Source organism: Aeromonas sp. 600479, assembly GCF_049175515.1.
GTDB classification, from domain to species: domain Bacteria; phylum Pseudomonadota; class Gammaproteobacteria; order Enterobacterales; family Aeromonadaceae; genus Aeromonas; species Aeromonas veronii_A.
On the sequence record NZ_JAAKVF010000012.1, the window covers coordinates 56829 to 114499 of the forward strand.

Sequence of the window (57671 nt, forward strand, 5' to 3'; positions counted from 1 at the left end):
GTACCGCCCAGATCAGACTTCTCGGTACGGGTCTCGACGTTGCCCTCTTCATCCACCCACTCGGTGATGAGGCCGACGACCGGATACGCGCAATCTTTCTTGAATTCGGAGGAGTGAGCCCCTTCCATACCCGCTACGTTGCGAGCGAATTCGATCATGGCAACCTGCATGCCGAGGCAGATACCCAGGTAGGGGATCTTGTTCTCGCGGGCATACTGGGCAGCCAGAATTTTGCCTTCCACACCACGCTCACCGAAGCCACCCGGCACCAGGATCGCGTCCAGACCTTCCAGCAGCTCGGCGCCACGGGTCTCGATATCCTGAGAGTCGATGTACTTGATGTTGACGGAGTGACGGGTCTTGAGACCACCGTGCTTGAGCGCCTCGTTGACGGACTTGTAAGCGTCCGGCAGGGAGACGTACTTGCCGACCATACCGATGGTTACTTCACCAGTCGGGTTGGCCTCTTCATAGATAACCTGTTCCCACTCGGACAAGTCAGCTTCTTTGCACTCCAGACCGAAACGCTCGGTGAAGTAGGAGTCCAGATTCTGGGATTTCAGCAGTGCCGGGATCTTGTAGATGGAGTCGACGTCTTTCATGGAGATGACGGCGCGCTCGGGCACGTTGCAGAACAGGGCGATCTTGGCGCGCTCGTTGGCCGGAATGGCACGGTCGGAGCGGCAGATCAGCACATCCGGCTGGATACCGATGGAGAGCAGCTCTTTAACGGAGTGCTGGGTCGGCTTGGTCTTCACTTCACCGGCAGCAGCCAGGTAAGGAACCAGCGTCAGGTGCATGAACATGGCGTTGTTGCGGCCCACTTCGGCAGCCAGCTGACGAATGGCTTCGAGGAACGGCAGGGACTCGATGTCACCTACGGTACCGCCCACTTCGACGATGGCAACCTGATGGCCTTCGGCACCGGCAATCACCCGCTCTTTGATGGCGTTGGTGATGTGCGGGATAACCTGAATGGTGGCGCCCAGATAGTCACCACGACGCTCTTTACGCAGTACGTCGGCGTAGATACGGCCAGTGGTAAAGTTGTTGCGACGGGTCATCTTGGTGCGGATGAAACGCTCGTAGTGGCCCAAATCCAGATCGGTTTCGGCCCCGTCCTCGGTTACGAACACTTCACCATGCTGGGTCGGGCTCATGGTGCCCGGATCCACGTTGATGTACGGGTCCAGTTTCATGATGGTCACATCCAGACCACGGGCTTCCAGAATGGCTGCCAGAGAAGCTGCGGCAATGCCTTTGCCGAGGGATGAAACAACGCCACCAGTAACAAAAATATATTTGGTCGTCATGCTGAACCTGAAAGAAGTTTAGGGAATTTTAAGGGGTGCTTCGGGGATGAAGCAGGACGGGGAAACAGTATACCAAAACCCCCTCTCCCAAACAATGAGCAAAAATCTATCAGGCTCACCGCCCCCCCATCTTGCGCCAAATCAACTTTGCTCGGTTTCCTTCGCCTTATCCCAGGCGGCATCGAGCTTTTCGAGGGTGCAATCGGTCATTTTCAAGCCTTCTGCGGCGATTATCTGCTCAACCTGACGAAAACGACGTTCGAACTTGGCATTGGCGCCGCGCAGCACCTGCTCCGGATCCTTGCCCAGATGACGCACCAGATTGACGGTGGCAAACAGCAGGTCACCAAGCTCATCGCTCACCCGCGCCTCGTCCACATCGACCATCAGCACCTCTTCCATCACCTCGTCGATCTCTTCGTGGATCTTGTCCACCACAGGCCCCAGCGTCTTCCAGTCAAAGCCGACGGTGGCGCAGCGTTTCTGGATTTTGGCGGCGCGAGTCAAGGCAGGCAGCGCCTGCGGGATATCGTCCAGCACACTCTCTTTGTCGAGGGCCGCCCGCTCTTTGGCCTTTTCCGCTTCCCAGTTCGCTTTTACCGCCTGCTCGTTGGAGAGATCTGCATCCGAGAAAACATGGGGGTGACGGCGAATGAGCTTTTCACTCACCGTGTCGACGATATCGGCGAAGTCGAACAAGCCCCGCTCTTTACCCAGCTGGGCGTAAAACACCACCTGAAACAGCAGGTCGCCCAACTCCCCTTTCAGCCCCTGCCAATCCTCGGTCTCGATGGCATCGGCCACCTCGTAGGCCTCTTCCAGGGTATGCGGCACTATGGTCTGGAAGTCCTGTTTCAGATCCCAGGGGCAGCCGTTTTGCGGATCGCGCAGGCGAGCCATGATGTCGAGCAGTTGGGGCAGATCGTAACGTTGGGACATGGGATATTCGCTTTCGATTTGTTCAAAAAGGGTCATAAATACAGACCGGCCACTGGGGCCGGTCGGTTCGATATCAAAGCCGCTTGGCGCTGATCACATCGTTAAGCTGACTGAGCTTGGCCAACGCCCGGTTGAAGGCGTTGATGTTGTAAATCTCCAGCTCCATGTCGATCTCGGCGGTCTGCTCGCGCACGTTGGAGCGTGAGCGCACCCCCATCACATTGATCTTCTCGTTGGCCAGCACTGTGGTGATATCGCGCAGCAGGCCGGAGCGATCGTTGGAGATGATCCGGATGGTGAGGCCATAGCCGCCGGAGTAGTTCTCCCCCCATACCGCATCGATCAGCCGCTCCGGGTTGCGCCGTGACAGCTCCTTGAGCTGCTCGCAATCTTCCCGGTGGATGGACACCCCGCGCCCCATGGTGATGAAGCCCTGAATGGAGTCCCCCGGAATGGGTTGGCAGCAGCGGGCAATATGGGTCATCAGGTTGCCGACCCCTTCCACCACTATGTGATCCTTGGGCTTGTGGCGCATCGGCGCATTGGCCTTCTGCTCCAGCTTCTCCAGCAGGCGGCGATCTTCCTCTTCCGCCGTCGGCTTGTTGTAGCAGGTGTCGAGATAGTTGAGCACCTGATTGATGCGGATATCGCCGCTGCCGATACCGGCCAGCAGATCGTCGGTGCTCTCCAGATTGAAGCGGCGCAGCATGTTGCCCTTGTCGATCTTGGACATGCTGAGATTGTGGCGATCCAGCTCCTTCTCGAACAGCTCGCGACCGGCCACGATATTCTTGTCCCGATCCAGTTTTCTGAACCAGGTCGCCACCTTGGCCCGCGCCCGGCTGGAGCGCAGGAAGCCGGCGTTGGGGTTCATCCAGTCACGGCTCGGGTTCGGTTCCTTCTGGGTGATCACCTCCACCTGATCGCCGGTCTGCAGCGCGTAGGTAAACGGCACGATGCGGCCGTCAATCTTGGCGCCGATGCAACGGTGACCAATCATGCTGTGGACGTGATAGGCAAAATCGAGCGGGGTGGCGCCCGCCGGCAGGTCGATCACATCCCCTTTCGGGGTGAAGACGTAGACTCTGTCCTCGAACACCTGACTGCGCAGATCTTCCAGCAGAGAGCCGCTCTCGGAGAGATCTTCCTGCCAGGCGAGCAGCTTGCGCAGCCACTCGATCTTGTCTTCGAAGGTGTTGGCCTTGCCGCCAGCCTGCGCGCCTTCCTTGTAACGCCAGTGCGCCGCGACGCCGAGCTCGGCATCCTGATGCATCTGGTCGGTACGGATCTGGATCTCGACGGTCTTGCCCTCCGGCCCCACCACTACGGTGTGGATCGACTGATAGCCGTTGGGTTTGGGGTTGGCGACATAGTCGTCAAACTCGCGAGGAATGTGGTGGAACTGGGTATGGACGATACCGAGCGCCGCATAGCAATCCTGCAGCCGCTTGGTCACTACCCGCACCGCGCGCACATCGAACAACTCGTTGAATTCGAGGTGCTTCTTCTGCATCTTGCGCCAGATGCTGTAGATATGTTTCGGCCGACCGTACACCTCGGCGTCAACTCCCGCCTCTTTCAACCCATTACGCAGGGATTGCACAAACTCGCGGATGTAGCGCTCGCGGTCGAGCCGCTTCTCGTCGAGCTGCTTGGCGATCTGTTTGTAGGTATCCGGGTGCAGGTAACGGAAGGCGAGATCTTCCAGCTCCCACTTGAGCTGGCCGATGCCCAGACGATTGGCGAGCGGCGCATAGATATTGGTGATCTCCTGGGCCATCAGCACCCGGGTCTCTTCATCTGCCGTCTTCGCTTCCCGCAGGCAAGCGATCCGCTCCGCCAGTTTGATCACCACGGCGCGCACATCCTCGACCATGGCAAGCAACATGCGACGCACGTTGTCGACCTGCTCCGGCGAGGTTTCGCTGCGATGGAGGGTCTGCAGGGAGCGGATGGCCTCCATCTCCAGCACCCCTTCCACCAGCTTGGCGATCTTGGAGCCGAAGTCCTCGTCCATCCGCTCCTGGCTGATGAGACCGGCTTCGACGAAGGGGTAAATGATGGCCGCTTTTAGGGTACCGATATCCATGCTGAGCATCTGCAGGATGCCCACCATTTCGATGCCGCGCACCAGCAGCTTGCTGGTCAGCGCCTCGTCACCGAGCGTCAGACAATACTGGTAGACGGTTCGCAGCTGATCCTTTTCACTGTCACTCAAGGAGAGCGAGCTGACCCACTCTTCCAGGGTGAAGTTGTCTTTCAAATGAATATCGCGAACCGCAACCATGGTATCAATCCTTTAAATTATCGGGCCGAAAGCTGTCACTTTCCCCCCTCATGAGATTGCCTCAAATGGGGATATCCAGCGCACTTTTCAAGGCATATTGTCCAGAAAGACAATAGAGCGCACCAACAGGCCCTGCCGAACGACGAGGGTCTAGATTACCCCAATCACATCAGCTCAAACAGACGCAGACATGCCAGATTACATATCCGCATCGCCGTACTGATGAGCAGGATTACTTCATATACCACACCAGCTCAAACAGCCGCAGACACGCCAGATTACACATCCGCATCGCCGAACTGATGAGCAGGATTACTTCAAATACACACCAGCTCAAACAGACGCAGACATGCCAGATTACATATCCGCATCGCCGTACCGATGAGCAGGATTACTTCATATACACACCAGCTCAAACAGCCGCAAACATGCCAGATTACATATCCGCATCGCCGTACTGATGAGCAGGATTACTTCATATACACACCTGCTCAAAGAGTAACGAACATGCCGGATGACCTATCCGGCATCGCCGAACTGATGAGTCATTTACTCCCGTTCAAACAGCGCCATGGACTCCAGATGACCGGTGTGAGGGAACATGTCGAGCATGCCGAGGCGCACCAGACGGTAACCCCCTTTCACCAGCACCTGACTGTCCCGTGCCAGGGTGACCGGGTTACAGGAGACGTAGACCACCCGCTTGGGTGAAAGTTTCACGACGTGTCCCATCACTTCCAACGCGCCGGGGCGAGCCGGATCCAGCAGCACCAGATCAAACCCTTCCCGCGCCCAGGACATGCCGACGATGTCATCGCTCAGGTCGGCTTTGTAGAAACGGGCATTGCTGATGCCGTTGCGACGGGCGTTCTCTTCGGCCCGCTGCACCATGGCCAGTTCACCTTCCACACCCACCACTTCGCGAGCCTGACGGGCCAGCGGCAGGGTGAAGTTGCCGATACCGCAGAAGAGATCGAGCACCTTGTCATCCTTGCTCGCCCCGAGCCATGTCAGCGCCTGCTCAACCATGCTCTGGTTGATGGGGCCGTTGACCTGAATGAAGTCACCCGGAGCAAATGCAAGAGACAGGCCATCCAGCGAATAGGATGGGGAAAATTGTTGCTGCAGCGCTTCGATGCGATCATCGGCCGCTTGCAGATAGAGGTCGATCCCCTGCGCTTTTGCAAACGCCACCAGCAGGGCGCGATCCGCCTCATTGGGGCGGCCGATGTGGCGCAGCAGCATCATGATCCCCTGCTCGGCCTGGATAAGCTCCGCATGGCCCAGCTCGCGCTGGCTCTTGAGGCGATTGAGGCATTCACGCAGCGGGGCAATCAGCGCAGAGAGCGGTTCGGCCAGCACCGGGCAACTGTCGATCTCCACCAGATCGTTGCTGTTGCGGCGGCGGAAACCGACCCGGGTGCAGCGACCATTCTTGTCAAATTTGATGGCCAGACGACAGACCCGGCGGTAGGCGCGATCTTCACCGGTCAGTACCGGCTCCAGCGCCGGCGCCTTGATGTTGCCCAACCGCTCGAACAGGCTGACCAGTCCCGCCGCCTTGGCGGCTTGCTGATCGGCAACCGACATGTGCTGGGCACTGCAACCGCCGCACTCGCGATAGTGGCTGCAGAAGGGGGCGATACGGTTGGCCGCCGGGGTCACCACCTGCTGCAAGGCGGCGTGACCATACTGCTTTTTCTCTTCGGTGATGCGTGCCTTGACGGTCTCGCCGGGCAGAGCCCCTTCGACGAAGATCGCCTTGCCCTGATGGCGACCGATACCGACGCAGTGGTGATCGAGGGTGTCTATCGTAAATTCAATGCGTTGGAGCTGGGTGGACTTCTTTTGGGGCTTGAAAAACTGGGCCATAAAACTTGGTGCCTATAGGTGGCTATGTCATGATTGTGGAATCTGCTGCCGGGTATTGTCCCACAAGAATAATAGTATGACCAAATACGGCCACAGAGCCCGTGTATTGCCATCAACCCTATCGCCAACCCTGTTCACTGGTGGCCTGTTCGTATGACCAAATATGGCCTGAGAGCACGCGTTCTCGCCTTCACCATCCTGCCAACCCTGATCATCGGTGGCCTGATGGCCGGTTACTTCACCTTCCACCGCTACCAGCAGCTGGAAAACAATCTCATTGATCAGGGGATCAACATTATCGAACCGCTGGCGATCGCCAGTGAATACGGGATGACCCAGCACAGCCGAGAATCCCTCAAGCGGCTGATTGGCCTGACCCATCGCAAGAACTCCCCCTTCATCAAGTCCATCGCTGTCTTCACCCAGGACAACCAGCTGTTCGTTACCTCGAACTATCACCGGGATTTCACCCGACTCAGGCTGCCCGATGGCGAGCCCATTCCGGATCTGACCAGCGTGACGTTTCAGGGGGACGACATCATTTTGCGCACCCCGATCCAGGCTGAAACCAGTCTGGATGGCTTCCCGCTGCCCAGCGATGTAGAGCCGCCGATGATCGGCTACATCTCGATGCAGATGGCGACCGATCGGGCCATGCTGCTGCAGTACCGCGATACCTTCTTTGCGGTGATCATGGTGCTCATCGGGGTCGCATTCAGTACCCTGTTTGGTTTCCGGCTGGTCAAGAGCGTGACCCAGCCCATCACCAACATGGTGCAGGCGGTGCACAAGATCCGGGAGGGGCGGCTCGATACCCGGGTCAGCGGCCAGCTCACCGGCGAGCTGGATATGCTGAAAAACGGCATCAACGCCATGGCCAAGGCGCTCTCCGAATATCACGAAGAGATGCAGCAGAATATCGATCAGGCAACCTCTGACCTGCGCGAAACCCTGGAGCAGATCGAGATCCAGAACGTCGAACTCGACATGGCCAAGAAGCGGGCGCAAGAGGCCGCGCGGGTCAAGTCGGAGTTTCTGGCCAACATGTCCCACGAATTGCGTACCCCGCTCAACGGGGTCATCGGTTTTACCCGCCAGTTGCTGAAAACCAGCCTGACCCCGAGCCAGACCGACTACATGCAGACCATCGAGAAGTCGGCGCGCAACCTGCTTGGCATCATCAACGACATCCTCGACTTCTCGAAGCTGGAAGCGGGCAAGCTGCAGCTGGAGCATATCCCGTTCAGCCTGCGCGACACCCTCAACGAGACCATGCACCTGCTCGGCCCCAGCGCCCACGACAAGCAGCTGGAGCTCTCCTTGCGGGTGGATGCCGATGTGCCGGACTACCTCACCGGCGACCCCATGCGTCTGCAACAGGTGCTGACCAACCTCACCGGCAACGCCATCAAGTTCACCGAGCAGGGCAACGTGGATGTCCATATCGAGCAGACCGGCAGTGGCAACCACAAGGTGAGGCTCAACGTCCAGATCCGCGATACCGGCATCGGTATCTCCCAGGAGCAGCAACATCAGCTGTTCCAGGCCTTCAATCAGGCCGACTCCTCCATCTCCCGCCGTTATGGCGGCACGGGTTTAGGCCTTGTCATTACCCAGAAGCTGGTGCAGCAGATGGGCGGCCAGATCCGCTTTGAATCGGAGCTTGGCAAGGGCTCCATCTTCTCCTTCAGTCTGGATGTAGAGGTCTCCCCCCTGCCCCAGACCGATCAATTGCCGCTGGATCGGATCCGTGGCAAACGGCTCTGGCTGCTGGAACCGGATCCCTTCGCGCAAGCCTCTCTGCTCGCCCTGCTGGCGGAGTGGCGCCTCGATGTGCACCCACTGACCAGCGATGATCCCTGGCCCGAGATGAGCGAGCAGGAGATGGTGATCATCGGCAGCAGCACCCTGCATACGCCGCAGCAAGTGCTCGGCCGTCTCGACAAACTGAACGGCCAGCAGCAGAACACCATAGTGCTGCTCAGCAGCCACGAGCCGGCGCTCTATGAAGCTATGCTGGCCCATGGTGCCCAGCACTGTCTCTCCAAACCGGTCAACCACCGCAAGCTGCTGCACGCCCTGCTCTCGCCGGAATCGAGCCGCCAGAAGCTGCCTGCGCAACCTGCGCCGCGCCAGTTGCAGCCAATCAAGGTGCTGGCGGTGGATGACAACGCCGCCAACCTCAAGTTGATCGCCGCCATGCTCAAGGAGATGGTGAGTCAGGTGGTGGTGTGCAAAAACGGCAAGGAGGCGGTCAAACAGGCACAGAGCCAGCCGTTCGACATCATCTTCATGGATATCCAGATGCCGATCATGGATGGCATCAGCGCCACCCAGGCGATCCGCAACCAGTCCCTCAACACCACCACCCCGATCGTGGCGGTGACCGCCCACGCCATCCCCGGAGAACGGGAACGGCTGATCCGGCAGGGGATGGACGACTATCTGGCCAAGCCCATCGACGAGAGCATGCTGGCCCAGCTCATCACCGACTTTGCCCATCGCCGTCACCAGAATAATGGTGCCCAACAGATCGACTGGGCACTTGCGGTGCGGCAGGCGGCGGGGAAAGAGCATCTCGCCAGAGAGATGCTGACCATGCTGCTGGCCAGTTTCGAGGAGGTGGAACCTGTGCTGGATAGCGCGTTGGCGGGCGAAATTGAAGATAGCGAGGTGCTGGCCCAGCTCCATCGCCTCAACGGCGGCTGTGCCTATTCCGGGGTGCCGGGGCTGCAACGGCTGCTCTCCCAGCTGGAGCAACAGCTGCGTGACGGCGTGCCGGTCAGCGAGCTGGAACCCGAGCTGCTGGAGCTGCAAGATGCGCTGGAACTGGTGCGCCAGGAGGCGCCCCGCTATCTCGGCAAGGCTTGATGAGCTTGACCTGAACTGTATCGGCCCCCGCTTTTTCTGACGCGAGGGCCGCCAGATGGTAAAGTTGCGCCGTTTACACAGGAGTCAGCATGACCAACAACGATATTCTGCGCCGTCTGCGCTACGCCCTCACCATCAGCAACGACCAGATGGTCGAGATGTTTGCCAAGGGCAACCTGACGGTCACTCACGCCCAACTGCACAGCTGGTTGATGAAAGAGGCGGCGGAAGGTGAAGAGCAAGAGGCAGGCTATGTTGCCTGTCCCGACTCGGCCCTGAGCCAGTTCCTCGACGGTTTCATCATCGCGCGCCGCGGCGGGCGGGAAGATGCACCGGCCCAGGTGATCCCGAACCGGATCAACAACAATATGATCCTGCGCAAGCTGCGCATCGGTCTCAACTTCAAGGAAGAGGATATGCTCGGCACCCTCAAGCTCGCCGACTTCAACCTCTCCAAGTCCGAGCTCAGTGCCCTGTTCCGCTCCAAGGATCACAAGCACTATCAGGATTGCGGGGATCAGATCCTGCGCAACTTCCTGATCGGTCTCACGGCCAAATACCGCGGCTAACCAGCCGCGCGACTGACCAGACAGGGCCTTCGACATGTGCCAGCGACTCACTCCTCCCACGTTCAGCAGACTGGCTGTCGCAGGGGGATGGCGCTGGCGCTGTCTTCTTCCCCTCTTTTTTCTGCCACTGGTTCTGCTGCTGGGTGGTTGTACCCCATCCGAGTACCGGCTCTCGACCCGCTATCAGAGCGCCAACCTGAACGAGCGGATCGCCTTTTTGATCCTCCACTACACCGACGAAGACGATGCCAACTCCTTGCGCCTGCTGACCGAGCCGGAGCACAAGGTGAGCGCCCACTACCTGATCCCCCGCGACAGCCACGAGACCCCGCTACCGGTCTATCAGCTGGTGCCGGACAGCGCGCGCGCCTGGCATGCGGGACGCAGCCGCTGGCACCAATATGCCGGGCTCAATGCCAGCTCCCTTGGCATCGAGATCGTCAACCTCGGCTATCCAGCAGAAGATGAGCCGCTGGCACCCCATGCTCGCCGCTGGCAACCCTATACCCCGCAGCAGATTGCTGCCGTCGGCGCCCTCAGCCGGGAGCTGGTCGCCCGCTACCAGATTCCACCGACCCAGGTGCTGGGCCACAGCGATGTCGCCCCCGAGCGCAAGCAGGATCCCGGCCCCCACTTCCCCTGGCGCCAGCTCTATCTGACGTACGGAGTCGGCGCCTGGCCAGATGAAGGTCGGGTGGCCGAGTTACTGGCCAGCCCCTTGCCCGATTGGGATGCAGCCATGTGGCAACAGCAACTGGCCCGCTATGGCTATGGCCTGCCCCAGACTGGCCAGTGGGATGAGCAGAGCCGCGCCGTCATGGGCGCCTTTCAGCTCCACTTTCGCGCCAGCAGGGTCGATAGCAAACCGGACCGCGAGTGTCAGGCCATCCTGATGGCGCTGCTCGAAAAATACTTCCCCTAATACTCATCCATTGCCCCTGTTGCTGCGCACTGTTTGATAGCCTTTAGCTATCAAACAGTTAGGCACAAGCAATTGTCCCTGCATTTTGCAAGGCGTTACTCTGACTGCGTTCCGAAAGAGAATTTCAAACCGATTTCCAAATCTGGAGGTGAATGATGAAAAGCCCGATTGGTCTTGATACTGCTCAATCACAAGCCCTGGCAGCCGAGTTGAACAAATTGCTGGCCAGCTACCAGATCCTCTACATGAACGTGCGCGGCTTCCACTGGAATATCCGTGGCAACCAGTTCTTCGAACTGCACCTGAAATTTGAAGAGATTTACAACGACCTGCTGTTGAAAGTCGATGCACTGGCCGAGCGGATCCTGACTCTGGATGGCGTGCCAATGCACAGCTTCAGCGACTATCTGAAAGTCTCTGCCATCCCGGAGCAAAAAGGGCTGCACGATGGCCGCGCCTGTGTCGAATCCCTGCTGGAGAGCTTCCGCGAACTGCTGGTCGCCCAGCGCCGTATTCTGGGTCAGGCCGCCGAAGCCGGTGATGAAGGCACTGCCTCCATCCTCTCCGACTATGTGCAGCAGCAGGAAAAACTGGTCTGGATGCTGCGCGCTTATCTGGCCTGATAGTGAACCAAGCCGACTACAGCGTACGTATGCTGGGTTGAGTAAGTACCGGGCCGAAAGCTCCTGACCAGACTACGGCCCAATCCGTCTGATTGTTATGTTCTGTTGCAAACCTGAGTTGTCTCTCCTTTTATCCACCCGCTTGCCGCCCTGTTTGGGCGGCTTTTTTGTTTTTGATCTGCATCAATGAAAACTGAATTGGTAAATTGAATGCCTATTAAGTTCTGAGCAGTAGGAATAGAATCGCCACAAAACAAATAACTGAAATGTCCAATTAGGAGAGGCATGATGTTTTGTGTGCAATGTGAACAGACAATTCGTACCCCGGCTGGCAACGGCTGTGCCTACGCACAAGGTATGTGCGGCAAGACGGCTGAAACCTCGGATCTGCAAGATGTGCTCATCTATACCCTGCAGGGACTCAGCGCCTGGGCGCTGGCCGCCCGCGAGCAGGGCATCATCGACCGCGAGATCGATGCCTTCGTGCCCAAGGCCTTCTTCGCCACCCTCACCAACGTCAACTTCGACTCGAATCGCATCGTGGCCTACGTCAATCAGGCCATCGCTTATCGCCAGCAGTTGGCCGATCGTCTGACCGCTATGGCGGTGCAGGTGAACGATTTGCCACAGTCCGCTTATTTCGAGCCCGGTGCCGAGCTGCTGGAACAACTTGCCCATGCTGCCCCAGCCGCCCCCAATCGGGGCAAGAGCGAGGTGAACGAGGACATCATGGGGCTGCGTCTGCTCTGTCTTTACGGCCTCAAGGGCGCCGCCGCCTATATGGAGCACGCCCGGGTGCTGGCTCAGCAGAGTGACGAGGTGGCCGCCGAATTCCACCGCATCATGAGCTGGCTCAGCACAGACCCGAGCGAAATGGGCCGGCTGTTCAGTTGCGCCATGGAGATCGGTCAGCTCAACTTCAAAATCATGGAGATGCTGGATCTCGGTGAAACCAGCGCCTTCGGCCATCCGGAACCCACCCAGGTCAGAGTCACCCCCATCCCCGGCAAGTGCATTCTGGTCTCTGGCCACGACATGATGGATCTCAAGCTCATTCTGGAGCAGACCAAGGGGACCGGCATCCATGTCTACACCCACGGCGAGATGCTGCCCGCACTGGCCTACCCCTTCTTCAAGCAGTACCCCCATCTGGTGGGCAACTACGGTTCCGCCTGGCAGAACCAGCAGAAGGAGTTTGCCAACTTCCCGGGCGCCGTGGTGATGACCTCCAACTGCATCATCGACCCGAATGTGGGCAACTACAGTGACCGCATCTTCACCCGCTCCATTGTTGGCTGGCCGGGCGTCACTCATCTGGAGGGGGATGATTTCTCCGCCGTGATTGCCAAGGCCCAAGCGCTGGAAGGCTTCAAGCACGTTGAGCTCGAGCACTTCATCACCATCGGCTTTGCCCGCAACGCCCTGATGCAGGCTGCGCCCGCGGTGATTGAGAAGGTAAAAGCCGGGGAGATCAGCCACTTCTTCCTGGTAGGTGGCTGTGACGGCGACAAGGCCGAGCGCGCCTATTTCACCGAGTTTGCCAAGGCCGCGCCGCGCGACAGCCTGCTGCTCACCCTGGGCTGCGGCAAGTACAAGTTCAACAAGCTCGACTTTGGCGACATCGGCGGCATTCCGCGCCTGCTGGACGTGGGTCAGTGCAACGATGCCTACTCCGCCATTCAGCTGGCACTGGCGCTCTCCGAGGCGTTCGAGTGCGGGGTCAACGATCTGCCGCTGACGCTGGTGCTCTCCTGGTTCGAGCAAAAAGCCATCGTCATTCTGCTCACCCTGCTCTCCCTCGGGGTGAAAGACATTCGTACCGGCCCGACCGCCCCCGCCTTCCTCACCCCGGCTCTGCTCAAGGTGCTGGAGGAGCAGTTTGGCCTGAAAGGGACCACCACGGCCGAGGCTGACTTGGCCGAGATCCTGGCGGCTTAATCGGCACCTCATGTTGTAAGCGTTTGGCGAGCCGTCCGGCTCGCCTTTTTTCTGGATCCGGCTTTTTCACCAGACGTTTTCGAACCGTTTCAAACCTAAGGAGCCTTGTGATGACCTCTCTCACGCTCACCTGCATTGGCCGCCAACAGAACACCCACGACGTCGTGAGCTGGCAGCTGGCGCCGCTTTCCGGCAGCCTCCCTCCCGTGCTGGCTGGCCAGTGCATCACCCTGCATACCGAGATTGACGGCCAGCCGGAGTGCCGCGCCTATACCCTCTCCTCCAGCCCGCAGGATGAATGCTGGCAAGTGACTATCAAGGATGTGGGACGGGTCTCTCGCCATATGCACCAGACCCTGCAAGTGGGGGGCGAGATCCGGGTGGATGGCCCGTTCGGCGACTTCAACCTGACTGCCTTGCCTTGCGAACGGCCACTGCTGCTCAGTGCCGGTTCCGGCATTACCCCCATGTGGGCCATGTTGCGGGACGAGCTCGCCAAACGGCCGGATGCCGATATCCGCTTTATTCATAGCGCCCGCTCGCCAGCAGATGTGATCTTCGCAGATGACTTGGCTGCACTGGCTGAGACCCATGCCGGTGTACGCCATGCCCTGATTCTGGAAGAGGCACCTGCAGATCACCCCTGGATTGGCCGACTTACCCCCGCCATGCTGGCCGAATTGGCCCCAGATCTGCGCAAACGCCATGTCTATCTCTGCGGCCCGGCCCCCTATATGGCGGCGGTCAGCGCCATGCTGGCTGAGCTGGGATTGCCGCCGGATCAGCTGCATCAGGAGTCCTTTGGCCTTCCCCCCACAGACCCCGCCACCACCACCAGCGACCACTTCTGGCTGACCCTGAAAAAGAGCGGCAAAAAGGTGAAGATCCTGCCGGGTCAGACCCTGCTGGCTGCGCTGGAAGCTGCTGGTGAAACCATGATGGCTGCTTGTCGCGCCGGAGTATGTGGCAGCTGTCGTTGCACCACCACTGGTGACATCGAGCGCCAGAGCGTGATGACATTGAGTGCTCAGGATCTGGAGAGTGGCATTGCTCTGGCATGCTCCTGCACTGCGAAAGGGGATATCAGTCTCGATTATTGAGGTGTGGTGAAGGCTTCTGTGAGGTGCGGTGAACGCGTTATCGGTATCCCAACCTTTTCCCAACTAGACAGGGGCGCTAGACTCTGCCCCAGTTTCACCAGAACACGGGATAAAAAATGACAATACTGGTCACAGGGGGTGCCGGCTATATCGGCTCCCACACCCTGGTTGAGCTGCTCGGTGCGGGGCAGCAGGTCGTGGTGCTGGACAACCTCTCCAACTCTTCACCGGAGTCACTCAAGCGGGTCGAACAGATCACCGGCAAGCCGGTCATCTTCGTCGAAGGGGATGTGCTGGACAGAGCCTGTCTGCAGCAGCTGTTTGCCAACCATCAGATCAAATCGGTGATCCACTTCGCCGGTCTCAAGGCGGTCGGGGAGTCGAGCCAGATCCCGCTCACCTACTACCAAAACAACATCACCGGCACTCTGGTGCTGTGCGAAGAGATGGCCAAGGCTGGGGTTTTCCGGCTGGTATTCAGCTCCTCGGCCACCGTCTATGGCGATCCCGCCTCGGTACCGCTGCGGGAAGATTTCCCCACCAGCGCCACCAACCCCTATGGTCGCTCCAAGCTGATGGTGGAGGAGATCCTCCGTGATCTCGCCAAATCCGATCCCCGCTGGGCCATCGTACTGCTGCGTTACTTCAACCCGGTAGGCGCCCACGAGAGCGGCCTGATTGGTGAAGATCCCAACGGCATCCCCAACAACCTGTTGCCCTATATCAGCCAGGTGGGTGTCGGCAAGCTCAAGGAGCTGGGGGTATTTGGCAACGACTACCCGACCCCGGATGGCACCGGTGTGCGCGATTACATCCACGTGGTGGATCTCGCCATCGGTCACCTCAAAGCGCTGGCACGCATCGAGTCTGATACCGGCGTCTTTACCTATAACCTGGGCACAGGTCAGGGGTACTCGGTGCTGGAGATGATCAAGGCATTTGAAGTGGCCAGCGGTCGCACCATTCCCTACCAGATCAAACCCCGTCGCCCGGGCGACATCGCCGAGTGCTGGGCCGAGCCGCACAAGGCCCGTGCCGAGCTGGGTTGGCAGGCAGAGCGCGGTCTGGAGCGGATGATGATCGATACCTGGCGCTGGCAAAGCCAGAATCCGAACGGCTATCAAAGCTGATCTCTAGCGGACTGATAATAAAACGCCCCGATATCTTGATATCGGGGCGTTTTATTTTGTGGCACTCAATCAGTGAGTCTGACTACGTAATAGTGGTAATGGCGCGAGATAGGGAACGATGCGTCCAATCAGCCGATCCGCCAGGGGGGTCAGCAGCAACCAGGGCAGGCAGAGGGTGGCCAGCCCCAGTGCGCCGACGTAGACATCGGTAAACCAGTGAGCGCCCGCCAGAATGCGTGGTGCGGAAAAGAGCGGCACCATCAACAATGCGGTGAGACCCGCCCAACGTGGCAGATAACGCAAGGCGTAACCCGCGAAGATCATCAGGAACAGGGCATGATCCCCCGGGAAACTATCGCCCGAAGAGTCCTTGGTCGGAATACCGCTTAGCTGGGTCACCCGCAGCGCATCGGGCACCATCAGGGTCGGGCTGGGCCGCTCCACCGGCAATCGGTGACCAAGCTGGTTGATCACCAGTGCACTCAGCAGCATGACAATGCCCATCGCCACCAGTTGGCGACGCCCCGCCAAATCCCGGGCAAAGAAACAGCGGGCCAGGATCAACCCCATACAGGTCAGTACTGCCAGATCGAACAGCCGGTTATTAGTGATGGCCACCAGATCGGCCCACAGCGCAGACTGCCCGAGCCAGCCATTGACGGTATGAAAAATCGCGAGGTCCCACTGATCCCAGGGACCATGAGCGGGCAGCGCAGCCCAACTGATGGCCACCAGACCACCGACCAGATAGCAAAGCAGGAACTTGCCCATGGGGACTCTCCGTTTGAAAAGGGCGATATCGTAAAACTGCAGGGTGCGTCACAAAACCGAAGAATTGTAAGAAAGTGCGACACAAAATCAAGCCTCAAATAAAGCCCAACAACCCACTCCAGCCTCGCACACCGCGACAGCGACAATATTTCTGCCTCCAGTGCGTCATCTGTGGGCCTCTCACCATGAGTGCGGCTTGTGCCACCACCGCAACACCCCCTAGAATGCCCACTTCCCTTTACTGCGAAAGGAAGCGGTATGCATATTCACATTCTCGGGATCTGCGGCACCTTTATGGGTGGTCTGGCGGTGTTGGCAAAACAGCTTGGTTATCGGGTGACCGGTTCGGATGCCAACGTCTATCCCCCCATGAGTACCCAGCTCGAGCAACAGGGCATCGAACTGACCGAAGGCTATGACCCCTCCCAACTCGATCCGGCGCCGGATCTGGTGGTGATCGGCAACGCCATGAGCCGAGGCAACCCCTGTGTTGAATATGTGCTGGACCGCAATCTGCCCTACATCTCCGGCCCCCAGTGGCTGCTGGAGCATGTGCTGCAGGATCGCTGGGTACTGGCCGTTGCCGGCACCCACGGCAAGACCACCACCGCCAGCATGCTGGCCTGGGGGCTGGAGTACGCCAAACTGGAGCCCGGTTTCCTTATTGGCGGCGTGCCGGGCAACTTCCCGGTCTCCGCCCGTCTCGGCTCTGCCCCCTTCTTCGTCATCGAAGCGGACGAGTACGACTGCGCCTTCTTCGACAAGCGCTCCAAGTTCGTTCACTACCACCCGCGTACCCTGGTGATGAACAACCTGGAGTTCGACCACGCCGATATCTTCCCGGATCTCGCCGCCATCCAGCGCCAGTTCCACCACCTTATGCGCACAGTGCCGAGCAACGGCCGGGTGCTGTTCCCGCAAACGGATGACAACCTCACCGCCGTACGCAAGATGGGCTGCTGGAGCGAAGTGGAGCTGGTCGGTCAGGACGACGCCAAGTGGAAAGCGGTCAAGCTGGCCGATGACGGCTCCGCTTTCGAGGTGTGGCTGGATGGCGAAAAGCAGGGCGAGGTGCACTGGGAGTGCATCGGCGAACACAACGTCAACAATGGCCTGATGGCTATCGCGGCTGCCCGCCACGCCGGTGTCATGGTGGAGCACGGTATTGCAGCCCTCTGCCAGTTCAAATCCCCCAAACGGCGGATGGAGCTCAAGGGCGAGGTAGCTGGCATCAGCGTTTATGACGACTTCGCCCACCACCCCACCGCCATCGAAACCACCCTTGGCGGTCTGCGTGCCAAGGTAGGCAAAGCCCGTATCCTGGCAGTGCTGGAGCCGCGCTCCAACACCATGAAACTGGGGGTACACAAGGAGGAGCTGGCCGGCTGCTTCGATGGTGCTGACGAGGTATTCTTCTTCCAGCCTCCCAACATCGGCTGGGATCTCGGCGAAGTGACTGCCCATATGACCCGACCGGCCAAGGTGTTCAACGATCTGGAGACCCTGATCAACCGGCTGGTGGCCGAGAGCCGTGATGGCGACCATATTCTGATCATGAGCAACGGCGGCTTCGGTGGCATTCATGACAAGCTGATCGCCCGCCTCAAGGATTACCACGGCGAACTATGAACAAAGCGATCACCCTGGCGCTGACCGGCGCCTCCGGCGCCCCCTACGCCCTGCGCCTGCTCCAGTGTCTGGTGCAGGCGGACTATCGGGTCTATCTGCTCGCCTCCTCGGCGGCTCGTGTGGTACTCAAAACCGAGCAGCAGCAGGATTGGCCCGGCTCGCCGAAAGAGCTCTCTGCTTATCTCTGTCGCCAATATGGCGCCATCGATGGGCAGATCGTGGCCTGCGGCAAGGAGGAGTGGTTCTCGCCGGTCGCCTCCGGTTCGGCCGCGCCCAAGCAGATGGTGGTCTGCCCCTGCTCCATGGGCACCGTCTCGGCCATTGCCAACGGCACCTCGGACAACCTGCTGGAACGGGCGGCGGATGTGGTGATCAAGGAGCGCGGCCAGCTGATCCTGGTGCCCCGCGAAACCCCCTTCTCGGCGATCCATCTGGAGAACATGCTGAAACTGGCGCGGCTCGGGGTGACCATCATGCCCGCCGCGCCCGGCTTCTACCATGAGCCAAAGAGCATTGCGGATCTGGTGGACTTTATGGTCGCCCGCATCCTCGATCATCTGGGTGTCGAGCATGAGCTGACCCACCGCTGGGGCTATGGACACGGCTGAGCAGGCCAGACAAAGCGGATAAAAAAAGGCGCCCCTTGATGAGGGGCGCCTTTTTTCGTTAAGCCGTATCAGCAAGCCTGAATAGGTGCCGTCACGTACTTGAACAGGAAATCAGTCACCTCTTCGCGCGCCGGGCGCTGGGGTTGATTGATCATCTGCATCATCACATAGCCAAAACCGGTCAAAGAGCGGGCCAGATCCTGTGCCGACAGCACGCTGGTGATCTCCCCTGCATCCATGGCGGTTTGCAGCTCGCTGGCGATCAGCTCAAGGCACTGATCGAGCAGCCGGGTATAGCGGGGCCATACCTCTTCCCGAACCGAGGAACTCCACTCCAGCCAGATACCTGCGTAATCGGGCTGGTCGTAGGCCGCATCGACAGACAAGCTCACATGGCGCTTGATCTTGTCGAACATTGAACCATTGCCACTGTATGCCTGCGACAACATCTGGTTCACGAAACGTTCGATCTCGGCCAATACCTCATCTACCAACTCCTCTCGAGTGTTGAAATAGTTGAAGACGGTGGCAACAGAGACCTTGGCCTGCTCGGCAATTTCGGCGTGGCCAGCACGACCGATACCGCGGCGGGAGAACACCTCGATGGCACATTCCATCAATTGGGAGCGACGAGCTTCCGGCGACAGCCGGGTACGACGTCTTATTTCTGCGCGTGGTTCCATAGTTTTTATCATCTAATAGTTATTGATTATGGTGTTTATAGTATTTTAACTAATCATGCCTGAGTGCCTGCTAACTCTATCAATTAAAATAAGCTGATAAAAGCACCACGTATCTCTAGCACCCTTCGACATGAGTGGTAGAATCATCGGTTTTGATATTCATGAACGGCCAAATCCCCTTTGGCCTTATGGGAGTAAGTGATGAAACACACCGTCGAGGTGATGATCTCCGAGGCTGAAGTCGCCGCCCGGATCGCCAAATTGGGTGAAGAGATCACCGCCCGCTATCAGGGTTCTGACGAAGTCGTGATGATTGCGCTGCTGCGCGGTTCCTGCATCTTCCTGGCCGACCTCTGCCGCCAGTGCCAGCTGCCCATCACCCTGGACTTCATGACCGCCTCCAGCTACGGCTCCGGCATGCACAGCACCCGTGACGTCCGCATCCTCAAAGACCTGGACGACGACATCAAGGGCAAGGATGTGGTGATCGTGGAAGACATCATCGACACCGGTTACACCCTCAACAAGGTGCGCGAGATCCTCTCCCTGCGCGAGCCAAAATCCCTGGCCATCTGCACCCTGCTGGACAAACCCTCCCGCCGCGAAGTGCAGGTGCCGGTCGACTGGATTGGCTTCGCCATTCCGGACGAATTCGTGGTCGGCTGTGGCATCGACTACGCCCAGAAGTACCGCAACCTGCCGTTTATCGGCAAAGTGGTACCTCAGGAATAAGCCAGGTTCAGGAATATCACGGGTGAAGCGGCCTTGTGCCCTTTACTCTGTGCAGGCGGCCTTGGCCGCCTTTTCTGTATCGAGCCGGATTCAACCATCACAGAGGTTGCAATGAACGCACTGGAAATCAGCGGCCTGAAAAAGACCTATCAGGGGGGCGTCGAAGCCCTTAAAGGCATCGATCTTACCGTCAGGCAGGGGGATTTCTTCGCCCTGCTCGGCCCGAACGGCGCGGGCAAGTCCACCACCATCGGCGTCATCAGCTCGCTGGTGAACAAGAGCGCCGGCAAGGTGAAGGTGTTTGGCTACGACATCGACAGCGATCTGGAACAGGCCAAGGCCCAGCTCGGACTGGTGCCGCAGGAGTTCAACTTCAGCCAGTTCGAGAAGGTGATCCAGATCGTCACCCATCAGGCGGGTTTCTACGGCGTGCCCAAGGCGGAAGCCAAGATCCGCGCCGAAAAGTACCTGCGCCAGCTCGATCTGTGGGAGAAGCGCGACATGCCGGCCCGCACCCTCTCCGGCGGCATGAAGCGCCGTCTGATGATCGCCCGCGCCCTGATGCACGAGCCCAAACTGCTGATCCTCGATGAACCGACCGCCGGGGTCGATATCGAGATCCGCCGCTCCATGTGGAGCTTCCTCAAGGATCTCAACGAGCAGGGTGTCACCATCATCCTCACCACCCACTATCTGGAAGAGGCCGAGATGCTGTGCCGCAACATCGGCATCATCGACAAGGGTCGTCTGATCGAGAACACCAGCATGAAAAACCTGCTGGGCAAGCTGGGTCGCGAGACCTTCCTGCTCGATCTGGCGCCTGGTTCTGCCGTGCCGAACCTGCCGGAGTTCAACGGCCGCATGCCGGATGAGCGCACCCTGGAAGTGGATCTCGACAAGAGCCAGTCCCTCAACAGCCTGTTCGAGCAGCTGTCGAACCAGCAGGTGCAGGTGCTGAGCATGCGCAACAAGGCCAACCGGCTGGAAGAGCTGTTTGTCACCCTGGTCGAAGAGGGGAGAAAAGCATGAACCTGACCACTTACTACATCGCCTTCAAGAGCATTCTGGCCAAAGAGGTGAGTCGCTTTACCCGGATCTGGATCCAGACCCTGGTGCCGCCCGCCATCACCATGAGCCTCTACTTCGTCATCTTCGGCAACCTGATCGGTTCGCGCATCGGTGACATGGGCGGCTTCACCTACATGGAGTTCATCGTGCCCGGCCTCATCATGATGTCGGTGATCACCAACTCCTACTCTAACGTCGCCTCCTCCTTCTTCAGCGCCAAGTTCCAGCGCAACGTGGAGGAGCTGCTGGTGGCACCAGTGCCCAACTACGTCATCATCGCCGGCTACGTGGGCGGTGGCGTGGCGCGCGGCCTCTGCGTCGGCCTCATTGTCACCCTGGTGTCGCTCTTCTTCGTGCCGCTGCAGATCCACCACCTGTTCAGCGTCTGCGTCACCGTGCTGCTGACCGCCATCCTCTTCTCACTGGGTGGCCTCATCAACGCTGTGTTTGCCAAGACCTTCGACGACATCAGCATCATCCCCACCTTCGTGCTGACGCCGCTCACCTATCTGGGCGGGGTGTTCTACTCCATCAGCCTGCTGCCCCCCTTCTGGCAGGGGGTCTCCCAGGTGAACCCCATCATCTACATGGTGAACGCGTTCCGTTACGGCTTCCTCGGTATCTCCGACGTGCCGCTCGGCACCGCCTACCTCATCATCACCGGCTTCATCGTGGCTCTCTACGGTCTGGCATGGTGGCTTATCTCGCGCGGCACCGGCCTGCGTCACTGATAGCCAAAACGGGCACCTCGCGGTGCCCGTTTTTTATATCCCTCCAAATGTTGCCACTTCAACCAACTAGCGACCGCCTCAATAACCCGCCTGTTATTAAGGATTTACCTGACACCTTGTGATCTACCGCAACTTTCGAATTACCCCCAAAGGTATAATTCTCGCGGTTGGATGTGCCGTCACGGATGGCTCGTCCGTCTCTTCATTTCTCTCATCAGGGCAGGATCGCCTATGTCACTTATCACCGAGTTGCCAGCCATTTTCGATAGTTTTTCAGATGCCCGTCGTCAGGGCTTTCTGGCTGTGATGGCACTCAAGGAGCGACAGATCCCCCTGGTCGGCACCTACTGCACCTTTATGCCGCAGGAGGTGGCGATGGCCGCCGGCGCGGTGGTGGTATCGCTCTGCTCCACCAGCGACGAGACCATCGAGGAGGCCGAGAAAGACCTGCCCCGCAACCTCTGCCCGCTGATCAAAAGCAGCTACGGGTTCGGCAAGACCGACAAGTGCCCCTACTTCTACTTCTCCGATCTGGTGGTGGGTGAAACCACCTGCGACGGCAAGAAGAAGATGTACGAGTACATGGCCGAGTTCAAACCGGTGCACGTGATGCAGTTGCCCAACCGTGCCGATGACGAGGCCTCCCGCACCCTGTGGCGCAGCGAAATCGTCCGCTTTAAGGAGCTGTTGGAGCAGCAGTTTGGCCAACCCATCAGCGAGCAGGCGCTGCGAGAGGCCATCGTGCTGAAGAACCGCGAGCGCCGCGCACTGGCCGACTTCTACCGGCTGGGTCAGCTCAACCCGCCGGCGCTGAGCGGCACCGACATCCTCAAGGTGGTCTATGGCGCCACCTTCCGCTTCGACAAGGAGCAGCTCATCAGCGAGCTGCAGGAGATGACCCGCCGCATCAAGGCCGAGTATGCCGAGGGCAAGCGACTCGATGCCCGCCCGCGTATCCTCATCACCGGCTGTCCCATCGGCGGCGCCGCCGACAAGGTGGTACGCCTTATTGAAGAGCACGGTGGCTGGGTGGTGGGTTACGAGAACTGCACCGGCGCCAAGGCGACCGAGCAGTGCGTGAGCGAACAGGGTGATCCGTTCGATGCCCTGACCGACAAGTATCTGGCCATCGGCTGCTCCTGCATCTCCCCCAACCACCAGCGCATGAATCTGCTGAGCCAGATGGTGGAGGAGTATCAGGCAGACGGGGTGATCGATGTGATCCTGCAAGCCTGCCACACCTATGCGGTGGAGTCGCTCGCCATCAAACGCCATGTGCGCGAACGCCACGGCATCCCCTACATGGCGGTCGAGACCGACTACTCCAGCGCCGACAAGGGGCAACTGGCCACCCGGCTGGCGGCCTTTATCGAAATGCTGTAAGGAGGCGCCGTGTCACTCTCCATCGGGATTGACTCGGGCTCCACCGCGACCAAGGGGATCCTGTTCGACCACGAGGATGGCGGGCGCATCGTCCGCCGTTTTCTGGTGCCGACCCCCTTTCGTCCGCTGGCCGCCATCGAGCAAGGCTGGGAGGAGCTCTCGGCCGATTTGCCAGTGCGCCCCCACCTGACCCTGACCGGCTATGGCCGGGATCTGGCGTCGTTCGCCGATCGCCGGGTTACCGAGATCTCCTGCCACGGGCTGGGGGCTCGCCTGCTCTGCCCGTCGGTACACACCGTCATCGACATCGGCGGTCAGGATAGCAAGGTGATCCAGCTCGATAGCGAGGGCAACCTCACCGACTTTCTGATGAACGACAAGTGCGCCGCCGGCACCGGCCGCTTTCTCGAGGTGATCACCCGCACTCTGGGAGCCCGGGTCGAGCAGCTCGACGAGCTGTTGGAGGGCGCAGAGCCCCACGACATCAGCAGCATGTGTACCGTGTTTGCCGAATCGGAGGCGATCAGCCTGCGCTCGGCGGGCATTCCGGCCGAGTCGATCCTGGCCGGCATCGTCCGCTCTATGGCGCGGCGCAGTGCCAACTTTATCGGCCGCCTCGGTGCCAGACCGACAGTGCTCTTTACCGGCGGCGTCAGCCACTGCGCCACCTTCCGCCACTATCTGGCCGAAGGGTTGGGCTGCGACGTGGCCACCCACCCGGACGCCCAATTTGCCGGTGCGCTGGGGGCCGCGCTGTTTGGCGCGCGCGCCATGGCGGGAGGCAAGTCATGAACGAAGAGTTCCTCTACCTGTTCCACTCCACCCTCGGTACGGTCAGGCTGCGCAAGCGGCTGGAGCTGCACGGCCAGTCGTTTCGGGTCTGCGACGTGCCGCGCCAGCTCAGCGCTGGCTGCGGCCTCGCCATTCGCCTCCACTGCTCGCCAGATGAATGGCAGAACTGGTGTCAGCGCGGCGAAACCGCAGCCGTCTTTCGCTGCGAAGCGGACGGCGACTATCAGGAGCTGGCCCGCTACCAGGCCGATGGCCCAGCCATGGCAAAGCAAAGCCCTGTGGTTGGCAATCGGAGTCATGGATGATAAAGAGCTATCCCATGGCTGTTTATCTGCGCATGCTGGCCAGGCTGGCGCTGGGGGGATTCTTTCTCGCCTCCGCCGGGTTCAAGCTGGCCTCCCCCGCCCTGTTCATCGAGCAGATCGGCGCCTTTGGCCTGCTCTGGCCGCCGTTGCTGCCACTCGCCGCCTGGGGGCTGATTGTCCTTGAGCTCTGCGCAGGGCTTGCAGTCATCGCCAACCGGCGCTGGGGATTGTGGCTGGTGATCGGGTTGCTCACCCTGTTTATTCCGGTGTTGGGCTATGGCGTTGCCATCGGGCTCGACATCTCTTGCGGCTGTCTTGGCAGGGCTGATCTCAGCTCGTTGCCGGAAGCTATTGTGCGGGATCTGCTGCTACTGACGCTTGCGGGCGCCCTGCTGCGAACTTCCCGCCCCGTTTTTCCCGTTCCCGTTTTTCCCGTACTAAAGGAGTAGTGACATGATGACATTGCGATCCCGCACTCTGGTGGCCTCGCTGATCGCCGCCAGCTTTGCCCTCGCGGGCTGTGGCGACAACCAGTTCGAGCAGGAGGTGAAGCTGGAACAATCGGCTGTGCAGCTGGCACAGGAGGCGCAGCAGGGGGGCTATCAGCTGCTGACCGTGGCCGAGTTGAAAACCCGGATGGACAAGGGCGAGGAGCTGGTGATCATCGACACCATGCCCTATGAGGACTCCTACAAGAAAGAGCACATTCCGGGGGCCAAAAACTTTGTCTTTGTGAAAGAGGCCAAAGCTGGCGACAACTGGAGCGAGATCGTCGAGGGAAGCGGTACACCGGAGCAGTTCCAGGCGCTGCTGGGTGAAGACAAAGCCCGCCCCGTGGTGATCTACTGCGGCTTCGTCAAGTGCGGCCGCAGCCACAACGCTGCCGCCTGGGCGGTGATTCAGGGCTATCAACAGGTCTATCGGGTGCCGGGCGGCATCTTCGCCTGGAAAGGAGCCGGTTACCCCGTCTCTGCCGAATAACCGCGTTTGCCCACAAGGCAACACAGCCGATATGAAAGAAGCCCGCAACTGCGGGCTTCTTTCATATTAGGTAACGCTCGGGGTTAGCTGGCGGCCTGCTGCTCCAGCACCTGCGTCTCGGCCAGCTGCTGTTTGCCCAGCAGGCGCTTGGTGATCATCGCCGCCATGATGGAGCCGTTGACGTTGAGAGCGGTACGGCCCATATCCACCAGCGGCTCGATGGCGATCATCACCCCCACCAGCGCGATGGGGAAGTTGAGAGTGGAGAGCACGATCAGCGCGGCGAAGGTGCCGCCACCGCCGACGCCAGCCACCCCGATGGAACCCAGCGCAATCACCGGCAGCAGAGTCAGCAGGAACAGCGGATCGAACGGATTAATGCCGAGCATGGGGGCAATCATCGCCACCATCATGGCCGGGTAGATGCCGGCGCAGCCGTTCTGACCCAGATTGGCACCGAATGAGGCGGCGAAATTGGCGATGCTGGCGGGCACGCCAAGGCGCTGCTGGGTCTCGATACTGAGCGGAATGGAGGCAGCACTGCTGCGGGAGATAAAAGCGAAAGTGAGCACGCCCCATACTTCCCGCAGGTAGTGCAGCGGGTTCTGACCGATCAGCAGCAGGATCACCATGTGTACCGCAAACATCGCCAGAATGGCGACATAGCAGACCAGAATAAAGCCGAGCAGATTAAGGATCTCGCTCAGCGGATAGTGGGCCACCACTCGGGCAATCAGCGCCATCACGCCATAGGGGGTGAGCGCTATCACCACCCGCACCATCTTCATCACCCACAGTTGCAGGGTGTCGATGGCCACAGCGGCGCGAGCACCGGCCTCTGGATGCTCCGCCTTCAGCTGCAGCAGGGCAACCCCGGCCAGCACGGTGAAGATCACCACCCCGATCACCGAGAGGCCGCGACTACCCGCCATATCAGCAGCAAAGTTGGTGGGCACCAGCGAGAGCAGCAGAGCCGGCAGGGTCTGGGCACTGTCGATGGTGCTCATGCTCTGTTGCAGGGCTGCCGCGTCGCTGCCGTGGCTCAACAGCCCGGTGGCGGTAAGGCCGCTCAGGTGGGTAATGCTCATCCCTACCACACCGGCGATCATCACCAGGGTCAGCATGGAGCCGATCAGCACGGCGCTGATCTTGCCGAGGGACTGGGCCTGCTCCAGCTTGTTGATGGCGGAGAGGATGGAGGTGAACACCAGCGGCATCATCACCACCTTGAGCAGGCTGACATAGCCGCCGCCGATGATATTGACCCACTCCAGGGTCTGCTGGACGCCGGCATCATCGGCGCCCCAGCCCAGCTGCAGAGCGAGACCAAACAGCCCCCCCAGCAGCAGACCGGCGAGCACCTTGCGCGAGAGCGGCACCGAAGCGGGTAGCCGGGTCAGGGCAAAACAGAGCAGACAGAAGAGCAACGAAGCAAACAAGGTAAACATAAATAAACACCTGTAGCGGCCATCAGGGCCGATTGTGGAGAGAGAAAACAGCGGGTGCGAGCAGATTCGCGAGGGAAAACGCCAAATGGCAGGCGTGAAAAAGCAGCGGACGCCCGGGAAGGCGTCCGCTGACAATCGGGAGAATTACTTCTTTACGGTGACGACGCGGTTGTCGATAAGGCGGGCCTTGCCCAGATAGGCAGCCATCAGGATCACCAGCTGCGCGCTCTCGTCAGTGGCAGATTCGAGGGTGGCGGCATCGACGATGTCGATGGCATCGGTACGAAAACCGGCGTTGTCGAGGCGTTGGCTGGCCTGCGCCACCAAGGAGGGCAGGTGGTGGTCACCCGCTTCGATCTGCTCGGCGATCCAGTTCATGGTGCGCGCCAGCTCGGGAGCAATGGCCCGCTCGGCGGCAGTCAGGTAGCCGTTGCGGGAAGAGAGTGCCAGCCCGTCTTCGGCCCGCACGGTCGGCACGCCGACAATCTCGATGGGCATCGCCATGTCGGCCACCATCTTGCGAATAAGCGCCAACTGCTGGTAATCCTTCTGGCCAAAGCAGGCCACATCCGGCTGGACCAGATTGAACAGCTTGGTGACGACAGTGCTGACCCCGCGGAAGTGACCCGGGCGCAGCGCCCCCTCCAGCAGATTGGAGAGACCCGGCACCTCGACGAAGGTCTGGCTCGCCAGCCCCTGCGGATACATGATCTCCGGGGTCGGGGTGAATACCATGTCGACGCCAGCCGCTTCCAGCGCAGCACAATCCTGCTCCAAGGTGCGCGGGTAGTTGGCAAGATCCTCGGCCTTGTCGAACTGCATCGGGTTGACGAAGATGCTGACCACCACCTTCTCGGCATGGCTGTGCGCCTCTTTCACCAGCGTCAGGTGGCCCTGATGCAGATTGCCCATGGTGGGCACGAATGCGATGGCACGCCCTTCACGGCGCCATTGGCTGATCTGCTCACGCAGAACGACGGGATTATTTACGACCAACATCAGCAGTTCACCTTCCGATAAATCAAAAAGAGAGACGGGTTGCATCTACCGGTAGCGCTCGGGCGGGATGAAGCACGAACATGGCTATCAGCAGTTCACCTTTAGATGAATCAATAAGATACGGATTAGCTATACGGATTAACTGTGCGAGGCGGAGAAGCAGAGACGGGGGCCGCAGCCCCCATCATGCAACTGCCAGGATCAGTTGAAGCAGTGCTCCGGGCCGGGGAAGCTCCCCTCGCTCACCTGCTGGACATAGAGGCGGATGGCGGCACGCACATCGCCGGTCTCGGCCAGGAAGTTCTTGGTGAACTTGGGCACATAGCCGGAGGTGACGCCAAAGGCATCGTGCATCACCAAAATCTGACCATCGGTCGCGGGGCCGGCACCAATGCCGATCACCGGGATGCGAAGCGCCTTGGTGATGCGCTCGGCCAGCGCAGTGGGCACACACTCGAGCACCAGCAGCTGGATACCGGCCGCTTGCAATTCGAGGGCCTGACGGTAGATCTCTTGGGCTTGAAACTCATCGCGCCCCTGCACCTTGAAGCCGCCAAAGACATGAACGGATTGCGGAGTGAGGCCGAGGTGACCGCACACCGGCACCCCGTTGCGGGTGAGGTGGCGGATGGAGTCACACAGCCAGTCGCCCCCTTCCATCTTCACCATGCGGGCACCGGCCGCCATCAGGCGGGCAGCGTTCTGGTAAGTCTGCTCGGGGGTGGCGTAGCTCATGAACGGCATGTCGGCGACCACCAGTGCCTTGCTGGCACCGCGCGCCACACAACGGGTGTGATAGACCATCTCATCCATGTTGACCGCCAGGGTATCCTGACCCCCTTGCAGCACCATGCCCAGCGAATCGCCGATGAGCAGCACGTGGGCCCCCTCGTCGTCGAACAGCTTGGCAAAGGTGGCATCATAGGCGGTGATGGCGGTGAACTTTTGACCGTCCTGCTTCATCTTCAGCAGGCTGGCGGTGGTGATCTTGCTCATAGAGGCTCCTGTACGTCTGCACGCGGGGCAATGATGGCCAAATCATTGTGCGGGCAGCGGGCAACCAGTCGGGCGAGCGGGGTGCCGCAGGGCAGCACCAGAGCAGGCGCAATTTCGGCAAGGGGCAGCAGCACGAACTCCCGCTCCTTCATGCCGTAGTGGGGTACGATCAGGCGCTCATGGTTGATCACCTGATCCCCATAGAGCAGCAGATCGAGATCCAGAGTTCTCGGCCCCCACCGCTCATCTTTGCGCACACGTCCCTGTTCCAGCTCGATTTTTTGTAATTGATCCAGCAGCGCAAGGGGCGCGAGCCGGGTATTGAGCCGGGCCACGGCATTGACGTAGTCCGGTTGGTCAGCAGGCCCCATGGGGCGGCTGCTGTAAAACGACGAGGCCTCCACCAGCACAGATTCCGGCAACCTTGCCAACGCGGCAACGGCGCGATGAGCCTGACCCAGCGGGTCAGACAGGTTGGAACCAATGGCGATGAAGACCTCGGTCATCACGTCTGTTGTCACTCGGCCACTTTCGGTTTGCGGCGACGGGGGCGACGACGGTTGCGGCTGTTGCTGCTGCGCTTCTCGCCATCGTGGCTGCGGGGCTCACCGCGCTCACCGCTGGCCGGGCGACGGGTCGCTTCACGCTGCAGTTGCGGGCGCACATCCGGATTGGAGGCGACATAGCGCTCCCACCAGCTGGCCAGCTCGCCGAGACCGCGCTCGACCCGGTTGCGCAGCAACAGGAAGTCGAACGCCGCGCGGAACTTGGGATGCTCCATGGCGCGCTCGGGGTGCTTGCCCTGACGACGGGTCAACCGCTGTTGCAGTGCCCAGATATCGCGGACATCTGTGGTGAAACGGCGGGGAACGGCGATGATCCGCACCTGATTGTCCAGCACCTCGTTGATCGCCAGCATGAAGGCGTCATACCAGGGCAGGCCGCTCTCGTTCTCCAGCACCCGACCACGGGCCTCGACGCAGCCCCACAGCAGGGTGGCGTAGAGGAATGCGGGGGTGACGCGTTTATCTTCACGAACGCGGGTGTCGGTATCGATCAGCGCCTGCTCGATAAACTGCTCGTAGGGCGAGTTGCCGTGCGGGGTAAACAGCGCAGCTACTTGCGGGAAGAGCTGTTGGAACAGGCCATACTCGCGCAGCAGTTTGTAGGTCGCCAGACCGTCGCCAGCCAGGAACAGCTTGAGGGTCTCCTCAAACAGGCGGGCAGCCGGGATGTCTTGCAGCAGTGGCGCCAGCTCCTTGATAGGGGCGGCGGTACGCGGACTGATGGTCATATCCAGCTTGGCGGCAAAGCGCACGGCGCGCAGCATGCGCACCGGATCTTCACGATAACGGGTCTCGGGATCGCCGATCAGCTCAAGCTTGCGCTCGGCCAGATCTTCCAGACCCCCTTCGAAATCGTGCAGGGTGAAATCTTTGGCGCTGTAGTAGAGGGCGTTGACGGTAAAGTCGCGGCGCTCGGCATCCTCTTCGATGGTGCCGTAGACGTTGTCGCGCAGCAGCATGCCTTCATCAGACTGGGCCGACACATGTTTGCTGGTATTGACCTGATGGTGGTGACCCCGGAAGGTGGCCACTTCGATCACGTCACGACCAAAGACAATGTGGGCCAGGCGGAAACGACGGCCAATCAGACGGCAGTTGCTGAACAGCGCCTTGATCTGCTCCGGCGTCGCATCGGTTGCGATGTCGAAATCCTTGGGCGTCTTCCCGAGCAGCAGATCCCGGACTCCGCCGCCGACCAGGTAGGCTTCGTAGCCCCCTTTGTTCAGGCGATAGAGCACCTTGAGTGCATTCTCGCTGATCTCTTTGCGCGAAATAGGGTGCTGATCACGGCTTAAGGTACGACGTTGACCGGCGACACGGGCTGGAATGGGGGATTCCACCGACTGCTCGCCGTCTTCCTTGCCGAGCACCTTGCGGCAAAAGTTTGCGATCTGGGAAAAAATGGTACACCTCTTCATGACTTCTAAATTGACGGGAGGCCAAAAAATAGCGGCCTATCATAGCTCACGCCTGCACAAATGAAAAACCATGTGGCTACTTCAGCTCATTTGAATCAAACCGAGCCAAAAAATAGCGGTCTACTTGCGCATAGCTCACGCCTAACCAAATGAAAAACCGTGCTGACAATTGATCCCGCATGAAACCGTCTGTCAGCGAAAATAGCGGTCAATCTGCACATAGCTCGCGTACTGTTACACGAAAACCGGCTCTCTTTACTCAATGTCCAGCGGGATCTTCTGGCTGGCTGGCACCCGATCGAGCCGCCAGTTGGCGATGCCCCACCCGATGATCTCGTCGATCCTGCTTGCCATCAGCTCGGGGGGAGGACACTGGCCGAGGAAGTGCAGCGCCTGCCACAAGGCTGGTCGCACCTCATCAAGCGCGAGGGCCGGCGCATGGTTCTGCTTGGAGAGCTTGTTGCCATCTGCCAACACCGCCAGCGGCAAATGCACCCAGTCGGGCACCGGCGCCCCCAGGGTCTGGTAGAGGGCAATCTGGCGCACCGTGGGCTCCAGCAGATCGGCGCCGCGCACTATCTCGGTGATGCCGCTGTCCATATCATCCACCACCACTGCCAGGTTGTAGGCGTAGAGCCCGTCGCGGCGGCGGATAATGAAATCCTCCTCGGCGAGCGCCGCCGGGACCGCGATATGGCCCTGCAAACGATCGTCGAAGTGGTAGACCGGATGGTGCTGGCGCAGCCGGGCGGCGCAACCTTCGGCCGCAAACCCGAGGGTGCGGCAGTGGCCGCTGTAGAGACCGCCCGCGGCCATGATTTCTCGCCGGGTGCAGCGGCACCAGTAGAGATCCCCCGCCCGATAGAGCTGGTCAATGATCTCGTCATAACGGCCGTGGCGCGCGCTCTGGAACATCACCTCCCCATCCCACTCGAGACCGTATGCCTCAAGGGTTTTGAGGATCAGGGTCGCAGCCCCCGCCATCTCTCGCGGAGGATCGATATCTTCGATGCGCACCAGCCAGCGCCCCTGCTGCGCTCTGGCCTGCAAAAAGCTGCCGAGGGCGGCGATCAGCGAACCGAAATGAAGCGGGCCTGAGGGTGAGGGGGCAAAGCGGCCGACATAGGGGCGCACAAGGGGTGAGGATGGGGAATTCACTGGCATGACTATTCGGGTAAGCGATTCATTGAGGCTGCATTCTGGGGCGCGACCGCCAAAAGCTCAATAAAAAAGGGAGCCCGCGAGCTCCCTTTTTCATATACCAGAGGGTCGGGATCAACCGGCCATCTGTTTTTCCTTGATCTCGGCCAGCGTCTTGCAATCGACACAGAGGTCGGCAGTCGGACGGGCTTCCAGACGACGGATACCGATCTCGATACCGCAGTGTTCGCAGTAACCGAAATCATCGTCTTCAAGCAGCTGCAAGGTCTTCTCGATCTTCTTGATCAGCTTGCGTTCACGGTCGCGGGTACGCAGTTCAAGAGCGAACTCTTCTTCTTGCGCGGCACGATCCACGGGATCCGGGAAGTTGGCAGCCTCGTCTTTCATATGGTCGACGGTACGATCAACTTCCTGCATCAGTTGGTTGCGCCAGGCACCCAGGATCTTGCGAAAATGCGCCTTTTGTTGGTCATTCATGTACTCCTCACCCGGCTTTTCCTGGTAAGGCGCGACACCCGCAATGGCCAGGGGGCCCAGAGATTTCCTGTTTTCGCCTGTTGGCATGCCCTGTCTCCTAATTCAGCACGCTACCCGTGCCATCCATAAATTGAGGGCGACATCTATAGCAGAAGGGTAACGGGTAAGCAAACAAGCCGTACCAATAATGTTACCCACTCCAATATTTATGCACTCCCCTCGGGTAACAGGTGACCAGATTCAAACGGGATAAATCCTTGAGCCACCATGCCTTGCACCCCAACATGGGGCCGATAGCATAAAATTTCAACCCCCGCCGCGATTGCCTGCTCAATTAGCAGACTATAGTGCGGATCTATATGGGTTGCAGGGCGCATCCGGCTTATTCCGGAGTGCAACACCATAAAGAGCAGCACGGCCCTGTGGCCCGCCGCTTTCATCGCCATCAACTCGCGCAAATGCTTGGCACCACGGGCGGTGACCGCATCGGGGAAGTAGCCCATGCCAGCCTCCTCCCGCTCGTCGAGCAGGGTGACAGATTTTACCTCGATGTAACAATTGCCCTTCTCATCATCTTCCAGCAACAGATCGATGCGACTGTTCTCTTCGCCATACTTCACCTCGGTGCGCAACCGGCTGTAACCCGCCAGCGGAGCGATGGCCTCCTGCTCGATTAGCTCGCGGGCGATCTGATTGGCGCGTGCCGTGTTGACGCAGATAAAGTGGCCCGCCGGGCTTTCGGCGATCTCCCAGCTGTTGGGCAGCTTGCGCTTGGGGTTATCGGAGGTGGAGTACCAGACCCGGGTGCCCGGATCGGCACAACCGGTCATGGCACCGGTATTGGCGCAGTGGATAGTAATGACCTCGCCGTTATCGAGTTGCACATCGGTCAGAAAGCGCTTGTAGCGGGCCACCAGCTGGCCCGATTGCAGGGGGGGATCAAAAATCACGGGTTAGCCCTCCGCGCATCTTCTTTTACCCGGGCACGCAGCGGCCAGCAGGCAAGCGGTTCGTAGCGAACCCCGTCCGGGGTCGAGATGGATTGATAGAGGCAGAACTCATCGGCCTGCAGCAGAAAATTTGGGGCAGGCAGGATGGTAGGCGCCTCGACCGCCTTGCGCGACAGGGTGACATGGGGGCGATAACCCTGCTCGCCATTGCCAAGACGCAACTTCTCGCCGTGGCGGCGCAGCGCCTTTGCCAGCACGGTCAGCTCGTTGGGCCACTCTTTCGGGCCAATCCAGGCTGCCTTGGCCCGGCTGAACCAGCCGGTCTCATCCAGGCTGATGGAGAGCGGCGGACAGTGCTGGCGCTCCACGGCGGCGATCAGGCGGCGGGTGGTCAACTCGTCCGCCTCACCCAGAAATGCCAGGGTCAGGTGGAGGTTGGCTTGCGGCACCGGCTGACCGGGCCAGGGCAGCTGATCGCGCCAGGCGATGAGCTTGGGAGCGAGCTCCTTGACGGGCAGGGCAAAGAAGAGTTTGGCCATGTGGTGATAATGCCTTTTTCACGCTCATTGGATGGGCCCATTCTATGGCAGCTATCCGGCCATGTCTCGCCAGCCTCCCGCCCGAGTGGCCATCTGCGCACATCCACTCACGGTGGCGCGGGTGGCTGTGGCAGAATAGGCGCCGTTTTACCGGTTGCTACAGAAGGTGCTCATCGCTTTGTCCCAGCTCCCCATCGTTTCGGTATTGCCCGAACTCTTTGCCGCCCTCGACCGCCACACCAGCGTGATCCTGCAGGCGCCCCCCGGCGCGGGCAAATCGACTCTGCTGCCGCTGGAGCTGGTGCGTCAGAACCGGCTGCCTGGCCGCATCATCATGCTGGAGCCAAGGCGCCTCGCGGCGCGCAATATCGCCACTTTTCTGGCGCGCCAACTGGGGGAGAAGGTGGGAGAGCGCATCGGCCTGCGGGTACGTGGCGAGAGCCGCACCAGCTCAGCGACCCGGCTCGAGATCGTCACCGAAGGGGTGCTGACCCGAATGTTGCAGCAGGATCCCGAGCTCGGCGGCGTCTCGCTGGTCATCTTCGATGAGTTCCACGAACGCAGTCTGCACGCCGATACCGCGCTGGCCTTCGCCATCGAGAGCCAGCAAGGGCTGCGCGATGACCTCAAGCTTTTGATTATGTCCGCAACCCTTGATGGTATGGCACTCGAGACCTTGTTGCCGGATGCCCCTGTGGTTCGCTCGGAAGGGCGCGGTTTCCCCATCGACTACCACTACCGCCCAGCCAACCGCCAGCAGTGGCTGGAGCCGCAGGTCGGCGCCGTGGTACTCGAAGCGCTGTCCGCCCACCGCGGCAGCCTGCTGGTCTTTCTGCCGGGACAGGGGGAGATCGAGCGGCTGGCGCAGTGGTTGGCAGACAAACTGCCGGACGACGTGACCCTCGCCCCCCTCTACGGCCGCCTCGATATGGCGGCGCAGCAGGCGGCCATCGAACCGGCGCCTGCGGGCCGCCGTAAGCTGGTACTCACCACCAATGTGGCGGAGACCTCCCTCACCATCGAAGGGGTCTCTGTCGTTATCGACAGCGGGCTGGAACGACGGGCCTCCTATGATCTGAAAAGCGGTGTCACCCGACTGGAGACACGCCAGATAGCCAAATCCTCCGCCACCCAGCGGGCAGGCCGTGCTGGCCGTCTCGGCCCCGGCGTCTGCTACCGGCTCTGGAGCAGCGAGGTGCAGGAGCGACTCGCCGAGCAGAGCCCGCCAGATATCCTCACTCAGGAGCTGACCGGCCTGCTGCTGGACGCCGCCCAGTGGGGGGCAAAGGTGGAAGATCTGCCGCTTCTAGATATGCCCCCCGCCGCTGCGGTGGCCAGCGCCCAGCAGCTGCTGGTGACCCTTGGTGCCATGAAGCCGGAGGGTGAGCAACAACTCACTCCCGCTGGCCGCGCCATGGCGGCCTTCGGTACCCACCCTCGTCTCGCCCTCATGCTGCTGCGTGCCCGCGAGCTGGAGTCCGAGGGTCTGACAGGGATTGTCGCCGATGCCGCATATCTGGTGGCGTTGCAGGAAGAAGATCTGCGAGGATCGGAGCGCCTCTCTGTGCTGTTCCACCGCCGTCAAAACGCCCTGCGTCAGGGGGCGGCCCGCTGGTTTGAGCGGCTTGGCGCCCGCCCTGCCAATGCGCAGGGTCAGTGGCTGGGGCTACTCTGCGCCCTCTCCTGGCCGGATCGCATCGGCAAGCTGCGCAGCGGCAGTCGCTATCAACTCAGTGGTGGGGTGAGCTGCGATCTGGTAGAAGGTCATCCCTGTCAGGGACAAGGGGCGCTGATTGCCATCGAGATGGGGCAGAATGATCGCGGCAGCCGCATCTTTATCGCCGAACCGGTCGAGCTGGACGAACTGGTACGCCTGCTGCCGGAGCTGGTGAGCGAACGGCAGTGGTTCGACTGGGATGAGCGGGAAGAGCGGGTGCGCGCCGAGCGCCAGCAGGTGATCGGCGAGCTGGTGCTGAGCCAGCGACCGCTAACCGAACTCTCTGACGAGCAGAAAGGGCGCTGCCTGCTGCAAGGCATTCGCCGCAAGGGGCTGCATGTGCTGCCTTGGGACGAGAGCAGCGAAGGACTGCTGGCCCGTCTGCGCTGCGCCTGCGACTGGCTGCCCGATGAGGGGTGGCCCGCGATGGATGACGAGAGCCTGCTGGCCACACTGGAACAGTGGCTGCTGCCAGCGGTGAGCGGTATGACCCGGCTGGAGCAGCTGAAGAGGCTCAATATGAGCGACATCCTGCGCCAATCCCTGCCCTGGCCGTTGCCCAGGCGGTTGGATGAGGCACTGCCGAGCCACTTTGCGGCACCGACCGGCAGCCGGGTGCGGATCCGCTATCAACCGGGGCAGGCACCGGTGATCCCGGTGCGCATTCAGGAGATGTTCGGGCAAGGTTCGACCCCCTGCGTAGCCGATGGCCGGGTGCCGCTGGTAGTGGAGCTGCTCTCCCCCGCCCAGCGACCGCTGCAGATCACCGCCGATCTGGCCGCCTTCTGGGCTGGCTCTTACGAGCAGGTGAAGAAAGAGATGAAGGGGCGCTATCCCCGCCACTACTGGCCGGATAATCCGCTGGAGGCGATGCCGACCAAAGTCACCAAGAAGAAGATGGGCATCTAGGTTCGACGGGTTAATCCCGCTCGAACGTTCGCGAATGCGACATAACAAGTAGAAAGGAAAGCAAAGAGGATTTATGGCAACCCAACGACGCAAGCGTGCCCCCAAGAAGGCAGCGCCCAAACGCACCATCTGGCGCAAGCTGTTCTGGCTTGGCTTCAAGCTCTCCCTGGTGGTGGCGGCCTTTATGGTGGTGTTTGGCATCTACCTCGATACCAAGGTGCGCGAGCGCTTCGATGGCGAGAAGTGGCAGCTGCCGGTGATGGTCTACAGCCGTCCGCTGGAGCTCTACCCCAGCCAACGCCTGTCGCGGGACCAGATGCTGCGCGAGCTCAACATGCTGAGCTACAAGCAGGTGCGCCAGCCTCACACACCGGGTGAATACACCATCAACGGCAACCGCATCGAGCTGATTCGCCGCCCGTTCGAGTTCTATGACGGCGCCGACGGAGCCCGTGGCCTGAGACTCACCTTCAACGGCCCGCGCCTTGAGGGGATCCAGTCGCTGGAGAACCAGCGCCAGCTCGGTTACGCCCAGATGGACCCGGTGCTGCTCGATCGCCTCAATACCGAGGATCGGGAAGATCGCCTGCTGGTTCGCCTCAGCGAGGTACCCGACAGCCTGCTGGTGACCCTGCTCACCACCGAAGATCGCGACTTTTACCAGCATGGCGGCGTCTCGCCGGTGGCCATCATGCGGGCCATGTTCGCCAACCTGATCGCAGGTCGCACCGTGCAGGGAGGCAGTACCCTGACCCAGCAGCTGGCCAAGAACTTCTTCCTGACCCGTGAACGCAGCCTGTGGCGCAAACTGCAGGAAGCCTACATGGCAGTGCTGATCGACTATCGCTACAGCAAGGACGAGATCCTCGAGTCCTACCTCAACGAGGTCTATCTGGGGCAGAACTTCTCGCAAGGGGTCTACGGTTTCGGCCTCGCCTCCTACTTCTACTTCGGCATTCCGGTCAACGAGCTGGATATCGATCAGGTCGCCCTGCTGGTCGGTCTGGTGAAGGGCCCCTCCTATTACGACCCCTGGCGCTTCCCGGAGCGGGCCAAGACTCGCCGGGATCTGGTGCTGAAGCTGCTAATGGATCACGGCAGCCTGACCCAGGCCGAATATGAGCTGGCCAGCCGTCAGCCCCTCGGCATCATCGCCCGTGGCCAGATGAGTTATGGCCGCACTCCGGCCTTTATGGGACTGCTCAAGCGAGAGATCCAGAGCCGCTTCGGCGCCGATCTGCTCAAGCAGTCTGGCCTCAAGATCTTCACCAGCCTCGACCCCATCGCCCAGCATGCCGCCGAGCAGGCCGTCTCTTCCGGGCTTGCCCAGATCGAGAAACAGCGCGGCAAGAAAAAGTTGGAGGCGGCCATGGTGGTCTCCGACTGGCATAAGGGCGAAGTGGTGGCGCTGGTGGGTGGCCGCGATCCCCGTTACGCCGGGTTCAACCGGGCGCTGGATGCCCGCCGCCAGATCGGCTCGCTGGTGAAACCGGCTGTCTACCTCACCGCCCTCTCCAATGGGCTGACCCTGGCGACCCCGCTCAAAGATCAGCCGATCCGCATTCGTGGTCAGGATGGTCAGGTCTGGACGCCGCAAAACTACGATCGCAAGTTCCGCCAGAGCGTACCGCTGATGGATGCGCTGGCCGGCTCCCTCAACGTGCCGACTGTCAATCTGGGTCTGCAGGTGGGGCTGGAGAAGGTAGTCGACACACTGCACAAGCTGGGGGTGCAGCAGGAGATCCAACCTTATCCATCGCTGGTGCTGGGGGCGGTGGCCCTCTCGCCGATGGAGGTGAACCAGATGTATCTTCCCATCGCCAATCAGGGGCTGACCCAGCCGCTGTCGGCCATTCGTGCCGTGGTCAAGGGGGATGGCAGCCTGCTCTATCAGCATGATCAGACCGCCAAACGGGTCACCGACAGTCAGGCAAGCTGGCTGACCCTGTTCGCCATGACCAAGACGGTGAGCCAGGGCACGGCCCGCGCGCTCAGTGCCAAGTTCCCCGGCGCTACCATGGCGGCCAAGACAGGCACCACCAACGAGCTGCGCGACTCCTGGTTTACCGGGATGGACAACAACGAGCTGGTCAGTATCTGGGTCGGTCGCGACGACAACACCCCGGCAGGATTGACCGGCGCCAGCGGGGCACTGCAGCTCTTTAGCGGCTACATGAGCCAGCGCGGCGTCAACAGCCTAAGCCTGCAGATGCCGGAGGGGGTCACCTGGGCCAACTTCTCCCGTGCCAGCGGCACCCGCGTCACCAGCGACTGCCCGGGCAGCCTGCAGGTTCCGGCCAAAACTTCGACTATGGGCTCCCCGACCAGCTGCGCCAGCAGTACGACACCACGCAGTGCACTGGATGACTGGTTCGGCGGTTTCTTCAACTAGATCAACAACACGGGCAGCGCAGGCTGCCCGTTCACTATGCTGCTGACAAGGAAACACCATGACCTTTCCGCTGTTTGACGCCATCCACCATGTGGCCATCATCGCCAGCGACTACCAACGCTCGCGCCACTTCTATCACGAGGTGCTGGGGCTGCCCATCATTGCGGAGACCCTGCGCGAGGCGCGCCAGTCGTGGAAACTGGATCTGGCCCTGCCAGACGGCAGCCAGCTTGAGCTGTTCAGCTTCCCCTCGTCCCCCGAGCGCCCCTCCCGCCCCGAGGCATGCGGCCTGCGCCATCTCGCTTTTCGGGTCAGCGACCTCGACCGGGTCATCACCCATCTGCATGCTCATCAAGTCGATGTTGAGCCGGTGCGGGTGGACGAGCTGACCGACAAGCGCTTCACCTTCTTCGCCGACCCGGATGGTCTGCCGCTGGAGCTCTACGAAGCGCCGTGCTGAGCCTGCATCGGCCAAACAAAAAGCCGCCCGGCGAACCGGGCGGCTTGGTCATTGATAAAGCGTTATCAGGCGGTGGTCAGCATGGCGACGGCCAGCGCCATCACCATCATTCCTGCCCAGCCGATGGGCTTGAGTCGCTCACGGAAGATGAGCAAACCACCGAGGGCTGTACCCAGAATACCGATGGCGCCCCAGGTGGCATAGGCCACAGCAAGATCAATCTTGCCACTGCTCACCGCTTCGGAGAGCAGGGTAAAGGCACCCAATACCAGCATAATTCCCAGCATTCCCCACCCTTTATAGCGGAATCCCCGCGAGCGGTTGATCGCCATATTGGCGCCGATATCCAGCAGTGCGGCGCCAAACACGATAATTAACGGGTGCATACCGCCTCCTTCGCATGACTCGTATCACTTCCTGTCACCGGGTCGTCATGGGTTTCCCCCATGGTCACCATAACAATACCCACTATTGCCAGCGCAAGACCGATCAGCTCCTGAACGTTCAGGTTGTAATCGAGAAACAACACGGAGACGACGGTGATCAGTGCAATCCCCAGACCCTCCCATAATGCGAACGCAATACCAATGGAGATTGTTTTGGCGGCTTTGGCCAGTAACAGGTAAGAGATCGAGATCAGAACCCACATCGGCAGGTAGTTCATCCATCCCGCTGCATCCTCTGGGATCATCGCCATACTGGATGTCCCCGCTACTTCGGTGAGGATGGCCCCCGTCAAAAATATGCGCGCTAAAAGCATGCGACTGATTAACATAGAATTTTCCTTCTGTTGCTGCGACGGTAGAGATGATAGCCGCAGTCACGGCAGGGGCAGGAATCGCTGAGCGTCGAGTTATCAGACGCTGACGGTTTGCCTTGCTATCAGAGGTCGGGCTAAGGTGGTGCTAGATCCCTCCTTATTGCACATCATCATGAAGCTCTATCAGATAGAACTCTTCGTAGAGTCCGCAAACAGTGGCTCTCTTGCCAACACCGCCAGGCGACTTGGCAAAAGCCGCAGCGCCGTCAGCACATCCATCGCCTCTCTTGAAGTGGAGCTTGGCGTCGAACTTTTTGAACGCGGTGCCAATCAGAGTCGCTTGACCGACATCGGCGAGCTGGTACTGGATGACTGCAAGCGACTCCTGCAAGCGGCCAACAGCCTCAAGCTAAAGTGTGAACACTACGCCTCCGGCGCCGAGGTAGCACTGCGGGTTGCGCGCGATGACGCTATCCCGGAACAGGTGTGGCGCGAGATGCTGGCTGCCTTGCGCAGCCAGTTTCCCGGTACCAGTATCTCGCTGGTGCTCGCCTCCCCACCCGAACTGCCCGCACTGGTGGAAGAGGGCTTTGTCGATGCAGCATTTGGCCTCATCACCGAGGATCAGGAGCGCAGCGGCCTCAACATCGACGTGCTCAACCCCATTCGCACCCTGATGGTGGTAGCGCCCAGCCATCCACTGGCCGACCTGCGACGGGTGAAACAGCAGGATCTGACTGATCACACTCAGGTTACCCTCTCTTATATCGATGAATTTTCGGTAAAAAGCCTGTTGCCAGTAGGGGGCCAGCATATCGGCCTCTCCAGCTTCGAGTTGATGCGCAATGCGGTGCTGGACGGACTGGGTTGGGCGGTGCTCCCCTCGCCACTGATCCAGAGCCAGCTGCGACAAGGCACCCTGCTGACCCTGAAACACAAGTTCAGCCTGCAGTGGCGTGATTATGGTGTCTATCTGGCGGAAAACGCCTATCACGGCAAGGTGTTGGCCTGGTTGAAAAAGTCGATCCAGGGATATCTGGAGCCTTTCGAGTAGAGGTAAAGAGGCGGAGCCAGCTCACGATATACACTTATCCTGATGATCCGAGCAGATGTGATCGTGCATACTGTCCACATACTCATTGAGCGCCGGAGGCGTAACCGATATGAGCAGTGCCCAAGACAAGGACGACATCTTGCTGGACGACGACATCATCGAACTCGATGAAGAAGAGGTCGTGGTCCCCAAGGCACTCAACCCATGGCAAGTGCTGATCGTGGATGATGAGCCGGATATTCATCATGCTACACGCTTGGCCCTCTCCAATATTCACTACAAGTCGCGCCCGCTTGAATTGCTTAATGCCTACAGCGGCGCCGAAGCGGGTCGCATGCTGGAAGCCAATCCCAGAATTGCCCTGATCCTGCTCGATGTGGTGATGGAGACCGAAGACGCAGGTCTGCGGCTGGTGCACCGGATCCGCAACGAAATGCACAACTCGCTGGTGCGGATCGTGCTGCGTACCGGCCAGCCCGGTCAGGCCCCCGAACAGCGGGTGATCCTCGATTACGACATCAACGACTACAAGACCAAGACCGAGCTGACGGTACAAAAACTCTACACCACCGTCATCGCCTCTCTGCGCTCATACGAAACCCTCAGCGCCATCGACAAGAGCCGTCAGGGGCTCGGAAAAATTCTCGAAGGTGCCGGTGATCTCTACCATCTTCATTCGCTCAAAGAATTTGCCTCTGGTGTGCTCAAACAGATCAGCGCCATTCTCGATGTGGGCACCGAAGGGGCTATCTGCGCCGAACGCCGCCCCGGCGAAGAGACGCTGGGGATCCTGGCTGCCACCGGCGACTACGAGACCCTGTTGGACGAGGGCAAGCTAACCGATTTTCCTACCCTCAACGACTCGGTCATGAAGGCATTGGCGGCACGCTGCAACCGCTTTGAACACCCTCAGGATTCCCTCTATATCGCCGCCCAGAATGGCCGCGAGTTCGTGTTGAGCTTTACCCCTACCCAACCCCTGGATCCCCTCGAGTGCGATCTGCTGGATGTCTTCTGCCAGCGCATCTCGGCGGCCTACGACAACCTCTATCTCTACAACCAGTTGCTGCGCGCCCAGGAGGCCACCGTGGTGGCACTGGCGGCGCTGGCAGAGTTTCGCGACTCCGATACTGGCGAACATGTACTGCGGGTGCAAAAACTCTCCGACGCACTGGTGGAAGAGTTGCAGCAGATGGCAGTTTATCCGGAGCAATTGACCCCGGAGTTTGTCGAAATGATCGGCATGGCTTCCATCCTGCACGATGTGGGCAAGGTCGGTACCCCCGATCATATCCTGCACAAACCGGGGCGGTTCGACCCGGAAGAGCGGGCCATCATGGAGCAGCACGCAGGAATCGGCGCCAATATCTTGCACAAGGCGGGCGAGATGGTGGAGGGCACCAGCTACCTCTCTCTCGGCGCCGAAATCGCTCGGGGCCACCACGAGCACTTCGATGGCAAGGGCTACCCGCTGCAGCTGACTGGCCAGCAGATCCCGCTGTCGGCGAGGATAGTGGCGGTGGTCGATGTATTCGATGCCCTGCTCAGCAAACGCCCCTACAAGGAGCCCTGGACGCTGGCGCAGACCATGGAGTATATCCAGTCCCGCTCCGGCACCCAGTTTGATCCTCATGTCGTAACAGCACTGTCGCGACTGGTCAACGAGTCGAGACTCCCCTACTCGCTCTGACTCTCTGCACTTGCAACTCAACATCCCTTGCCGATGACCAAGGTCACCGGCAAGGCATCAAAACAGCTGTTTTGTTGCATCCTGCACGCATCAACGCGCCGCAAACCGGAAACATCACCCTTCTTTGGCTGCGATATCCGCTGAAATATGGTCATTTAACATCACATCGCTATAATATCGGCCTGCAATCCTGATACTAACAACGAAGGAAATATCATGAGCCTGAACCTGGTACCGGCCGGCAAGAGCCTGCCCGACGATATCTATGTCATCATCGAAATCCCGCAGAATGCCGACCCGATCAAATACGAAGTCGACAAGGACAGCGGCGCTATTTTCGTCGATCGCTTCATGTCTACCCCGATGTTCTATCCGTGCAACTACGGCTACGTGAACGCGACCCTCTCTCTGGATGGTGACCCCGTCGACGTACTGGTTCCGACCCCCTACCCGCTGCTGGCCGGTTCCGTCATTCGCTGCCGTCCGGTTGGCGTGCTGAAGATGACCGACGAATCTGGCGAAGATGCCAAGATCGTTGCTGTACCGCACTCCAAGCTGACCAAGCAGTACGACCACATCCAGGATGTGAACGATCTGCCGGAACTGCTGAAAGCCCAGATCCAGCACTTCTTCGAGCGCTACAAAGAGCTGGAAGCGGGCAAATGGGTCAAGGTGGAAGGCTGGGGCGACAAGGCTGCTGCCGAAGCCGAGATCAAGACCTCTGCCGAGCGTTACGCTGCCAAGTAAGCGTCACACGGAATGAGAAAGGCGCCTTATGGCGCCTTTTTTGTCGGTGTTTGCGGCAGCTGACCGGCCGCATCTCCGGCAGGATTGCCCTGAATGTATATTTCACGACCATCTTTCTGGTAGGGACGATAGTAATCACCGCCACAGCGATAGCCGCCGCCCGGCTGGCTCATCAGCTCGCAGTTGACCGGCAATACCTCCAGCCACTTGATGGCCTGCTGGTAGCGCAGCCACTCCTGCCATTCGTGTTCTCGCGCCAGCTGATCGCGCAGGGCAAAGGTATCCGCAACGGACATCCCCTGATTGACGATCACCTGACCCGCCATGGCAGGCAGGCTGAGCCCACCCAGTAGCACTATGATCCAAGGCCTCATATGCCCTCCCGAGTGACTTATTTTCACAATTAAATTAAAAGTCACATCAATCTGTTATACAGCTCACAAAACGAAACATCACCTAAGTGGTGCCGGCTCACCTAGTTGTTAATTATCGTCCACGGCAGGAAGCACCACCATGAAGCTGACCCCCGCGCTGTTGCTCAGCCTCACTCTCTTCGCCACCCTTGGCGCCACAAGCAACGCCAGCGAGATCAACATGAGCTGGCAATGGCAATCCAGCGATGGGCAACGCAAGCACTTCCATCTGACCACCAACGATCAGGTGATGGCCGCCAGTCGCCACGAGATGAGTCTGCTTGACGCCTCTCTCACCAATCCGCTGGAGACGCTCTACGCCTATATCAGCCCGCGCCTCTACAACAGCCTCAACCTCATCAACCAGAGCAGCCCCGAGACCGCTACCAAGTTTCGTAATCTGGAGCAGGCATTCACCCTGCGGGACAACAGCATGGAGTCTCTGCTGTTCTGGCAAGCCTACCAGCAGTATCAGGAGGATGCCTTCTACCAGATGAGGGTGATCCCCTGCGTCCATCCGGCCAATCGCAAACTGCCTTGCGTGCGACCCGATTACTCCCAGCTCTTCTACCACTTCAAAGGGCATCTCAAGCCGCTGGCGCAGCAGTTTGCCGCCAAGGATCTCGCCACCAGCGTCAGCCTGCTGCAGGAGTGGCTGAACGCCATCCCCACCCAACCGGAGCAGCTGGATCACTTCGCGCCGCCGCTGCAGGCGTTGCAGGATAACAAGGCCGACAGCGACGAGAAGGCACTGTTGATGGCCAGTCTGCTGGCGGAGCTGGCGCCGCAATATGTGCTCAGCATCATCTATCCGGATATCAGCATCGGCAGCGTCTCCCCTGCCTGGCTGGCCATTACGGCAGACAGTGGCGTACCCGGTGATGTTGTGGTGATCAACAATCAGCGCCATGTGCTGCTGACCGGCTCGTCCCTGCTGGCCCAGCAGATGACCATGGCCAAGATCCCCCTCATCAGCGAGTCGCTCTACTGACGCAGACAGCTCAGACCAGCAGCCAATTCATTGATTTTTATCGATGTCATGCCATCCTAGCCGCCCTTGCCAGCCAACCACCTGACTGGCGGGGCGCCGACGCTTCTGAATTGCGATCTTATTTAACACTTTTTAAACAGATCCGATCAGTTTAGGATGAAGCTCGCCCATTCCCTCAATCCGAAACTCGTTATAACATAACAAATGGAGTGTCATCAGGATGAAACATCTCGTACTTACTTTGGCGCTGCTGCCATCTCTGGTCTTTGCTCACAACTTCAAAGATGGCAACCCGGTGCCGCTGGTCAATGTCAGCGACAAGGGTGAGCTGGTACTGAATGGCAAGGATATCGGCTACCAGCCGTGGCAGAGCACCTCGCTCACCGGCAAGGTATTCCTGATCCAGCATATTGCAGGTCGCTCCAGTGCCAAGGAGCTGAACGCCCCGATGATCGAGGCGATCAAGGCCGCCAAGTTGCCGCAAGACAAGTACCAGACCGTTACCGTCATCAACAGCAATGACGCCATCTGGGGCACCTCCGGCTTCGTGAAGAGCAGTGCCGAGGACAGCAAGAAAGAGTTCCCCTGGTCCGCCATGGTGCTGGATGCCAAGGGCATGGCGCGCAACGCCTGGGATCTGACGCCGGAAAGCTCGGCGATCATCCTGCTGGATAAAGAGGGCAAGGTGCTGTTTGCCAAAGATGGCCAGCTCGATGCCAACAACATTGCTACCGTGATGGGGCTCATCAAGTCCCATCTCTAAGTCAGAGAGAAAGGGCGCTGATGGCGCCCTTTCCATAAGGGTCTATGGGTCGTATCAAGCTGAAAATCTGGATCTTGCTGCTGGGCTGGTTATGGCTGCAGCCTGCCCTTGCCCGGCACCAGTTTGAATCTGCCCTACCCGGCCACGACGACCATCACTGCCTGGTCTGCGCCCTCCATCTGGATGGCAAGCAGATCATCACCGCTACCCCCTATTGTTTCCCCGGTTCGACCTCTGTTCTGCCCGTAGTTGCAACCATGCAACGATCGGCGGATACCGCCACGCTTCACAGCTATGCCATCCGTGCGCCGCCCGCCTCTGCTTTTCTCTATCCCTTTGTTTAATTTCGCTATTTGTTTTGAAAAAGGATTAAAGATGAAAGCAGTTACTCTGTTGCTGGCCGCTGCGGCCTTTGGCGCACACGCAAATCACGACGAACACGAGAGCCACAGCCACGGTGCCCACGAGCATGGCCACGGCCACCTCAATCTGGTGGTCGATGGCGACCAGTTGATGATCGAACTGCAGGCCCCCGCAGCCGATCTGGTGGGCTTCGAGCACGCTGCCAAGAGCGATGAAGAGAAGGCGCAATATGCCAAGGCGGTCGCCCGCCTCCAGCAGCCTGATGCCCTGTTCCGCTTCGACCCGGCCGCTGGCTGCAAACTGACCCAGCAGGAGCTGCAAGCCGCCAAAGAAGAGCATGATCACGACCATGACCATGACCATGACCATGACCATGACCATGACAAGGCTGCCAGCGACAAACATGAAGACCACCATGATCATGACGAAGCGGGTCACGCCGATATGGGCGCCATGTACACCTACACCTGCGCTACACCAGCCAAACTGACCGGCCTTGAGGCGACCCTGTTCAGCGTCTATCCGAGCCTTGAGAAGCTGAGCGTGCAGGGGATCCTGCCCACCGGCCAGACCGCTGGCGAGCTGACCCCGTCCGCCAACAAGCTGAGCTGGTAACGCCATGAAAAAAGCCGTGGTTGAGATCCGCGATCTGGCCTTTGCCTGGCCAGGTGGCGACGCTGTACTCGATCTGCCCGCCCTCACCATCCGCGAGGGTGAGCGGGTCTTTATCAAGGGCCCGTCGGGCTCTGGCAAGTCGACCCTGCTCGGGTTGCTGGCCGGGATCCAGACCGCCAACCACGGCACCCTGGAGGTGCTGGGCCAACCATTGGCCCGGCTCTCTGGCCGTGCCCGTGACCACTTCCGGGCGGCCAATCTGGGTTATATCTTCCAGCAGTTCAATCTGCTGCCTTTTCTCTCGGTGCAGGACAACGTGACCGCTGCCCTCACCTTTTCGCCCGCCAAACGGGCTCGCCTGCAAGGGAGTCCGGAGCAGGAGGCGCGCCGTCTGCTGACGGAGCTGCAACTGCCGGATGACGCACTGCATCGCCCCGTCCATGCCCTCAGCATCGGCCAGCAGCAGCGGGTTGCCGCCGCACGGGCGCTGATCGGCTCGCCACCGCTGGTGATCGCCGACGAGCCCACCTCTGCACTCGACACCGACAACCGGGCGGCCTTTATCAAGCTGTTGTTCGAGGAGTGTGACAAGCAGGGCTCGACCCTGATCTTCGTCAGCCACGACCCTTATCTCGAACCCCTGTTCCCGCGGGTCGAAAACCTGCAACAGCTCAACCGGAGGGCATCATGCTAAAGCTCGCCCTGCAAAGTCTCTGGGCCCGCCGCCTCACCGCCGGGCTCACCCTGCTGGCCGTCGCCATCAGCGTCACCCTGCTGCTCGGGGTGGAGCGGGTGCGCACCCAGGCCCGTGAAAGCTTCTCCAACACCGTCTCGGGGACCGATCTCATCGTTGGCGCCCGCTCCGGCCAGGTGAACCTGCTGCTCTACTCGGTGTTTCGCATCGGCAACCCCACCAACAACGTGGGATGGGACTCCTATCAGGCCATCAAGCAGAAACCGGGCGTCGCCTGGACCATCCCGCTCTCCCTTGGTGACTCCCACAAGGGATTTCGGGTGCTCGGCACCAATGGCGACTACTTCACTCACCTGAAATACGGTCAGCAGCAGTCGCTGCAATTGCGGGAAGGGCGGCCATTCGACACGCCGTTTGAAGCGGTACTCGGTGCCCAGGTGGCCGAGAAGCTCGGCTATCACCTTGACCAATCCATCGTTATCGCCCACGGTGCTGGCAACACCTCGTTCAGCCAGCACGACAACCTGCCGTTCAAGGTGGTGGGCATTCTGGCGCCAACCGGTACGCCCATCGATCGCACCATCCATGTGCCGCTGGCGGGGATCGAGGCGATCCATCTTGGTTGGGATACCGGCCGCCACAGCAAGAACGTGACACCGGAGCAGGCGCTGGCGCAGGATCTCACCCCGAAAACCATCACCGCCTTTATGGTGGGGCTGAGCAACCGGATCCTGGCGTTCCAGCTACAACGCAGCGTCAACACCTATCCCAAGGAGCCGCTGATGGCGATCCTGCCGGGCGCCGCCCTGCAGGAGCTGTGGAGCCTGATGAGCGTGGCGGAAACCGCCCTCTCGGTCATCGCCGGTTTTGTGGTAGTCGCGGGCCTGATCGGCATGCTGACTACCCTGCTGGCTGGGCTTAACGAGCGACGCCGGGAGCTCGCTATTTTGCGATCCCTCGGTGCGGGCCCTGCCCACCTGTTCCTCCTGCTGGCGCTGGAGGCCATGGCGCTGACCACGGTCGGCATCGCCCTCGGGGTCGCCGTGCTCTATCTGGGGCAGGGGCTTGCCTCGCCCTGGCTGCTCAGCCACTATGGCCTGCAACTGAGTCTGGGGCTGCCGAGCGCCTACGAGTGGCAGTTGCTGGGGGTGGTGTGGCTGGCGGGCATGGTGATCGGCCTGCTCCCTGCCGCCCGCGCTTACCGCTACAGCCTGAGCGATGGCATGAGCATTCGCGTCTAGCAAGACGCCCTAAATAGAAACAGAAGGACAGATGATGAAGTGGAAAATTGTGGCGCTGCTCGCCAGCCTGCTGGTGCTGCCCGCCCTGGCCGCCGATTACAAGACCATCGACTGGGATGTGCTCATCCCGGAAGGGGAGAAACTGCTGCCACCTCCGCAGGTGAACCACGATGGGGATCTCGCCTCCGTGCCGCAACCGGTGGGCGGGGTAAACAAGAAGCTGGACAACCAGGATGTGCGCATTCCGGGCTTCGTGGTGCCGCTGGAAGGGGATGCCAAGAAGATCACCGCCTTCCTGCTGGTGCCCTACTTCGGCGCCTGCATCCATGTACCGCCGCCCCCCACCAATCAGGTGATCTATGTGAGCTACCCCAAGGGTGCGCCGGTGGATGACCTGTGGGATGCCATCTGGGTGAAGGGCAAGATGCGCACGATCAGCTCCAGCCACGAGATGGCCACCGCCTCCTATTCGATGGAAGCGGTCGAGGTGAGCGTCTACGAGGAGTAATCCTCTCGTTGCAAAAAAAGCGGCCTCCACGGAGGCCGCTTTGTTATCTTGGCATCCCGGTTGGAGTAACATTCAGCTCCAGAACCTGTGCGAATGGAGTCAGCATGGCAGACCTCCCCCCCCCGAAAAAAGAGAGTTCGATCCTGAGCAGCCAGGAGCAGACCCTGCGCCTGGCCCGCAGTCGCGGCATCGACGGCATGCTCACCCGCAATACCGACAGCACCTTCGAACAGCGCGCCACCTTTCGCCATCTGGCGGATCAGGCCGCTCGCCAGCGCAATCTGGAAGCCATCATGGTGATGGCCTCCCGCCACTGCGAAGAGACCGCGGCTGGCGGCGAGATGGACAGCGACTGGCTGACCCGCTTCCTGCAACTGGCGGAAGATATCAGCATGGTGCCGATGCAGCAGCTGTGGGGGCGGATCTTCGCGCTGGAAGTAGCCACCCCGGGCCGCTTCTCCATCCGGGCGCTCGCCACCCTCAAAGAGATGACTCAGCGCGAGGCCCAGCTGTTCCAGCGCATCTGTTCACTGACTTGCCACTACACCGGCAGCGACGAGCAGCGACTGCTGCTGGGGCTGCACAAGGGGGCCAGCTTGCTGAGCCGCGCCAAGGCAACGCGGCTCGGCCTTGGCAAATACCGCCTCCCCTACAACGCCCTGCTGCAACTGTTTGAGCTCGGGCTGCTGCATCGCGCGGAGCTGGAGTCCGGCCCGCTGCCCGCCGATGGGGTCGAGCTGGAGTTCGGCAACCAGCGCTGGCGGCTGCAGTGCAAGCAGCACAACATCACCCTGCTCTACTACCGCCTCACCCCGGTGGGCAACGAGCTCGCCCAGCTGCTGCAAGAGTCGCCGCTGGAAGAGTACCTGCAGGATCTGAAAACCGTGCTGGGGCAGGGTATCCAGATCGAGGTCCAGCATCAGGTCAGCGAGACCACACCGCCCAGCCCTGACGCCGCGCCCTGATCGTCGATGGGGGAACACGCCCACCGACGCGCCACAGATCCCGCTCACAGCACCTCACTCAGCAAAGTGAGGTGCAAAATGCAGCTCCCCTCGCACCTTGCCGCTCGCTTTTTGCACATTGCAACGACAGCAGCGCCACATTCAGTGGCTGCGCCCCTTTATTGACACAAAAATCACTTAACGTGATTGATGGCCCGCCCTTTGCTTTGAAGCTTGATGCAGATCAATTTTCAACCACCACAGCCCGGAAGCATGGCTATGAGAATCAATCAACCGGTTACCCAAAGAGAACGTCTCTATCCAGACCACCAGAGCCTGATCTCCACCACGGATCTGGAGAGCCGCATCACCTACGCCAACGATGAGTTCTGCGAGATAGCAGGCTTCTCGCTCGACGAGCTGCTGGGGGAACACCACAATCTGGTGCGCCACCCTGACATGCCGAAACAGGCCTTTGCCGATCTGTGGAACCATATCCGCGAAGGCAAGAGCTGGATGGGACCGGTGAAAAACCGCTGCAAGAGTGGCGATCACTACTGGGTCAGCGCCTTTGTCACCCCCATCAAGGATGCCAGCGGCCGGGTGGTGGAGTATCAGTCGGTGCGCACCGCCCCGAGCGAAGAGATCAAACAGCGGGCCGAGAAGGTCTATGCCGACCTTCGCAACAACAAGCTGCCGCTGGCACTCAAGTTGCCCACCTTCTCCCATACCCTGACCATCAACCTCTGCCTGCTGCTGAGCCTGCTCGCCATGTTTGCGCTTGGCTACAACCACGACATGAACTGGCAACTGGCGCTGGTCGCCCTGCCGCTGGCGATAGCGGCCATCACCCTGAATGCCCTCTCCCGCCGCCTCGGCAAGCTCAACAAGATGGCCCGCAGCCGCTTTGACAACCCGCTGATGCAGTTGCTCTACACCAACAAGGTGGACAACATCGCCGCCATCGAACTCTCGATGGTGATGAATCAGGCCGAGTTCAGCGCCGTGCTGGCCCGCACCCAGCAGACCTGCAGCAAGATCCTGCAGGCCGCAGAGGGGGATCTGCGCAACGCCGAGTCCATCACCGACAACCTGCAACAGCAGCAGGCCGAAACCAATCAGGTAGCCACTGCCGTGACCGAGATGTCGGAATCCATTCGCGAGGTTTCACAGAGCTCCAGCGAATCCTCCAGCCTGCTGGACGAGACCGCCGACCTGTTCAAGAGCGGCAACCACAGCGTGGCCGAAACCGTGGCTGCCGTGGCGGGTATGAACAGCGAGCTGACCACCTCCAAGAGCGTGATCAGTGCGCTGGTCGGCCACTGCCGCGATATCGACGGCATCCTCGATGTGATCAACAACATCGCCAACCAGACCAACCTGCTGGCCCTCAACGCTGCCATCGAAGCGGCCCGGGCTGGCGAAGCGGGTCGGGGTTTCTCGGTGGTCGCCGACGAGATCCGCACCCTCGCCATCAAGACCCAATCCTCGACCAGCGAGATCCAGAAGATGATCACCGAGCTGCAAACCAGCGCCGGGGATGCAGAACAGGCGATGGAGAAGGGCTGCCAACTCTCCGAGAGCTGCCAGCAGAAAGCCTCGGCGACCGGCACCATTCTCCAGCAGATCAACAATATGCTGCAGCAGGTCGCCTCCGGCAGCGGCCAGATTGCCCAGGCGGTACAGGAGCAGTTCCACGTCACCGCCGAGATCAACCGCAACGTGCTCAGCATCAAGACCCTGGCCGATGACTCCAGCGTCGGCAGCCAACACGCCGTGCACGGCATCACCCAGCTGGTCAACCAGTTGAGCGATCTCGACCGGCTGGTGCGCCAGTTCCAGAAGGGGGCTCCGGCAAGCCAAAACCGCTACGAAGTGGCCACCACCCGCGCCGTGCCGGTACGCCAAGCCAGATAACCACTACCCAAACAATCACCGCAGCAAAACCCTATGGGCCCATAGGGTTTTTTAATGCCCGCCAACAAGAGGACGACATCCTCGCTTCACTGTCCGATTTCCCTCTGCGCTGATAGGCGGCTGTTCTTGCACGAGCACATCGCCGCCCGTTATTGATTAATTTGTTGATCTTGCTCAGAAAACCGCCCGCTTGCGCTTTTCACCCCAGCCCCGTTCGGTAACATAGCCGCTTGGCAACCTCTTGTCGGAGTCAGCCATGAGCCAAGCCAGTGCCAAAACGCAGGTAAAAAGCAGCAAACTGGAGGCTGAAATTCAGGGGCGGTAGCGTGGTTTTTGCAGATTGACGCAGGGCGTAGCCAAGCCAATATACAAATAGACGCTTGACGTGAATTTGTGAAAATGAGACATTCAAAATTCGTGGGGCTGTTATTCTTCGGAATAAACGTTTTTAAACGTGTTACTAATAAACAATAGATTCGCTCTATTTGTTAACTCAGACACTCAATTGAGTGTGTTAAACTTGTAATTATTTACAGCCCCACATCTAATTAGAGAAACACATGGACATCAATAATATTTGGTTTACTCGAAAAGCAAGAATTAGAGCATCTGAACGTCTTCTGGAAAATGATTTTCATGCGCAATGCATTTTAATCTATTATTCATCTTTAGTCGTTTGCGTTTCAATTTTAGATTTGGGTGTTGATAACATATTTAATGGCAAGGCTGGTGTAATTTTATGTGCTTTATCAGTTGCAGTATTAGTTTTATCATCATTCATTACCAGTATTAATTTTAAAGGTAGAGGTTTGGCATTTAAAGATAACTATATTTCATTACATGCCCTATATGAGAAAGTTAATGCATCAAATACACAACAGTTAAGTTCCATCCAAACCGATGAATATTTTGAATTATTGAAGAATTGTGAGAACCACCTTGATTTAGATGACCTCTATGCCCGTGTTATTTATTGCAAGAACAACACATCTAGAAAGGCATCCTGCCAAGAAGTCATTAATATTTATACCTACATAGTTAAAAGAAAAATAACAATACTTGCACTGTATATTATTCCTGTAGTTAGTTTGTGGTGGGCATGGTGATGACACCTTACAAATTATTTAAAATTTTTACATCCAAAAAGAACCTTAAGCAAGTTTATGAAAGCCACATAAAAAACAAACCAGCTGTTGGTTTAGATAAAATAAATAACCACACTTTTTCAAAACGACTCGATGATGAAATTGATGTAATACATAGAAAGATCAGAAATAAAACCTATCATTTTACCACCTATAAACAAAAGCTAATCTCTAAAGGCGCGAACAAATACCCTAGATGCATTTCAATCCCAACAATACGGGATCGAATAACTCTAAAAGTTCTATGTGAACTTTTACAAGCATTGTATAAAGAAAAAATAACACAAGAAATACCTCAAACAAAAATTGAAAGAATAAAAGATGCCTTACTAACAGGCACGTATTCACACTATATTAAAATCGACCTGGCTAATTTCTACCCATCTATTCATCATGAACAATTATTAGCGAAATTATCAAAAAAAATACGTTCTAAGCAAATCCTTAACCTTATTAAATCTGCATTACAAACGGCAACATTACCTACACCAGATAGAAATAAACAAAATACATGCGGAATTCCACAGGGTATTGCCATATCAAATATCTTGGCTGACATATACTTCATTGATATTGACGAGAGAATATCAAACATCGAAGGAATCCATTACGAAAGATACGTAGATGACATATTCATACTATGCAAAGAGGAGGATGCTGATGATATTTTAAGAGCAACCTTTGAATTACTAACTACTGAGAGGTTGGAACCCCACCCTATAGAGGCTCTAGGTTCAAAATCAAAACTAGATAATCTAAGCAATAGATTCTCATTTTTAGGTTATGAATTTCACTCCTCGAAAGTGACAGTAAAATCAGAAAGTCGTCATAAATTAGAGTCATCGATCGTTAAGTTATTTACGACTTACAAATACCAAGTAGAAAAAATCGAAGGTGAACATCTTGAATACAGAAAAAGGCTGAAAAAAATCCTCCAATGGAGAGTTAACTTACGTTTAACCGGGTGTATATTCGAAGATTCAAGACGAGGCTGGGTATTTTATTTCTCACAAATAAATGACCAAGAGATATTATATAAAATAGACAGGCTCGTACACTCACTTTGTAAACGATTTAGAATACCCGATGTCCACTTTAAAAAAATATCGAAAGCATACCTTGAAGCAAAAATAAAAAACAAAGACGACCACAAATATATAATAAACTTTGACAAGTTAACGGTGACAGAAAAAAGGAAAATCCTCGAGACATATCTGGGCGAAGAACGAATTGGAGCCAGAAATAATGATGAGATTAATAGGCTGTTCAAATTAAGAATTAAACATATTATCGCAGAGCTAGAACAAGATATTCAATCTGCATATTAATAACGAGCCCCCAAATTGGTGCGGGATTGATTTCAACCCATAGGTTCGAATAGCGCAGCGTATTCGGACAATCGCGAATAACCCCGCAGCGATATAAGCAAGGATCGGAAGATCCTTTTGCGGGGTTGCTATCGACCGCCTCGGGGTGGCTCAAGACTTGCCGGTGCCACTATAAGCTGGATTTATGGGTTTTCCGATAATGATCCAACTTTTGTTCATAGTGGCTGCTGCCAACCCAGCAGCGCCTGTGGTAGCCAAGTGGCAGACCACTGGGCGCTTGTTTTAGGTTCTTCCGATCCAATTACAGATAGTTCCCCTGCCTCAGGGCAGTCAGCAACTCCTCCACCAGCACCTCCACCGGTTTACCGGCATTCAGCAGATGAATTTCCGGCTGCTCCGGCGCCTCGTAAGCGGAGTCGATTCCGGTAAAGTTACGAATTTCCCCTGCCCGAGCTTTTTTATAGAGCCCCTTGGGGTCGCGCTCTTCGCAGACGGCGAGCGGCGCATCGACAAACACCTCGACAAACTCCCCTTCGCCCAAGAGATTGCGTACCAGCTCCCGCTCGGCACGAAACGGCGAGATAAAGGCGGTGAGCACGATCAGGCCCGCATCCACCATCAGCTTTGCCACCTCGCCGACTCGGCGGATATTCTCCTGCCGCGCGGCATCATCGAAACCGAGATCGCCACAGAGGCCGTGGCGCACATTGTCCCCATCCAGCAGATAGGTGTGCTTGCCTTGTGCCGCCAGCGCCTGCTCCAGCGCCCCCGCCAGGGTCGATTTGCCCGCCCCGGAGAGCCCGGTAAACCAGATCACCAGCGGCTTTTGCCCTTTCAATTCGGCCCGGCTCTGTTTGTCCACGGCATGCTTGTGCCACACGATATTGCTCATCCCACACTCCTTGATTGGCGCTCACGCCTCAAAACTTAAACGGTCCGGCACCACAGGGAGCCGCCTCGGACTATCAGCCGACAACGTGCTGGTGCCATGGTATTGCTCATCCCACACTCCTTGCTTGGCGATCACGCCTCAAAACTTAAACGGTCCGGAACCACGGGGAGCCGCCTCGGACTATCCGCCGACAACGTGCTGATGCCATGGCATTGCTCACCCAACACGCCTTGACTGGCACTTATGCCTTAAAACGGAAACAGCAGGGGCACCATCACAATCACCCCGAGGCTATAGGCCAGCGAGACCGGCAGGGCCAGCTTGAGGTAGTCCGGCATCTTGTAGTTGCCCGCGGCATAGACCATCAGGTTGGTCTGGTAGCCGTAGGGCAGAATAAAGCTGGAGCTCGCCCCGAACAGCACCGCCAGAATAAACGGCATGGTCGAGACATCCATGCTGAGCGCCAGCTGGTAACCCATGGGGAAGGCCAGCGCGGCGGCCGCGTTGTTGCTCATCAGCTCGGTCAGCACCAGCGTAAACACATAGATACCGATAAAGGCGATGATGGGGCTGGCACCGTTGAACTCCCCCATCAGCCAGTCGGCGATAAGCTTGGCCAGTCCGCTCTTTTCCAGCTGATCGGCGATGGCGAGCGCCCCGCCCACCACCAGCCAGATATCCAGCGGAAAGCGGCGGCGGATCTCGTCCAGGGTCAGAATGCGGGTGAGCAGCAGCGCCACCAGCATCAGCAGCAACCCCTTGAACAGCGGCACCAGATCGAACACCGAGAGCGCCAGCACCCCGAGAAAACCCAGCACCACGGCGGCGCTGCGCTTGCCATCGAGGCGGGTGGAGGCTTCCAGCCCGCTCACCACCACAAACTCCCGTCCCAACGACTTGTTGCGGGCAAACTGGGGGCCGGGGGCCAGCAGCAGGGTATCACCGGCGTGCAGCTCAATCTGGCCGAGGCCACCGGTGAGCTGGGTTTCGCCGCGGCGCACCGCCAGTACCACCGCATCGAAGTGGGTGCGAAATTCGGCATCCTTGATGGTCTGCCCCACCAGCCGCGAGCTGTGGCTGACGATCACCTCCACCAGATGCTGGCCGTTGAGGCGGTGCTGACCGTAGAGATCCAGCCCCTTCATCTCCTGCAATACGCCGACACTCTCCACATCGCCGCAAAACAGCAGCACGTCCCCTTCGTGCAGCTCGTGTTCCGGCTGCACCGGGCAGATCACCTGATCGCCGCGAATGATTTCCGCCAGATAGAGGCTTTTCAGGCTGCGCAGGCCGTTCTCCTTGACGCTGCGCCCCGCCAGCGGCGAACCGGCGCCCACCTTGGCTTCGAGAAAGTAGCCGGATTCGCGGCTCATCTCGGTATCCTGCTCCGGCAGGTGACGTGCAAACAGCAGTACGGCCACCAGACCGGTCAGCAGGGTGCCCGCCCCCACCATAAAGAAGTCGAACATGCCGAGCGGCGGCGCCCCCATCTTGATGAGGAAACTGTTGACGATCAGGTTGGTGGAGGTGCCGATCAGGGTCAGCACCCCGCCAAAGGTGGCCGCGAAACACATGGGCAGCAGCAGCCGCGACGGCGCATGGTTGGGGTTGCGTTTGACCGCTCCCAGCATGGAGGCCACCACGGCAGTGTTATTGACGAAAGCCGACAGGAAAGCGGTGGAGAACCACACCTTCACCAGCACCTTGTTGAATGAACCTGTGCCCACCAGATTGGCGAACCAGCTCATGATGCGGGTCTTCTCCACCGCCAGCGACACCAGCAGCAACAGCACCAGCGTCAGCAGGGCACTGTTGGTGTAGCCCGCCGCCACGGCGTTGATATCCGCCAACCCGCTCAGGTAGGTGATGAGCACGGCGCCCGAGAAGAGCAGCGCCGGGCGGAGTTTGCCCTGGATCAGCAGGGCCACGAGAGCAGCCAGCAGACCCAGCACCAGGAATTGTTGCCAGGTCATGGGCTTACTCCTTGCTTGTGTCGTTACCGATGGCAAGGGCTTGCCAGTGCGGGAAGTGCTTGCGCACCAGCGCGTTGAGCTCGATCTCGAACTCGCTGTAATGCCCTTTTACCGCTTTGGCGGCCAAGCCTTCCACTATCATGCCGGCGCCGACGGTGACGTTGGTCAGCCGGTCGATCAGGATAAAGCTGCCGGTATCACGGATCTCCTGATACGGGTCGAACGCCACCGGGTCGGTGAGGCTCAGCTCGCACAGGCCGATCTCGTTGAGCTTGAGTTCGCTCGCAGGCAGCTCGTCCAGCTTGTTGATCTCGACGCGGTGGCGGATAGCCTCCACCTGACCGCGACTCTTCT

General features: G+C 59.2%; 55 protein-coding genes (2 of these 55 cut by a window edge). 34 read left to right on the forward strand and 21 right to left on the reverse strand.

Annotated elements, in window-relative coordinates; translation table 11 throughout:
- The 4 genes from pyrG to rlmD form a co-directional block, all read right to left on the reverse strand.
- On the reverse strand, positions 1-1313 hold the 5' portion of the coding sequence (gene pyrG, locus G5149_RS13590) for a glutamine hydrolyzing CTP synthase (protein WP_005335584.1). 325 nt of this gene lie to the left of the window's left edge; only the first 1313 of its 1638 coding nucleotides appear in the window; the start codon lies at positions 1311-1313; its stop codon lies off the left edge, out of view.
- A gap of 141 nt (positions 1314-1454) precedes the next feature.
- Positions 1455-2252, reverse strand: a complete 798-nt coding sequence (gene mazG / locus G5149_RS13595) for a nucleoside triphosphate pyrophosphohydrolase (RefSeq protein ID WP_421212627.1) — start codon at positions 2250-2252, stop codon at positions 1455-1457.
- 73 nt (positions 2253-2325) lie between these two features.
- Positions 2326-4539, reverse strand: coding sequence for a GTP diphosphokinase (gene relA / locus G5149_RS13600; protein ID WP_005335588.1), 2214 nt, complete (start codon positions 4537-4539; stop codon positions 2326-2328).
- A 549-nt stretch (positions 4540-5088) separates the two neighbouring features.
- Positions 5089-6411, reverse strand: a complete 1323-nt coding sequence (gene rlmD / locus G5149_RS13605) for a 23S rRNA (uracil(1939)-C(5))-methyltransferase RlmD (protein ID WP_270905591.1) — start codon at positions 6409-6411, stop codon at positions 5089-5091.
- Between the two features lie 153 nt (positions 6412-6564).
- Here rlmD and barA point away from each other — a divergent pair, with 153 nt between their 5' ends.
- The 7 genes from barA to galE all read left to right on the forward strand — a co-directional run bounded on the left by barA (position 6565) and on the right by galE (position 15564).
- Positions 6565-9282, forward strand: coding sequence for a two-component sensor histidine kinase BarA (barA, locus tag G5149_RS13610; protein WP_270905592.1), 2718 nt, complete (start codon positions 6565-6567; stop codon positions 9280-9282).
- Between the two features lie 89 nt (positions 9283-9371).
- On the forward strand, positions 9372-9851 hold the full coding sequence (locus G5149_RS13615; protein ID WP_421212630.1) for a DUF1456 family protein: 480 nt from the start codon (positions 9372-9374) through the stop codon (positions 9849-9851).
- Between the two features lie 34 nt (positions 9852-9885).
- Entirely contained in the window at positions 9886-10773 is an 888-nt protein-coding gene (locus tag G5149_RS13620; protein WP_421212632.1) for an N-acetylmuramoyl-L-alanine amidase, read from the forward strand.
- Positions 10774-10928: 155 nt separating this feature from the next.
- The gene (locus tag G5149_RS13625; protein WP_021229540.1) at positions 10929-11396 is read left to right on the forward strand and encodes a Dps family protein; all 468 of its coding nucleotides are present in this window, start codon (positions 10929-10931) and stop codon (positions 11394-11396) included.
- 288 nt (positions 11397-11684) lie between these two features.
- Positions 11685-13334: a hydroxylamine reductase gene (gene hcp, locus G5149_RS13630; RefSeq protein WP_201912666.1), complete on the forward strand. Its 1650-nt coding sequence runs from the start codon at positions 11685-11687 to the stop codon at positions 13332-13334.
- Positions 13335-13444: 110 nt separating this feature from the next.
- Positions 13445-14434, forward strand: a complete 990-nt coding sequence (locus G5149_RS13635; protein WP_421212634.1) for a 2Fe-2S iron-sulfur cluster-binding protein — start codon at positions 13445-13447, stop codon at positions 14432-14434.
- A gap of 116 nt (positions 14435-14550) precedes the next feature.
- The gene (gene galE, locus G5149_RS13640) at positions 14551-15564 is read left to right on the forward strand and encodes a UDP-glucose 4-epimerase GalE (protein WP_005343309.1); all 1014 of its coding nucleotides are present in this window, start codon (positions 14551-14553) and stop codon (positions 15562-15564) included.
- A gap of 69 nt (positions 15565-15633) precedes the next feature.
- On the opposite strand, the gene G5149_RS13645 is transcribed toward galE, so the two are convergent.
- Complete coding sequence (locus G5149_RS13645) at positions 15634-16335, reverse strand: phosphatase PAP2 family protein (RefSeq protein WP_005343308.1); 702 nt, start codon at positions 16333-16335, stop codon at positions 15634-15636.
- A 258-nt stretch (positions 16336-16593) separates the two neighbouring features.
- Here G5149_RS13645 and mpl point away from each other — a divergent pair, with 258 nt between their 5' ends.
- A complete protein-coding gene (gene mpl / locus G5149_RS13650; protein ID WP_421212636.1) occupies positions 16594-17964 on the forward strand; it encodes a UDP-N-acetylmuramate:L-alanyl-gamma-D-glutamyl-meso-diaminopimelate ligase in 1371 nt (456 codons plus the stop codon).
- Complete coding sequence (locus G5149_RS13655) at positions 17961-18572, forward strand: flavin prenyltransferase UbiX (RefSeq protein ID WP_216979453.1); 612 nt, start codon at positions 17961-17963, stop codon at positions 18570-18572. The genes mpl and G5149_RS13655 overlap by 4 nt, the downstream gene beginning before the upstream one ends.
- Positions 18573-18640: 68 nt before the next feature.
- Here G5149_RS13655 and G5149_RS13660 read toward each other — a convergent pair whose 3' ends face one another.
- A complete protein-coding gene (locus G5149_RS13660; protein ID WP_216979454.1) occupies positions 18641-19255 on the reverse strand; it encodes a TetR/AcrR family transcriptional regulator in 615 nt (204 codons plus the stop codon).
- A 201-nt stretch (positions 19256-19456) separates the two neighbouring features.
- Between G5149_RS13660 and hpt the strand changes: the two genes are divergently transcribed.
- From hpt to G5149_RS13700, 8 genes are all read left to right on the forward strand, one after another.
- The gene (gene hpt / locus G5149_RS13665; protein ID WP_005335618.1) at positions 19457-19987 is read left to right on the forward strand and encodes a hypoxanthine phosphoribosyltransferase; all 531 of its coding nucleotides are present in this window, start codon (positions 19457-19459) and stop codon (positions 19985-19987) included.
- A 111-nt stretch (positions 19988-20098) separates the two neighbouring features.
- Positions 20099-21016, forward strand: coding sequence for an ABC transporter ATP-binding protein (locus tag G5149_RS13670; RefSeq protein WP_421212639.1), 918 nt, complete (start codon positions 20099-20101; stop codon positions 21014-21016).
- Complete coding sequence (locus G5149_RS13675; protein ID WP_156853559.1) at positions 21013-21786, forward strand: ABC transporter permease; 774 nt, start codon at positions 21013-21015, stop codon at positions 21784-21786. The genes G5149_RS13670 and G5149_RS13675 overlap by 4 nt, the downstream gene beginning before the upstream one ends.
- A 231-nt stretch (positions 21787-22017) precedes the next feature.
- Positions 22018-23169: a double-cubane-cluster-containing anaerobic reductase gene (locus G5149_RS13680; RefSeq protein WP_421212641.1), complete on the forward strand. Its 1152-nt coding sequence runs from the start codon at positions 22018-22020 to the stop codon at positions 23167-23169.
- A gap of 9 nt (positions 23170-23178) precedes the next feature.
- Positions 23179-23961: an acyl-CoA dehydratase activase gene (locus tag G5149_RS13685; RefSeq protein ID WP_421212643.1), complete on the forward strand. Its 783-nt coding sequence runs from the start codon at positions 23179-23181 to the stop codon at positions 23959-23961.
- The gene (locus G5149_RS13690) at positions 23958-24266 is read left to right on the forward strand and encodes a DUF3343 domain-containing protein (protein WP_421212645.1); all 309 of its coding nucleotides are present in this window, start codon (positions 23958-23960) and stop codon (positions 24264-24266) included. The genes G5149_RS13685 and G5149_RS13690 overlap by 4 nt, the downstream gene beginning before the upstream one ends.
- Before the next feature lie 14 nt (positions 24267-24280).
- The gene (locus G5149_RS13695; protein ID WP_421212646.1) at positions 24281-24715 is read left to right on the forward strand and encodes a MauE/DoxX family redox-associated membrane protein; all 435 of its coding nucleotides are present in this window, start codon (positions 24281-24283) and stop codon (positions 24713-24715) included.
- A gap of 4 nt (positions 24716-24719) precedes the next feature.
- On the forward strand, positions 24720-25247 hold the full coding sequence (locus tag G5149_RS13700; protein WP_421212648.1) for a rhodanese-like domain-containing protein: 528 nt from the start codon (positions 24720-24722) through the stop codon (positions 25245-25247).
- A gap of 83 nt (positions 25248-25330) precedes the next feature.
- On the opposite strand, the gene G5149_RS13705 is transcribed toward G5149_RS13700, so the two are convergent.
- The 9 genes from G5149_RS13705 to thpR form a co-directional block, all read right to left on the reverse strand.
- Positions 25331-26695, reverse strand: a complete 1365-nt coding sequence (locus tag G5149_RS13705; RefSeq protein ID WP_421212650.1) for a cation:dicarboxylate symporter family transporter — start codon at positions 26693-26695, stop codon at positions 25331-25333.
- A gap of 144 nt (positions 26696-26839) precedes the next feature.
- Positions 26840-27694 carry a pantoate--beta-alanine ligase gene (gene panC / locus G5149_RS13710; RefSeq protein ID WP_019445357.1) on the reverse strand — a complete coding sequence of 285 codons (855 nt, stop codon included), beginning with the start codon at positions 27692-27694 and terminating at the stop codon, positions 26840-26842.
- Positions 27695-27895: 201 nt separating this feature from the next.
- Complete coding sequence (gene panB / locus G5149_RS13715; RefSeq protein ID WP_042063124.1) at positions 27896-28690, reverse strand: 3-methyl-2-oxobutanoate hydroxymethyltransferase; 795 nt, start codon at positions 28688-28690, stop codon at positions 27896-27898.
- Positions 28687-29196, reverse strand: a complete 510-nt coding sequence (folK, locus tag G5149_RS13720; protein WP_201993134.1) for a 2-amino-4-hydroxy-6-hydroxymethyldihydropteridine diphosphokinase — start codon at positions 29194-29196, stop codon at positions 28687-28689. Before folK ends, panB begins: the two co-directional genes overlap by 4 nt.
- Positions 29197-29207: 11 nt before the next feature.
- A complete protein-coding gene (gene pcnB, locus G5149_RS13725) occupies positions 29208-30674 on the reverse strand; it encodes a polynucleotide adenylyltransferase PcnB (protein ID WP_069554926.1) in 1467 nt (488 codons plus the stop codon).
- Between the two features lie 255 nt (positions 30675-30929).
- The gene (gene gluQRS, locus G5149_RS13730; RefSeq protein ID WP_421212652.1) at positions 30930-31838 is read right to left on the reverse strand and encodes a tRNA glutamyl-Q(34) synthetase GluQRS; all 909 of its coding nucleotides are present in this window, start codon (positions 31836-31838) and stop codon (positions 30930-30932) included.
- 111 nt (positions 31839-31949) lie between these two features.
- Complete coding sequence (gene dksA, locus G5149_RS13735; RefSeq protein WP_005335644.1) at positions 31950-32399, reverse strand: RNA polymerase-binding protein DksA; 450 nt, start codon at positions 32397-32399, stop codon at positions 31950-31952.
- Positions 32400-32518: 119 nt separating this feature from the next.
- Positions 32519-33262, reverse strand: a complete 744-nt coding sequence (gene sfsA / locus G5149_RS13740; protein WP_019444756.1) for a DNA/RNA nuclease SfsA — start codon at positions 33260-33262, stop codon at positions 32519-32521.
- Positions 33259-33801, reverse strand: a complete 543-nt coding sequence (gene thpR, locus G5149_RS13745; protein WP_421212654.1) for an RNA 2',3'-cyclic phosphodiesterase — start codon at positions 33799-33801, stop codon at positions 33259-33261. The genes sfsA and thpR overlap by 4 nt, the downstream gene beginning before the upstream one ends.
- A 178-nt stretch (positions 33802-33979) precedes the next feature.
- On the opposite strand from thpR, the gene hrpB reads away from it, so the two are divergent.
- The 3 genes from hrpB to G5149_RS13760 all read left to right on the forward strand — a co-directional run bounded on the left by hrpB (position 33980) and on the right by G5149_RS13760 (position 39279).
- Positions 33980-36427 carry an ATP-dependent helicase HrpB gene (gene hrpB, locus G5149_RS13750; RefSeq protein ID WP_421212656.1) on the forward strand — a complete coding sequence of 816 codons (2448 nt, stop codon included), beginning with the start codon at positions 33980-33982 and terminating at the stop codon, positions 36425-36427.
- 73 nt (positions 36428-36500) lie between these two features.
- Positions 36501-38819: a penicillin-binding protein 1B gene (mrcB, locus tag G5149_RS13755; RefSeq protein ID WP_421212658.1), complete on the forward strand. Its 2319-nt coding sequence runs from the start codon at positions 36501-36503 to the stop codon at positions 38817-38819.
- A gap of 58 nt (positions 38820-38877) precedes the next feature.
- The gene (locus G5149_RS13760) at positions 38878-39279 is read left to right on the forward strand and encodes a VOC family protein (protein WP_005343260.1); all 402 of its coding nucleotides are present in this window, start codon (positions 38878-38880) and stop codon (positions 39277-39279) included.
- Between the two features lie 65 nt (positions 39280-39344).
- On the opposite strand, the gene G5149_RS13765 is transcribed toward G5149_RS13760, so the two are convergent.
- Both G5149_RS13765 and G5149_RS13770 read right to left on the reverse strand, forming a co-directional pair.
- Complete coding sequence (locus G5149_RS13765) at positions 39345-39665, reverse strand: SMR family transporter (protein ID WP_005343259.1); 321 nt, start codon at positions 39663-39665, stop codon at positions 39345-39347.
- Positions 39653-40054, reverse strand: coding sequence for an SMR family transporter (locus G5149_RS13770; protein ID WP_337073484.1), 402 nt, complete (start codon positions 40052-40054; stop codon positions 39653-39655). Before G5149_RS13770 ends, G5149_RS13765 begins: the two co-directional genes overlap by 13 nt.
- Before the next feature lie 157 nt (positions 40055-40211).
- Between G5149_RS13770 and G5149_RS13775 the strand changes: the two genes are divergently transcribed.
- From G5149_RS13775 to ppa, 3 genes are all read left to right on the forward strand, one after another.
- Complete coding sequence (locus G5149_RS13775; protein ID WP_236347269.1) at positions 40212-41093, forward strand: LysR family transcriptional regulator; 882 nt, start codon at positions 40212-40214, stop codon at positions 41091-41093.
- A gap of 109 nt (positions 41094-41202) precedes the next feature.
- A complete protein-coding gene (locus G5149_RS13780) occupies positions 41203-42783 on the forward strand; it encodes a DUF3369 domain-containing protein (RefSeq protein ID WP_421212660.1) in 1581 nt (526 codons plus the stop codon).
- Positions 42784-42999: 216 nt separating this feature from the next.
- Positions 43000-43530, forward strand: coding sequence for an inorganic diphosphatase (gene ppa / locus G5149_RS13785; RefSeq protein ID WP_005335667.1), 531 nt, complete (start codon positions 43000-43002; stop codon positions 43528-43530).
- 26 nt (positions 43531-43556) lie between these two features.
- Here the strand turns inward: ppa and G5149_RS13790 are convergent, their stop codons facing one another.
- On the reverse strand, positions 43557-43904 hold the full coding sequence (locus G5149_RS13790; protein ID WP_005343255.1) for a hypothetical protein: 348 nt from the start codon (positions 43902-43904) through the stop codon (positions 43557-43559).
- A 139-nt stretch (positions 43905-44043) separates the two neighbouring features.
- Between G5149_RS13790 and G5149_RS13795 the strand changes: the two genes are divergently transcribed.
- The 11 genes from G5149_RS13795 to G5149_RS13845 all read left to right on the forward strand — a co-directional run bounded on the left by G5149_RS13795 (position 44044) and on the right by G5149_RS13845 (position 54452).
- Positions 44044-44934 (forward strand): hypothetical protein, encoded by an 891-nt coding sequence (locus G5149_RS13795; protein WP_337073482.1) that lies wholly within the window; start codon positions 44044-44046, stop codon positions 44932-44934.
- Positions 44935-45154: 220 nt separating this feature from the next.
- A complete protein-coding gene (locus G5149_RS13800) occupies positions 45155-45697 on the forward strand; it encodes a YtfJ family protein (RefSeq protein ID WP_005343253.1) in 543 nt (180 codons plus the stop codon).
- A gap of 44 nt (positions 45698-45741) precedes the next feature.
- Positions 45742-46041, forward strand: a complete 300-nt coding sequence (locus tag G5149_RS13805; RefSeq protein ID WP_005343252.1) for a DUF2607 family protein — start codon at positions 45742-45744, stop codon at positions 46039-46041.
- Positions 46042-46072: 31 nt separating this feature from the next.
- Positions 46073-46675, forward strand: a complete 603-nt coding sequence (locus tag G5149_RS13810; RefSeq protein WP_088868496.1) for a DUF2796 domain-containing protein — start codon at positions 46073-46075, stop codon at positions 46673-46675.
- 4 nt (positions 46676-46679) lie between these two features.
- Positions 46680-47369, forward strand: a complete 690-nt coding sequence (locus G5149_RS13815; RefSeq protein ID WP_421212663.1) for an ABC transporter ATP-binding protein — start codon at positions 46680-46682, stop codon at positions 47367-47369.
- Positions 47363-48610 carry an ABC transporter permease gene (locus G5149_RS13820; RefSeq protein WP_042052401.1) on the forward strand — a complete coding sequence of 416 codons (1248 nt, stop codon included), beginning with the start codon at positions 47363-47365 and terminating at the stop codon, positions 48608-48610. Before G5149_RS13815 ends, G5149_RS13820 begins: the two co-directional genes overlap by 7 nt.
- Positions 48611-48641: 31 nt before the next feature.
- On the forward strand, positions 48642-49118 hold the full coding sequence (locus G5149_RS13825) for a DUF3299 domain-containing protein (protein WP_041234071.1): 477 nt from the start codon (positions 48642-48644) through the stop codon (positions 49116-49118).
- A gap of 104 nt (positions 49119-49222) precedes the next feature.
- Positions 49223-50083 (forward strand): TIGR03899 family protein, encoded by an 861-nt coding sequence (locus G5149_RS13830; RefSeq protein ID WP_421212664.1) that lies wholly within the window; start codon positions 49223-49225, stop codon positions 50081-50083.
- 258 nt (positions 50084-50341) lie between these two features.
- Entirely contained in the window at positions 50342-51979 is a 1638-nt protein-coding gene (locus tag G5149_RS13835) for a PAS domain-containing methyl-accepting chemotaxis protein (RefSeq protein ID WP_421212666.1), read from the forward strand.
- Between the two features lie 560 nt (positions 51980-52539).
- Positions 52540-53085, forward strand: a complete 546-nt coding sequence (locus G5149_RS13840) for an SLATT domain-containing protein (RefSeq protein WP_201998137.1) — start codon at positions 52540-52542, stop codon at positions 53083-53085.
- Positions 53085-54452, forward strand: a complete 1368-nt coding sequence (locus G5149_RS13845) for a reverse transcriptase domain-containing protein (protein WP_421212667.1) — start codon at positions 53085-53087, stop codon at positions 54450-54452. Before G5149_RS13840 ends, G5149_RS13845 begins: the two co-directional genes overlap by 1 nt.
- A gap of 301 nt (positions 54453-54753) precedes the next feature.
- On the opposite strand, the gene cysC is transcribed toward G5149_RS13845, so the two are convergent.
- From cysC to cysN, 3 genes are all read right to left on the reverse strand, one after another.
- The gene (gene cysC, locus G5149_RS13850; protein WP_421212668.1) at positions 54754-55344 is read right to left on the reverse strand and encodes an adenylyl-sulfate kinase; all 591 of its coding nucleotides are present in this window, start codon (positions 55342-55344) and stop codon (positions 54754-54756) included.
- A 248-nt stretch (positions 55345-55592) separates the two neighbouring features.
- Complete coding sequence (locus G5149_RS13855; protein WP_088868488.1) at positions 55593-57317, reverse strand: SLC13 family permease; 1725 nt, start codon at positions 57315-57317, stop codon at positions 55593-55595.
- 4 nt (positions 57318-57321) lie between these two features.
- Positions 57322-57671, reverse strand: the 3' end of a protein-coding gene (gene cysN / locus G5149_RS13860) for a sulfate adenylyltransferase subunit CysN (RefSeq protein WP_421212670.1). Its footprint extends 1078 nt past the window's final position; only the last 350 of its 1428 coding nucleotides appear in the window; its start codon lies beyond the right edge, outside the window; its stop codon occupies positions 57322-57324.

Excerpts from the sequence above, each read along its gene's own strand:
- dksA (WP_005335644.1), bottom strand. The coding sequence starts at position 32,399 with ATGCCAACAGGCGAAAACAGGAAATCTCTGGGCCCCCTGGCCATTGCG.
- G5149_RS13800 (WP_005343253.1), top strand. The coding sequence starts at position 45,155 with ATGAAACATCTCGTACTTACTTTGGCGCTGCTGCCATCTCTGGTCTTT.
- G5149_RS13705 (WP_421212650.1), bottom strand. The coding sequence starts at position 26,695 with ATGTTTACCTTGTTTGCTTCGTTGCTCTTCTGTCTGCTCTGTTTTGCC.
- ppa (WP_005335667.1), top strand. The coding sequence starts at position 43,000 with ATGAGCCTGAACCTGGTACCGGCCGGCAAGAGCCTGCCCGACGATATC.
- relA (WP_005335588.1), bottom strand. The coding sequence starts at position 4,539 with ATGGTTGCGGTTCGCGATATTCATTTGAAAGACAACTTCACCCTGGAA.
- mrcB (WP_421212658.1), top strand. The coding sequence starts at position 36,501 with ATGGCAACCCAACGACGCAAGCGTGCCCCCAAGAAGGCAGCGCCCAAA.
- G5149_RS13815 (WP_421212663.1), top strand. The coding sequence starts at position 46,680 with ATGAAAAAAGCCGTGGTTGAGATCCGCGATCTGGCCTTTGCCTGGCCA.
- G5149_RS13775 (WP_236347269.1), top strand. The coding sequence starts at position 40,212 with ATGAAGCTCTATCAGATAGAACTCTTCGTAGAGTCCGCAAACAGTGGC.
- G5149_RS13825 (WP_041234071.1), top strand. The coding sequence starts at position 48,642 with ATGATGAAGTGGAAAATTGTGGCGCTGCTCGCCAGCCTGCTGGTGCTG.
- G5149_RS13820 (WP_042052401.1), top strand. The coding sequence starts at position 47,363 with ATGCTAAAGCTCGCCCTGCAAAGTCTCTGGGCCCGCCGCCTCACCGCC.
- galE (WP_005343309.1), top strand. The coding sequence starts at position 14,551 with ATGACAATACTGGTCACAGGGGGTGCCGGCTATATCGGCTCCCACACC.
- G5149_RS13855 (WP_088868488.1), bottom strand. The coding sequence starts at position 57,317 with ATGACCTGGCAACAATTCCTGGTGCTGGGTCTGCTGGCTGCTCTCGTG.
- G5149_RS13765 (WP_005343259.1), bottom strand. The coding sequence starts at position 39,665 with ATGCACCCGTTAATTATCGTGTTTGGCGCCGCACTGCTGGATATCGGC.
- G5149_RS13625 (WP_021229540.1), top strand. The coding sequence starts at position 10,929 with ATGAAAAGCCCGATTGGTCTTGATACTGCTCAATCACAAGCCCTGGCA.
- G5149_RS13620 (WP_421212632.1), top strand. The coding sequence starts at position 9,886 with ATGTGCCAGCGACTCACTCCTCCCACGTTCAGCAGACTGGCTGTCGCA.
- G5149_RS13810 (WP_088868496.1), top strand. The coding sequence starts at position 46,073 with ATGAAAGCAGTTACTCTGTTGCTGGCCGCTGCGGCCTTTGGCGCACAC.
- thpR (WP_421212654.1), bottom strand. The coding sequence starts at position 33,801 with ATGGCCAAACTCTTCTTTGCCCTGCCCGTCAAGGAGCTCGCTCCCAAG.
- G5149_RS13830 (WP_421212664.1), top strand. The coding sequence starts at position 49,223 with ATGGCAGACCTCCCCCCCCCGAAAAAAGAGAGTTCGATCCTGAGCAGC.
- barA (WP_270905592.1), top strand. The coding sequence starts at position 6,565 with ATGACCAAATATGGCCTGAGAGCACGCGTTCTCGCCTTCACCATCCTG.
- G5149_RS13690 (WP_421212645.1), top strand. The coding sequence starts at position 23,958 with ATGAACGAAGAGTTCCTCTACCTGTTCCACTCCACCCTCGGTACGGTC.
- G5149_RS13615 (WP_421212630.1), top strand. The coding sequence starts at position 9,372 with ATGACCAACAACGATATTCTGCGCCGTCTGCGCTACGCCCTCACCATC.
- mazG (WP_421212627.1), bottom strand. The coding sequence starts at position 2,252 with ATGTCCCAACGTTACGATCTGCCCCAACTGCTCGACATCATGGCTCGC.
- G5149_RS13695 (WP_421212646.1), top strand. The coding sequence starts at position 24,281 with ATGGCTGTTTATCTGCGCATGCTGGCCAGGCTGGCGCTGGGGGGATTC.
- G5149_RS13760 (WP_005343260.1), top strand. The coding sequence starts at position 38,878 with ATGACCTTTCCGCTGTTTGACGCCATCCACCATGTGGCCATCATCGCC.
- G5149_RS13670 (WP_421212639.1), top strand. The coding sequence starts at position 20,099 with ATGAACGCACTGGAAATCAGCGGCCTGAAAAAGACCTATCAGGGGGGC.
- G5149_RS13835 (WP_421212666.1), top strand. The coding sequence starts at position 50,342 with ATGAGAATCAATCAACCGGTTACCCAAAGAGAACGTCTCTATCCAGAC.
- panB (WP_042063124.1), bottom strand. The coding sequence starts at position 28,690 with ATGAGCAAGATCACCACCGCCAGCCTGCTGAAGATGAAGCAGGACGGT.
- mpl (WP_421212636.1), top strand. The coding sequence starts at position 16,594 with ATGCATATTCACATTCTCGGGATCTGCGGCACCTTTATGGGTGGTCTG.
- G5149_RS13700 (WP_421212648.1), top strand. The coding sequence starts at position 24,720 with ATGATGACATTGCGATCCCGCACTCTGGTGGCCTCGCTGATCGCCGCC.
- pcnB (WP_069554926.1), bottom strand. The coding sequence starts at position 30,674 with ATGAAGAGGTGTACCATTTTTTCCCAGATCGCAAACTTTTGCCGCAAG.
- G5149_RS13655 (WP_216979453.1), top strand. The coding sequence starts at position 17,961 with ATGAACAAAGCGATCACCCTGGCGCTGACCGGCGCCTCCGGCGCCCCC.
- G5149_RS13795 (WP_337073482.1), top strand. The coding sequence starts at position 44,044 with ATGAAGCTGACCCCCGCGCTGTTGCTCAGCCTCACTCTCTTCGCCACC.
- hcp (WP_201912666.1), top strand. The coding sequence starts at position 11,685 with ATGTTTTGTGTGCAATGTGAACAGACAATTCGTACCCCGGCTGGCAAC.
- G5149_RS13805 (WP_005343252.1), top strand. The coding sequence starts at position 45,742 with ATGGGTCGTATCAAGCTGAAAATCTGGATCTTGCTGCTGGGCTGGTTA.
- G5149_RS13680 (WP_421212641.1), top strand. The coding sequence starts at position 22,018 with ATGTCACTTATCACCGAGTTGCCAGCCATTTTCGATAGTTTTTCAGAT.
- gluQRS (WP_421212652.1), bottom strand. The coding sequence starts at position 31,838 with ATGCCAGTGAATTCCCCATCCTCACCCCTTGTGCGCCCCTATGTCGGC.
- G5149_RS13645 (WP_005343308.1), bottom strand. The coding sequence starts at position 16,335 with ATGGGCAAGTTCCTGCTTTGCTATCTGGTCGGTGGTCTGGTGGCCATC.
- G5149_RS13840 (WP_201998137.1), top strand. The coding sequence starts at position 52,540 with ATGGACATCAATAATATTTGGTTTACTCGAAAAGCAAGAATTAGAGCA.
- cysC (WP_421212668.1), bottom strand. The coding sequence starts at position 55,344 with ATGAGCAATATCGTGTGGCACAAGCATGCCGTGGACAAACAGAGCCGG.
- G5149_RS13675 (WP_156853559.1), top strand. The coding sequence starts at position 21,013 with ATGAACCTGACCACTTACTACATCGCCTTCAAGAGCATTCTGGCCAAA.
- G5149_RS13660 (WP_216979454.1), bottom strand. The coding sequence starts at position 19,255 with ATGGAACCACGCGCAGAAATAAGACGTCGTACCCGGCTGTCGCCGGAA.
- folK (WP_201993134.1), bottom strand. The coding sequence starts at position 29,196 with ATGACCGAGGTCTTCATCGCCATTGGTTCCAACCTGTCTGACCCGCTG.
- G5149_RS13635 (WP_421212634.1), top strand. The coding sequence starts at position 13,445 with ATGACCTCTCTCACGCTCACCTGCATTGGCCGCCAACAGAACACCCAC.
- G5149_RS13770 (WP_337073484.1), bottom strand. The coding sequence starts at position 40,054 with ATGTTAATCAGTCGCATGCTTTTAGCGCGCATATTTTTGACGGGGGCC.
- G5149_RS13845 (WP_421212667.1), top strand. The coding sequence starts at position 53,085 with ATGACACCTTACAAATTATTTAAAATTTTTACATCCAAAAAGAACCTT.
- G5149_RS13780 (WP_421212660.1), top strand. The coding sequence starts at position 41,203 with ATGAGCAGTGCCCAAGACAAGGACGACATCTTGCTGGACGACGACATC.
- panC (WP_019445357.1), bottom strand. The coding sequence starts at position 27,694 with ATGTTGGTCGTAAATAATCCCGTCGTTCTGCGTGAGCAGATCAGCCAA.
- G5149_RS13790 (WP_005343255.1), bottom strand. The coding sequence starts at position 43,904 with ATGAGGCCTTGGATCATAGTGCTACTGGGTGGGCTCAGCCTGCCTGCC.
- rlmD (WP_270905591.1), bottom strand. The coding sequence starts at position 6,411 with ATGGCCCAGTTTTTCAAGCCCCAAAAGAAGTCCACCCAGCTCCAACGC.
- hpt (WP_005335618.1), top strand. The coding sequence starts at position 19,457 with ATGAAACACACCGTCGAGGTGATGATCTCCGAGGCTGAAGTCGCCGCC.